We start from the raw sequence: 56121 nt of genomic DNA, 5'->3' as shown, positions 1-56121 counted from the left end.
GCCCTGGTCTGGGCCGACGACCTGCTCCACGAGTCCATCGACGACCTCCCCACAAGGAGCGAGGCCCATCGGGTGTGGCGCGACATGCGCACCGAGGTGATGGTCGGTCAGTACCTCGACCTGCGTTCCCAAGCGCGCGCGGAACGTTCGGTGGGCGTCGCCCTGCGGACCGACCGACTCAAGACCGCCTCCTACACCGTCGAGCGTCCCCTGCACCTGGGCGCCGTCATGGCGGGAGCCCCGTCCACGACCAGGTCGGCGCTGCGCGACTACGGCGCCGACGTGGGCGTGGCCTTCCAACTCCGCGACGACCTCATGGACATCTACGGTGATCCGTCCCGAACCGGGAAGGCGCCGGGGGAGGACCTCGAACAGGGCACGAACACCATGCTCCTCGCGACCGGCGTCGACCTGGCGCGGGAACACGGCGACAGTGCCGCCCTGGAGCTGCTGGAACGCGTCGGCGCCGGCCCGGTGGACACGGTAGAGGTCGCACACGTCCTCGACCGTCTGGGCGCACGCGACCTGGTACGACGACGCTGCCGTGCCCTGGCCGACCGGGGCGTGGGCCACATCGCCCACCTCGACCTCGACCCGGCCGTGCGCGAAGGCCTGACCGGCTTCGCCGACACCGCGGCGCGTACTTGAGCCCGAACCCGAACACGCTCATAGGTGGAACCCGTGAACCCTGACGCGACTCCGACCCGGCCTTCGGGCCCTGCGCGAACCGGCCGCGCCCCCGTGGTCGTCGTGGGCGCCGGCCTGTCCGGCCTTTCATGCGCCCTGCACCTGCTGGGCGCCGGTCGCGACGTGGTGATCGTCGAACGTGAGGAGTACCCGGGCGGACGCGCGGGCCGCCTCGACATGGACGGCTTCCGGGTGGACACCGGACCCACCGTCCTGACCATGCCCGAACTCCTCGACGAGGCCTTCGCCGCGGTCGGGGAGGGCCTGCGCGACCGTCTCGACCTCATGCCGCTGGCACCCGCCTACCGGGCGAACTTCGCCGACGGCACCACCATCGACGTGCACACCGACCGCCGTCGCATGACCACCGAGGTGGCCCGGGTCGCCGGAACCCGCGAAGCCGTGGGCTACCTGCGCCTGCGCGAGTGGCTCACCCGCCTCTACGAGGTGGAGATGCGCTCGTTCATCGACGCCGACTTCGATTCGCCCCTGGACCTGCTCGGCCCCGACCTGGTCCGGCTGGCCGCCCTGGGCGGTTTCGGCCGTCTGGCGCCCGCGGTCGGCAGGCACATCAAGGACGAGCGCCTGCGCCGCGTCTTCTCGTTCCAGTCCCTCTACGCGGGGGTGGCACCCGAACGCGCCCTGGCCGCCTACGCCGTCATCGCCTACATGGACACCATCGCGGGCGTCCACTTCCCGCGAGGTGGGATGCGTGCGATCGGTGAGGCCATGGCGGGGGCGGCGGCCAAGGCCGGGGCGCGTCTGCGCTACGGGGAGTCCGTGACACGCCTGGAACGATCGAGGGATCGGGTCACCGCGGTGGTGACCGACCAGGGCGAACGCGTGGCCTGCGACCAGGTCGTGCTGACCGTGGACCTGCCCACCGCCCACCGTCTCCTGGGACGCCGGCCCCAACGCCTGGTCCCGCACCGCTTCTCGCCCTCGGCGGTCGTGCTCCATCTGGGCACCGACCGCACGTGGGAGCACCTGTCCCACCACACCATCTCGTTCGGCCACCAGTGGGAACGCACCTTCACCGAGATCATCGACCGAGGCCGCACGATGAGCGATCCCTCGCTGCTGGTCACCCAACCCACGCTCACCGACCCCTCCCTGGCCCCGGACGGCCACCACCTGCTCTACGTCCTGGCGCCCGCACCCAACCTCGACGCGGGCGACATCGATTGGGACCGGGAGGGTCCGCGTTACCGGGACGAACTCATCGGAACCCTCGAAGAACGCGGGCTGACCGGTCTCGACGCCTCGATCCGAGCCGAGCGGATGGTCACCCCCGCCGACTGGGCCCGCCAGGGCATGGCTCGCGGCACCCCGTTCTCCCTGGCGCACACCTTCGCCCAGACCGGCCCGTTCCGGCCCCGCAACGTCCTGGCCGGCACCACCAACGCCGTCCTCGCCGGTTGCGGCACCACCCCGGGCGTGGGGCTGCCCACGGTGCTGATCTCGGGAAAACTGGCGGCCGCGCGAGTGCTGGCCGCGTCGACACGACGGGGGCGACGATGAACAGGGCCATCGCCGAACTGAACGCGGCCGGGATCACCTCGCGACGTCTGCGCGACGGCTACCTGCGCTGCCGCGACCTGCACGCCCACCATGGCCGCACCTACTACACGGCCACCCGGGTGCTGCCACCCGAACGCCGCCCCGGCATCCACGCGCTCTACGGGTTCGCCCGCTGGGTGGACGACATCGTCGACGAACCCGAGCCCGGGACCACCGTCGAGGACCGACGTTCACGTCTGGACCGCGTCGACGCCGACCTGGCCCTGGGCCTGGCGGGATCCGAACCGGACGAACCGGTGCTGCGCGCCCTGGCGCACACCGTGGACCGCTACGAACTGCCCGCCGAGCACTTCACCGCCTTCATGTCCTCCATGCGCATGGACCTGGAGACGACCGAATACCGCGACCTCGACCACCTGCGCGAGTACATGTACGGCTCGGCCGCGGTGATCGGACTCCAGGTCCTGCCGGTGCTGGGCACGGTCACGCCCCGGAGCGAGGCCGCACCGCACGCCGCCGCCCTGGGCGAGGCCTTCCAACTCACCAACTTCCTGCGTGACGTGGCCGAGGACCTCGGGCGCGGACGGGTGTACCTGCCCACCGACGTCCTCGCCGCGCACCGGGTCGATCGCGCCCTTCTCGAGCACTGCGCCCGGGCGCGAACCCCGGACCCGCGGGTGTGCCGGGCCATCGCCGAACTGGTGGAGGTCAACCAGGACCTCTATCGCCTGGCCGAACCCGGGGTGGCGATGCTCGAACCCGTCGCCCGTCCGTGTGTCGCCACCGCCTTCCGGCTCTATCGCGCCATCCTGGACGAGATCGGTGCGGCGGACTTCGACGTGTGGAGTGTCCGCCACCGGGTGTCCGACACGCGCAAGATGGCGTCGGCCCTGCCCGCCCTGGCCCGCTCACTGTGGGCGAGGGCCGTCCCCTGAGGAGATCGCAGATGACGCTGCCCGACCCCGAACCTCGGCGGATCCCACTGCGCCGTATGCCCAAGGGCACCTGGTCCCGTCAGGAACCGACCTGGCGGGAGGCGTCCCCGGGGGTGATCGGGTCCGCGCTCAAACGCGCCCTGGCCCGCCCGTCCGGCAACTGGTACGTACTGGCCGCCTCCGAGGAGGTGCGCCGTGACCGCCCCTTCGGTCGGATGGTGGCCGGCACCGAACTGGTGGCCTGGCGTACCGCGGACGGGTCCGTGCACGCCGGTCCGGGAGCCTGCCCGCACCTGGGCGCGCCCCTGTGCCGGGGCGCGGTGGACCGGGGGCGTCTGGTGTGCCGCTGGCATGGCCTGTCCCTGGGCTCCGAGGGCTTCCCCGGCTGGAGCCCCCACCCCGCCCACGACGACGGAGTGCTGGTGTGGGTACGACTGGACCAGGTGGGCGGTGAGGAACCGCTGAAGGCACCCGTGGTGCCCGAACGTCCCGATCCCGCTCGCGGCATCGCCGCGGTGGAGAGCATGGCGGGCCGGTGCGAACCCGAGGACGTGGTCGCCAACCGGCTCGACCCCTGGCACGGCTCCTGGTTCCACCCCTACTCCTTCGTGGGGTTGCGGGTCACCGAGACATCGAGCGGTCCCGACCCCGACCCCGACCGGATGGTGGTGGACGTGGGCTTCAAGGTGGCCGGTCGGTGGGGTGTGCCCGTGCGCGCGGAGTTCGTCTGCCCGGAACCGCGCACGGTGGTCATGCGCATCATCGAGGGCGAGGGGGAGGGCAGTGTGGTGGAGACCCACGCCACGCCGCTGGGCGTGGACGAACGAGGGGTACCGCGCACCGCCGTCATCGAGGCGACGGTCGCGTCCTCCGACCGCACCGGATTCGCGTTCGCGCGCAGGCTCGCCGGTGCGGTCCGGCCGGTGATGCGCATGGCCGCCCGCCGCCTGTGGCGCGACGACCTCGCCTACGCCGAACGCCGCTACCTGCTGCGCGCCTCCGGGCGGTGGCCCGGCTGACGTAGGGACCGGGCCAGGGCACGCAGCGGCGCGAACCGGCCCCGCCGGGGCACACTCCACACGGTGTGTCCCCGCAGCCCCCACCGGGCGAGCAAGGCGTTGGCGGCCAGTACGCCACTGGTGGCCGCGCGTTCCATCAACGCCACCGGAAGATCCACCCGTACGTGGTCCCCGGCCACCACCAGCCACGGATCGGGGGTGGTCACCGCGCAGCGTTGGCCGTGGCCGCCCGGTGGGAAGAGGGGACAATCCTGACGCAGTTCGTGTCGGGCGTCCACCACCCCCGCCTCGCGAAGCTCGGGATAGACCGCCAGGGCCTGTTTCCACAGCGACACCCGCTCGGCCGTCGGATCACATCCCTGCGGCAGCGCGTAGGCGTGCAGTTCCACGACCGAACCACCGGTGCGCCGTGCCCACTCGGCCGCCTGGTCCTCGTAGCGCTCCAACACGCTGACGTTGTCCAGGGTGGGGTGACCGGCGGTGCCCAGGAACGCCTGTCGATGCGCGCGCACCGGCCGGTCCAACCAGTAGCGGGAGACCAGGAACGGCGGTGCCGAGGGCAGCGCCGCCACTCGCCTGCGCCAGCTCCCGTCGCCGAGCTCCGGTGATCGGGCCACCACCTCGCGCAGGCCGCCCGGGTCGGTGGCCAGCACCACCCCGTCGAAGCGCTCGCTCCGCCCACCGGCCTGGTCGGTCCAGGTCACCGTGGCCCCGGCCGGGGCCACGGGGGCGACCCCCTCCACCCGAGCCCCGTAGCGGAAGACCACCCCGTCCGCGCACAGACGTTCGGCGAGAGGGTTCCACAACGCCTGCGGGAAGGGGGCGCGCGGCACGTCGAACACCAGCCCCTCGGAGGAACCGAGGAAGTAGATGTGGAACATCACCGCCATCTCCGCCGCCGACAGGTGTTCGGGCGGGGCGAAGAAGCTGCGGCTGAAGACCTCGAAGGCCAGGTGGCGGGCGGTACGGGGGAAGCGGGTCACCTCCAACAGGTCACGGGCGCTCAAGTGGTCCAGGCGTTCGTACACACCCGGTACGTCCACGTCCAGTAGTTGCAGGGCGGCGGGCACGTTCACCCCGGCCAACTCCCGGACCGGGAAGCTGCGGCTGGTCGCGGCCAGCACGGCCGCGTTCCAGGGCGGTGTGCTCGGAAGCCCGGAGAAACGGTCGGCCGCACCCGAGGCGTGCACCAACGGGTAGTCCGTCAACGGCACCAGGGCGGAGAGTTCGGGGTCGCCGTGACGTAGCAGTGCGCGCAGGTTGTAGTACTGCCGGAAGAAGGCGTGGAAGCCGCGGCTCATCGTCGCCGTGGAGCCGTCGGCCAGGGTGGTGTCCCAGCCGCGAAGCCGCCCGCCCAGACTTTCCTCGCGTTCGAGGACCGTCACCTCGATCCCGCGTTCGACCAGGGCACGGGCGGTGGCGAGTCCGGCGATGCCACCGCCCACCACCGCCACACGGGGAGTGTGCTCCGGGCGTGGACCCACGGGTTCGGGCGCCGGGAGCGCCTCGGCCGCGGAGTCGTGGACGTCGCCGCTCACCAGACGCCTCCCGGGCGGGAACCGACGAAGGTGTGCGTGATCCCGTATTGCCATCCCGGCAACGGCGCACTGGCCACCGACTCCAGTCCGGTGGCCCGCATGCGCGCGAGCAACTCCCGCCTGCCGTCGAACTCCAGCACACTGCGCCACAGGTAACGGAACAGGTCGGACCGCCCGGCCAGCGCCCTACCGGAGGGGATGATGATCCCCCAGCACACCGCCGTCCACACCGCCCGCGCGGACGGTGAATCGGCCACCGAGTACTCGTGCAGGGCCAACCGCCCTCCCGGGCGCAGTACCTGGAAGACCGACCGGAGGAGCGTCTCGGGGTCGGGCACGTTTCTGATCAGGTAGGCGCCGAACACCGCGTCCGCCGGCCCGCCCACCCACTCGTGCACCCGGGCGGGGGACAGTTCCTCGGCCCGGGCCCGGTGGAAGACGACGTCGCCGTCCCAGGTCTTGGCCCGTGCGGCGTCGAGCATGCCCTGGGAGGCGTCCACCCCCACGATCCGGGCCTTGGGCGCGGCGTCGAGCAACGCCGCCGTGGAGGCGCCGGTTCCGCAGCCCAGATCCAGCAGACGCATTCCCTCGCCCTGGTCCGGTAGCCGCAGCCGCCGCACCGACGCGCGCAGATCCCGGTGGTAACCCGGGTTGGCGCCGACCAGCCGGTCATAGGCGCCCGCCGCGTGATCGAACTCGTCGGTGACCGCTCCGGTCTTCATCCGGCCCGTCGTGGTGGTCATGGTGCTCCCACGTGTGATCGTCGATGTTCTCGCGTTCTCCCGAGGGCCCCGGCAAGCTGGGACCATGACCGACTACGACGTGGTGATCATCGGCGGGGGAGCCGCGGGGCTCACCCTCTCCCACCGCATGGGCATGGTCAACGAACGACGCGGGCGCCCCCTGCGCACGGCTCTGCTGGAGCCTCCCGTGGGAGAGCACACACCGCCCCCGCGCACCTGGTGCTTCTGGGAACCGGCCGGAGGGCCTTGGGACGACCTGTTGACGGCGCGGTGGCGCGACCTGACCGTGGTGGGGGCCGGTGGTACCGAGTACCGTTCCCCGGCCGATCCCTACGTGTACAAGATGCTGCGCTCGGCCGACATGGCGGCCCACGTCCGTGACCACGCCGACGAGCACCTCCGGACGCGGGCGCTGTACGTGACGGGGCTGGTCGACGGGCCCGAGCACGCCACGGTCCACGCCACCGAACCCGACGGCACCGAGGTGGCCCTGACGGCCCGTTGGGTCTTCGACTCCCGTCCCCCGGCCCTGCCCCCGGGTGGACGCACCACCCTGCTCCAGCACTTTCGGGGCTGGTTCGTGCACCTGCCACGCGAGAGCCTCGATCCGGGGTCGGCCATCCTCATGGACCTGCGCCCGGAGCAACCCCGTACCGGCGTCGCCTTCGGTTACGTGTTGCCGCTGTCCTCGCGCGAGGCGCTGGTGGAGTACACCGAGTTCGGCCGCACCGCCCTGACCACAGCGGAGTACGAGAGGGCCCTCACCGACTACTGCGCCCGGGCAGGACTGGGGGAGTTCGAGGTCACCGCCACGGAACAGGGTGTCATCCCGATGACCGACGCCCCCTTCCCGACCCGGACCGGACGGCGTCTGTTCCGCATCGGCACCGCGGGTGGCGCGACCCGTCCCTCCACCGGCTACACGTTCAGCGGAGTGGCCCGACAGACCGCGGCGGTGGCCCGGGCCCTGGCCGCCGACCGGACGCCGGTGCCCCCGGTCCCGCATCGTTCCCGCCACCTGACCATGGACGCCATCATGCTCGCGGCGTTGGACGGCGGACGGGTGGCGGGCGCCGACTTCTTCGAGCGCCTCTTCGCCGGCAACCGACTCGGCGACGTGCTGGCCTTCCTGGACGGAGCCTCCCGCCTGCCGACGGAGCTCCGTATGGGGCTGACCACCCCGGTGGCGGCCATGTCCCGGACCACCCTCGACCACCTGTGGCACACCCTGCGCACTCGTGTCGGCGGGGCCGGGTGGGTCACCGGAGGGGCCAACGGGTGATCGCGCCGCTGTGACCTGCGATTACTCGTGAGGGGCGAGTGTGCTTCCGTCCGGTTGGGAGGGATGCGTTCGGGGAATCCTGGGGTCACGCGACGGCGGAAACGGGACGGACCACCCGGGCCTTCCGGGGTCGTACCTCCCGAGTCCGGGGCCGGCCCGCTCCGGCCGAATCGAAAGGGGCGGCGACATGCGACTGCACACCGAACGACGGGCGGATCGGCGGCTCGATCTCGTCTACCGGATCGGTGCCGGGCTCACCGGTCTGGTCCTGATCGGGTTCGGTATCGCGGGGCTGATGATCAGACTTCCGCTGTTCGATACCCAGGGCGAGGTGATCGCCGGACTGTCCACCAACGGGGCGCTGAGCTTCATCTCGATCGCCATCGGCTCGTTGCTGGTGGGCGCGATGGTGTTGGGCGGAACCTTCGCCTCCACCGTGTGCGTCGTGGTCGGTGTCGCGTTCGTCGCGAGCGGCCTCGTCAACCTCTTCCTGATGAGCACCGACTTCAACATCCTGGCCTTCTCGATGCCCAACGTCATCTTCAGCTTCGTGGTGGGTCTGCTGGTGATGACCTTCGGCATGTACGGCCGGTTCAGTGGCGGCCTGGACGAGGACAACCCCTTCCATCGGCATCGGGAGGCCCGTCACGGGGACCGGGAGGCCCGGCGTCGGGACCGGGAGACACACGACCAGAGACGGGTGCCGGCTCCGCGAGCCGAGGACGAGGGCGCGTCGGCCCGAGATGAGGACGGTGCGCCGCGTGCCAGGGAGGGCGACGACCTCGTTTACCGGGCCGGACACGAGGCCGGACGCCAGGGCGGGCCCGACGGCGCGAGCGCGCTGAAGTCACCCGGTCGCCACCGCCGTAGCCGGCCCGACGAATGAGCACCGTGGTCGAGAGGCGGCGTCTGGCACTGGTCACCGGCGCCAGCGGGTACATCGGTGGCCGACTGGTCCCCGAACTGCTGGAGGCCGGATACCGGGTGCGCTGCCTGGCTCGAAGCCCGGAGAAACTCCGTGACCACCCCTGGCGGGAACGGGTCGAGGTGGCGCGCGGCGACGTGGTCTCGGGGGAGGGGCTCGACGAGGCCCTGAACGGAGTCGACGTCGCCTACTACCTGGTGCACTCCATGGGCAAGGGAGGCGACTTCGAGAGCGTCGACGCGCAGGGGGCCCGCGTCTTCGCCCGTGCGGCGGGAGAGGCGGGTGTCGGCCGGGTGGTCTACCTGGGCGGACTCGCCCCACGAGGACAGGAGTTGTCCGCGCACATGGCCTCGCGCAAGGAGGTCGCCGACCTCCTTCGGGCCGGGCCGGTGCCCACCGTGGTGTTGCGCGCCGCGGTGATCCTCGGTTCGGGGTCGGCCTCCTTCGAGATGCTGCGGCACCTCACCGAGCGGTTGCCTGTCATGACCACGCCTCGGTGGGTGCGCAGCCGGGTGCAGCCGATCGCCGTCCGCGACGTGCTGCGACTGTTGGTTCTGGCCGACACGCTGCCGGCCGGCACCGATCGGGCCTTCGACATCGGTGGACCCGAGGTGCTCGACTACGTGGAGATGATCGAGCGTTTCGCCGCCGAGGCGGGTCTGGCCCGTCGGCTGATCCTTCCGGTGCCGGTCCTGTCGCCCGGGCTTTCGAGTCTGTGGGTGGGTCTGGTCACGCCGGTTCCACCCGCTGTGGCGCGTCCCCTGGTGGAGTCGCTACGCCATGACGCGGTGGTCGAACGGGACGAACTGTCCGACCTGGTGGACGACCACGAACGGATCGGGTTCGATCGGGCGGTGGCGTTGGCCTTGCGCAGGATCGACGAGGACAGGGTGGACACCCGCTGGTCGTCGGCGGCCTGGCCCAGCGCCCCCTCGGACCCGCTGCCCACCGATCCCGACTGGTCCGGGGGCAGCCTGTACATCGATCGCCGAGCCCGGGTCGTGGACGCTTCGGCCCAGGACGTGTGGCGGGTGATCGAGGGGATCGGTGGGGACCGGGGTTGGTACTCGTGGCCGTTCGCCTGGGCGGCCCGAGGATGGATCGACCTGGCCGTGGGAGGGGTGGGGCCGCGTCGCGGTCGCCGGGATCCTCGACGTCTGCGGGTGGGGGACTCACTGGACTTCTGGCGCGTGGAGGAGATCGTCCCCGGCGCGTTGCTGCGGTTGCGTGCGGAGATGCGGTTGCCCGGTCCGGCCTGGTTGGAACTGGGTGTGGCCCGGGTGCGGGGGAGAACGGTGTATCACCAACGGGCCGTCTTCCATCCCCGTGGGCTGACGGGACACCTGTACTGGCGGGCGGTGCAGCCTTTCCACGGGGTGGTGTTCGGATCGATGGCCGCCAACATCGCGGCCCGGGCCGAACACGACTCCGCGAAGTAGGCGAGGAGCCCACGGTGAAGAGCATTGGTCAGGGTGCGGTAGCGTAATGCCAGAATTTGCTAGTAATCCAAGAAGCTCTGTTTTCTAGTCAAGCTTCTCGATCGTGGAAGGACATCCGACCGTGAGTACACGACCGGAACAGTCGCCTCGGCGGTCACGTCGGTGGGTGGGGGCGGCCCTTCTGGTCGCCCTGGTGTGGATTCTCGGAGCGGGTCCGCTCGGAGCCTTCCTCGGCAAACTCGGCGAGGTCCAGACCAACGACCCCGCCGCCTTCCTTCCGGCCGGTGCCGAATCCACCGAGGCCGACCGGCTCGCCGAGGACTTCGACCGCTCCGAGACCGTCCCGGCCATCGTCGTCATCTCCGGTGATGACGACCTCGACGACGCCGAACTCGCCGACGCCACGGCCCTGGCCGAACGGATCGGTGAGGAGCCCTGGGTCTCCGGCGAGGTCATCGGACCCGTCCCCGGCACGGAGGACGCCTCCGTCGCCCAACTCGTCGTCCTCGTCGACAACACCTACGACACCCGCGACACGGTGGACGAGCTGCGCGCGCTGATCGCCGACGAGCCCGTCGACGGACTCACCGTCCAGGTCACCGGGCCGGCCGGATACGCCGCCGACCTCGTCGCGGCCTTCGGCGGTATCGACTCCACCCTGCTGCTGGTCGCGGTCGCCGCCGTATTGGTCATCCTCATCGCGGTCTACCGCTCACCGCTGTTGCCGATCCTGGTCATCGTCGCCTCCCTGCTCGCCCTCGGACTGTCCGGCGCGCTGGTCTACCTGGCCGCCGACATCGGACTGGTCACCCTCAACGGCCAGAGCCAGGGCATCCTGTTCATCCTGGTGGTGGGCGCCTGTACCGACTACGCGCTGTTGCTCGTGGCCCGCTACCGGGAGGAGCTCGCCACCACCGATCGGGTTCCCACGGCCGTGCTCGCCGCCATCCGCGGCGTCACCGGCCCCGTCCTGGCCTCCGGTGGCACCGTCATCCTCGGCCTGCTCTGCCTGCTGGCCGCCGACCTCAACTCCACCAGCAGTCTCGGACCCGTCGTCGCCATCGGCATCGTCGCCGCGATGCTCTCCGCGATGACCTTCCTGCCCGCCGCCCTGGCACTGTGCGGACGCGCCGCCTTCTGGCCCACCGCCCCGCACCGGGTGAACCAGGAGGGGCAGAGCATCGACCGGGTCCTGGAACAGCACCCGTTCTGGGGACGGCTCGCCCGAGGCGTGGCGGGACGCCCGCGTACCTTCTGGCTCGCGACCACCGGCCTGCTGCTCGCCGCCGCGGTGTTCGCGCCCCAGTTCACCGCCGAGGGGACCGGCCAGGCCGACGTGTTCCGCACCGAGGTCGAGGCGGTCGAAGGGCAGCACGCCCTCGACCGCGGCTTCGGCCCCGACTTCAGCGCCGCGCCCACCACGGTGATCGCCGACGCCGATCACCTGGAGGAGGTCGTGGCCGCCGCCGAGGACACCCCGGGTGTGGAAAGCGCCACGGCGGTGACCGAACCGGGTCCGCCCGGGGTGGACGCCCCCGTCCTGGTGGAGAACGGGCGGGTGCTGATCGAGGTCGAACTGGCGGTGGCCTCCGAGACCACCGCCGCCCTCGACGAGGTCGGGGAGCTGCGGGAGAACGTGCGCGAGGTAGCGGGCGCCGAGGCCGTGGTCGGCGGGGTGGACGCCACCGCCCTCGACACCCGCGAGACCGCCCAGCGCGACTTCGTGGTCGTGGTCCCCTTGGTGTTGGTCGTGGTGTTCCTGGTACTGATCCCGCTGCTGCGCTCCCTGGTGGCGCCGCTGCTGCTGATGGCGGTCAACGTGCTCTCGTTCGCCACCGCGCTCGGTGTGGGCACCCTGGTGTTCGACCACGTCCTGAAGCTGCCCGGGGCCGACCCTGTGGTGCCGCTGTTCGCGTTCGTGTTCTTGGTCGCGCTCGGTATCGACTACAGCATCTTCCTGATGTCGCGGGCCCGGGAGGAGACGCTCCGCCACGGACACCGGGAGGGCGTCCTGCGGGCCCTCACCGTCACCGGCGGGGTGATCACCTCCGCCGGCGTGGTGCTGGCGGCGACCTTCGCGGCGCTCGCGGTCATCCCGTTGCTGTTCCTGTTGCAGCTGGCGTTCCTGGTCGCCTTCGGCGTGCTGGTCGACGCCCTGCTCGTGCGCTCCGTGCTCATCCCGGCGCTCTCCCTGGACGTGGGACCGCGCCTGTGGTGGCCCGGCCGCGCCGGACGCGGACCCGCCACCGAGGACGCCGAGTCCGGCGAGAACGTCGGTTAGAGGGGGTCACCCGCCAGTTCTCGGTAGGCGTGGGCGAGTCTGCCCAGCAGCCGAGGGCGGGGCAGGTGCACACCGTCCAACGCCGCCACGGGACGCACCCCCGTGGTGGCGTTGGTGATGAACGCCCCCGCCACCCGAGTGGCCGCGACCGCCGCCAGTGGTCGGGTGGAGACCGGGATGCCCAGGGTCTGGGCGGCCCGACTCACCAACTCCATGGTCACCCCGGGCAGACAGGGGGCCTGTGGCCACACCAACCCGGACCCGTCCAGGAACCCGATGTTCCAGGTCGGCCCCTCCGAGATCCGACCGTCGATCCCGACGAAGAGCGCGTCGTCGAACCCGTCCACCTGCGCGGCGCGACGCTGCCGGATCGACCCGAACAGCGAGGTGCTCTTCACCGTCGGGCTGTCCCGGGAGAAGGACCGGATGCCCAGGCGCACCGGTTCGGGTTCGGAGGTCGGCGCGGGCCGGGTGGTGACGAGGACCTGGGGCAGTGAACGATCCGCCGGCCGGGCCAGGTCCAGGGCCGGATCGAACACGGTGACCCGCACGATCGAGGGAGAGGGGCGGGCACGCGCCGCGCGCCGGGCGAGCTCGCGCACGCGCGCGATGTCGAGGTCGGTACCGAAGAGGGTCTCGCAGTCGCGGCTCAACCGTTCGGCGTGCAGCCGCAGACCGCGTACGCGCAGATCCGTGACCAGCATGGTCGTGAAGTGTCCGTAACCCTGGAGGGCCAGACCGGAGAGTTCCCCCGTGCTGACGGGACGTCCGTTCAGTTCCATCACGCGGCCCATTCTGACACTTCGGAACCCGCTGGGAGGGGAGTCGGCCGGCTCAGTCCCGGGCGGCCCGTTCCATCTCGGTGAAGGCCGTGGTCAGCTGTTCCTCCGAGGTGGCCAGGTACTCCGACAGTTCCTCGGCGGCGGCCTCCGTGTCCCCGGCCGTCAACGCCAGGTGGATCCTCCGGTTCCAGGGCAGGTAGGGGTCGTGGAACTCACGGGGCGCGGCCATCACGTGGAAGACCAGCCGCGTCTCGGCCAGGACCTGGCGCATGAACTCGTCGACCCGGGCGCTCTGGGCCAGTGCCCCCAGCGCCTCGTGGAAGTGCATGTTGGCGCTGCCCATACGCCACCAGTCGGACTCGGCGCGTGCCTGCTCGCCCGCTTCGACGGCCGCGCCGACCGACCTGATCAGGGGTTCCGGTGCGTGCGCGGCCCCGCGCACGGCGGGCAGTTCCAGGGCACGACGGGCGTTGAACAGGTCCCGCACGTCCTCGCCGGTGGGGTGGGCCACGAACACGCCCCGATGCATGCGGTGCACCAGCAGACGCTCCCGGCTCAGCAATCGGAACGCCTCGCGCAACGTGTTCCGGGAGACCTGGTACTTGCGACTGAGCTTCTCCTCGGACAGGCGTACGCCGGGTGCCAGCTCACCGTCGATGACGAAGGCGCGGAGCATGTCGGCGACGCGTTCGGCCTGGCTGGTGGCGCGCACCATCGCGGGTGTGGGCAGCCGGTCGATGTGGTCGTCGGTCGCCGTCACAGGTTGCCCCCCGCTGTTCGTCCACGCCCGGTGGGGCGCGGTGGTGCCACCAATGTTACGTAGCGGAGTCGAGGAGTTTTTACCGGAGCGCCCCTTATCAGCGGGTCGACGATTGCAGTATTGTTCAACAATCCAACGATGAGGTTGGCCACATCCCAGCTCCTTCAGCCACACTCGGAGAGTCACCCATGAGCGACCAGCCCTCGACGCCACCACCCGTTCCGGTGCGTCCCCGCTTCGGTCGCGTGGCGCTGAGCAGCAGCCTGCTCGGTGCCATGTTCCTGATGGCCACCAGCGCCATCGGCCCCGGCTTCATCACCCAGACGACCACCTTCACCGCGCAGCTCGGCGCCGCCTTCGCCTTCGCGATCCTGATTTCGATCCTCGTGGACATCGCCGTCCAGCTGAACGTCTGGCGGGTCATCGGCGTCTCGAACATGCGGGCACAGGACCTGGCCAACAAGGTCCTGCCGGGCGCCGGTTACCTGCTCGCCGTCCTCATCGTCTTCGGCGGTCTGGTCTTCAACGTCGGGAACATCGCCGGCACCGGGCTCGGCCTCGACGCCATGATCGGACTCGACCCCCGCATCGGCGCGGTCGTCTCCGCCGCCATCGGTGTCGTCATCCTGGCCAGCAACAAGCTCGGTCTGGCCCTGGACCGCGTCCTGGTGGTCCTCGGTGTGCTGATGATCGGCCTCACCCTGTACGTGGCCCTCATCTCCGGCCCGCCGGTCGGCGAGGCCCTGCGCCAGTCCGTCATGCCCGAGGCCGCCAGCGGCGACCTCTTCCTCGCCACCATCACCATCATCGGCGGCACCGTCGGCGGCTACATCACCTACGCGGGCGCGCACCGCCTCATCGAGCGGGGCAAGGGCGGCCGGGAGAACATCGCCGCCATCACCCAGACCTCCGTCACCGGCATCATCGTCACCGGAATCATGCGCGTCGTCCTGTTCCTCGCGATCCTGGGCGTCGTCGCCGGCGGGGCCGACATCATGCAGGCCGCCAACCCCTCTGCGGAGGCCTTCTACCAGGCGGCCGGCGAAGTGGGCATGCGCCTGTTCGGCATGATCATGTGGGCGGCCGCGGTCAGCTCCGTCATCGGTGCCTCCTACACCTCCATCTCCTTCGTCACGACGTTCTCGCCGTGGCTGGAGCGTCACAAGGGCAAGCTGGTCACCGCCTTCATCGGTGTCTCGCTGGTGATCTTCCTGGTCTCCGGCCAGGCCCCGAACACGCTGCTGGTCCTCGCCGGCGCCCTCAACGGCGTCATCCTGCCGGTCGGCCTCGGCCTGCTGCTGTGGGTGGCCTGGCGCCGCTCGGCGACCCTGCTCGACGGCTACCGCTACCCGCGTTGGCTGCTGATCGTCGGCGTGCTCGCCTGGGCCCTCACCGTCTACATGGCGGTGAACTCCCTGGGCGGCATCGCCGCGCTCTGGCAGTAGGACCACCCCGAACCGAGCAACAGGAACCGAAGGAGTACCGCTTTGCGCATCGACCTCAACTCCGACCTCGGCGAGAGCTTCGGTCGCTGGGAACTCGGTGACGACAAGACCCTGCTGTCCATCGTCACCAGCGCCAACGTGGCCTGTGGTTTCCACGCCGGCGACCCCTCCACCCTGCGCCGCACCACCGCCGAGGCGGCGGCCCGCGGAGTGGCCATCGGCGGCCACGTCGCCTACCGCGACCTCGCCGGATTCGGCCGCCGCTTCATGGAGGTTCCACCCGCCGAACTCACCGACGAGGTGCTCTACCAGCTCGGCGCCCTGTCGGTCTTCGCCCGCCTGGGCGGGCAGAGCCTGCGGTACGTCAAGCCGCACGGTGCCCTGTACAACGCGATCGTCCACCACGAGGAACAGGCCGCCGCCGTCGTCGAGGCCGTCCACGCCTTCGACCCCGAGCTGCCGGTGCTGGGCCTGCCCGGCTCCCGCTTCCTGGAGAAGGCGGAGAAGGCGGGCCTGCCCACCTACCGGGAGGCCTTCGCCGACCGCGCCTACACCCCCGAGGGCACCCTCGTCTCGCGCCGCGAGGCCGGTTCCGTGCTGCACGACCCCGACGCCATCGCCGCTCGCTGCCTGCGCATGGCCCGAGGAGAACCCATCACCGCCATCGACGGCACCGAGATCCTGGTCGAGGCCGACTCCCTGTGCGTGCACGGCGACAGCCCCGGCGCCGTGGACATCGCCCGAGCCGTCGCCGAACGACTGCGCGCGGAGGGGATCACCGTGGCCCCCTTCACCGCCGCCTGACCCGAACCACCACTTTGGAGCAGTCCTTGCGCGTCCTGAACTGCGCGGACACCGGGGTCCTGGTCGAGGTCGCCGACCTCGCCCAGGTCATCGCCCTGGGCGCCGCCCTGGAGTCGGCCCCGCTACCGGGCGTCACCGACGTCGTCCCCGCCGCACGCACGGTCCTGCTGCGGTTGTCGCCCGGCACCGATCCCGGCAGGGTCGCCGCCGCCGTCACCGAGATCCCCCTGGCCGTGGACATCGGCCGGGGGACGGGGGAGACCGTCACCATCCCGGTGCACTACGACGGGGAGGACCTCGACGACATCGCCGAACTCATCGGGTTGAGCCCGCGCGAGGTCGTGCGCGCGCACACCGCGGCCACCTGGACCGTCGCCTTCTGCGGGTTCGCACCCGGATTCGGCTACATGGTCGGCGACGACCCGCGATTCCGGGTGCCTCGGCGCGGCGAGGCGCGCACGCGGGTGCCCAAGGGATCGGTGGCGCTGGCCGGGGAGTTCACCGGCCTGTACCCGCGTAGCTCCCCCGGCGGCTGGCAGCTCCTGGGCCACACCGACGCCGTCACCTGGGACCTGGAGCGCGACCCGCCGGGGCTGCTGCGCCCGGGAGTGCGCGTGCGCTTCGAGGAGGCCGCGTGAGCTCCCTGGAGATCCTGGCCACCGGGCCCATGAGCACCGTGCAGGACACCGGGCGCTTCGGCCACGCCGCCCTCGGGGTGGGCCGCTCGGGCGCCGCCGACGCGTGTTCCCACGCCCTGGCCAACCGCATCCTCGCGAACCCGCCGGAGGCCGCCACCCTGGAGGTCACCCTCGGTGGGCTGCGGGTGCGCGCCCGCGGCCCGGTCACCGTCGCGGTGACCGGTGCCGCGACCCCGGTGCGGGTCGACGCCCGGGGCGCCGCCGTCAACGAGGTCCTACACCTGCCCGACGGGGCCGAACTCTCCCTCGGCGTCCCCGCCCGTGGCCTGCGTTCCTACCTGGCCGTGCGCGGGGGCATCGACGTGACGCCCGTGCTGGGTTCGCGCAGCACCGACGTGCTCGCCGGCCTCGGCCCGGCCCTGCCCGAGCCGGGCGACCTGTTGCCCGTCGGACCGGCTCCCCTGGCCCGGCCGCTCTTGGACCACGTGCCCACCGCCCCGGTCGGCGCCGACGAGGTGCGTCTGCGGGTGCGACTCGGCCCGCGCGAGGACTGGTTCACCGAACGGGCCCACCGGACGTTGTTCGACGACCTCTTCGAGGTGACCTCACGCAGTGACCGGGTAGGCGCTCGCCTGGCGGGTCCGACCTTGGAACGCTCCCGCGAGGGCGAGCTGCCCAGTGAGGGCATGGTGCCCGGCTCCCTGCAAGTGCCGACCCAGGGAGAACCCGTCCTGTTTCTGGCCGATCACCCCGTCACCGGCGGCTACCCGGTCATCGCGGTGGTGTGCGCGGCGGACCTGCCCGTCGCCGCCCAGGCCCGACCCGGTACCCGCATCCGCTTCGTCCAATGGAGGTAGAACCCATGAGCCCCGAGACCGCCTCCCCGGCGGACCTGTCGCCCGCCCGGGCCCGGGAGCTGTTCCGCACCGGGACACGTGTGCCCACCTCCGGCTACAGCCACGGCTACGCCCAGGCCAACCTGCTGTGCCTGCCGCGTGACCTGGCCTTCGACTTCCTGCTGTTCGCCCAGCGCAACCCCAAGTCCTGTCCGGTCCTGGACGTCACCGAACCCGGCGACGTGTCCGCCTCGGTGTTCGACGGCGACCTGCGCACCGACCTGCCCGCCTACCGCGTGTACCGCGACGGGAAGTACGTCGAGGAACGCGCCGAGGTCACCGACCTGTGGCGCGAGGACCTGGTGTCCTTCCTCATCGGGTGCAGCTTCACGTTCGAGACCCCGCTGCTGGAGGCCGGTGTACCGGTCCGGCACATCGAGGCGGGCACCAACGTCGCCATGTACGAGACCGACCGGCCGTGCCGCCCCGCCGGCCGGTTCTCCGGACCGCTCGTGGTCTCCATGCGCCCGATCCCCGCCCACCAGGTCGCCGACGCGGTGCGGATCACCTCCCGCTACCCGGCCGTGCACGGCGCCCCCGTGCACGTGGGCGACCCGTCGGCCCTGGGCATCGCGGACCTGTCCAGGCCGGACTACGGCGACCCGGTGGAGGTCCGCGAGGGCGAGATCCCCGTCTTCTGGGCCTGTGGGGTCACCCCGCAGGCCGCGGTGATGGCCTCGGCCCCGGAGTTCGCCATCGGCCACGCCCCGGGCCACATGGCCATCACCGACGTCCGCGACTCCACCTACCAGGTCCCCTGACCGATCGGTGACCTCAGGGGCACACGAAGTTGTCGTTGAGCCAGGCCGGCAGCAGGATCAACAGCACGAGTATCACGACGTTGGCGAGTCGGTCGGGCACTGTGCCTCCTTATGGGCCGGGGCCGACAAGGGACCGTTCTACCGGTCCCCGTCCGGCCCCGGAGGGCTTTGGCCGGCACCGGCCAACCGGGTGAATCCACCACGGTGACGGCCTTGGCCTGGCACAATGCCCGCCCCTTCCAGGCTCGCTCGGCTCAGCGTTCCTCGCCGGTGGGGGAGTCCGGGAACGACTCCCCGGACCGGTCACGCCCACCGAACAGTCGCGATCCACGCCCACGCGTCCCACCGGCGCCGCTCGCGTAGAAGGTCTTCGCCGCCCTGCGCGCGTCGTCGTCCTCCGCCTGCCGCGCCATCGCCTCCATCGCCCGCGCCTGGCCGGCCATCTCCTTGCCGATTCCTCCGGGTCCGGCGAACGGCTGCGCCATCCGCGCCCGCCGGATCCGCGCACCGCTCTCCCGGAGGTACCGGGCGGCCTCTTCCCGCGAGCCCCGGCGCATGGCCTCCGAAGCGCGACGCTTGGCCGACCGCGCCTCCTGGAACAGCTCCTCGGCGCGCACCCGTTCGTCCGCCTCGCGTCGGTCCACCCGCCAAGCGGTCCGCACCCGCACCTCCAAGGTCTCGGTGTGCGACGCCAAGGTCACCGGATCGACGTGCGTGAGTTCCACCCTCGCCAACACCACGTCCTCACCGGCCCCCCGCTTCTCGGCCTCCGCGAGCACCGCGGTGGACACCCGCAGCAACGATCGGCGGCTCTCCCCGGAGAAGAGGTCGCCCAGCTCCACCATGAGCGTGCCGTCGTCCAACCGGTCCGCGGGGGTCTCACCCACCATCGACACCCGCTCCACGAACTCGCCGCCCCGGACCGTCATCGACGTCGCCTGCGCGGTCTTGGCCAGCAGGTACTCCGTCTCCTGCGCGATGAGCCCGCCGGCCGTGTCGGGGTCCTCCGCGAACAGCGCGCTGCCCGCGCCGCCCTCGGAGATCGCCCCCAGCAACTCCTCGTCGTACCCGAGTCCGTAACCCAGGGTGGTGACGGTGATCCCGTGTAGGTAGGCGTCACGCGCCACCTCCCGCAACAGATCGTGGTCGGTGGTCCCCTGGTTGGCGTGCCCGTCGGAGATCAGCAGCAGGGTGGCGCCCCGGTCCTCGCTCGCCCGTCGCGCCTCCTGGACCCCGCGGAGCAGCCCGCTCGACAGGTCCGTGCCACCGTGTGCCCGCACCTGGGACAGCCGTTGGCGCAGGGAGTCCTTGTCGAGGAGCGGCCCGGCCGGCACCTCCACCTTCACCCGGGTGTTGAAGGACACCAGCCCGAAGCGGTCGGTGGGATCCAACCGGTCCACGAGCCCGTGCAGGGCCTCGACCACCCCCTCGATGCGACGGTCCTTGGTCATCGACCCGCTCCGGTCCACCACCACCTCCAAGGTGGCCGGCGGGCGGGCTCGGCCGGGCGCGCGTTCGGGCGCCTCGACCTCCAAGAGGACGAGCACCGAGTCGGAGGTGTTGAGGGCGACGACGTCGAATTCCGGCCGAGCTGACATCTTCATGGACCGCTCCAGGGTTTTCGGCTGGGAACCAAGCCTAGGGAGACGGGCCGTGCGGCGCGGTGCGCTCCGATGTCCGGAAGCGGCCACGGACGGTCACCACCGGCCCCACGGCCCATCGAGGGCCGCTCAGGTCCGATCCAGCACCGACAGCCGGCCGTCGCGCATCTCCAACACTCGTCCGGCCGCGCCCAGGTATTCGGTGTCGTGCGTGACCAGCAGGGTCGCCACCTCGAACTCTCGGGTCGCCTCCGCCACCAGGTCGATGATGGCCGCACCCCGCTCGTGGTCCAGTGCCGCCGTGGGCTCGTCCACCAACAGCGCGCTCGGCCGTCCCGACAACGCCCGGGCGATGTTCACCCGCTGACGCTCACCACCGGACAGCTGGTGCGGCCGGCGCCGCTCCTTACCGGCCAGACCCACCGCGGCGAGGGTCTCCATCGCCCGAGCCCGCGCGCGGTGCGGTGACCGGGCCCGCATGTGTTCGGTGACCAGCAGCTGCTCCACCACGGTCAGTGACGAGATCAGGTTCGGCTGCTGGAAGACGATGCCGACCCGCTCCAACCGCAGTGCGGTCAGCTCACGGGGGCGTAGCCCCAGCGTCTCCACACCGCCCACGACCACCCGGCCCGAATCCGGGCGGATCAGGGTGGCGGCCACCGCCAACAGGCTCGACTTGCCCGAGCCCGACGGGCCGACCACGGCGGTCAGCTCACCGGGGGCCACGTCGACCGACACCCGGTCCAGGGCGGTCACCACCCCGTCGCCGTCGGGGTAGGTCAGGGTCACATTGTTCAGTTCCAGGCTCATCGGACGCCTCCCAAGGCGGTCAACGGGTCGACGGAGGTGATGCGGCGAACCGCCAAGACCGCGCCGAGCATGCCCAGCACGACCATGGCGATCACCGGCCCGACCGTGGTGGTCACGGTCAGGGAGAACGGCAGCACCGAACCGGCCAGGGCGCCCAGGCCCACGCCCACGGCGCCACCGACGGCGGTGCCCGCGGTCAGCACGATCAACGCCTGGGCCAGGGCGTCGCGCAGCAGGTACCGGGTCGATCCGCCGAGCGCCTTGAGGATCGCGATGTCCCCGCCGCGCTGGATCGTCCACACGGTCAGGAACGCTCCGATCACCATCGCGGAGATCGCGTACAGGAACGCCTGCATGGTGACCAGCGAACTGTTCTCCGAGGAGAACGAGCCGATCGCGCGAAGACTGTCCGACAGGCCGGCGGTGACGGTGCCGGCCTCCGCGTCTGCCTGCTCGACCGCAGCGGCCAGGGACACGTCGGTGGCCACCACGTTGGCCACCGGGGCGTCATCGCCCTCGGCGTGCCGCACCCGCGGGTCGATCTCCCGCCAGGTGTCGATGTCGGTCCACACCGCGGGGGTGTGGCTGTAGGACTCGGTGGGCGCGGTCGCGGTCACCGTCAGCTCGGACCCGCCCACGGTGACGGTGTCGCCCTCGGCGACCCCGAAGTCCTCGGCGACCTCCTCGCTCACCACCAGGCTGCCGGAGCCGGTCAGGCCCTCGGGCGCCAGTCGGCCGTCGGCGGGCACACCGAACAGCGCGGCGGCGGTGCCGTTGCCGTCGTCGAACTCGACCCGGCTCTGGGTGATGCCCAGCGGCTCCGCCCACTCCACCCCCTCGGTGGCGGCCCAGGTGTCGAGCTGGGCCCGGGTGACGGTGCTGTCGGCGTAGGACTCCTCCGGGTCGCCGTCACCGGAGGTGCCGAAGGAGACGTGGGTGGCGGGCAGGTTCTTGATCGCGGAGGTGGACTGGTCGGCCAGCCCGGCGGTCAGCCCCGACAACAGGACGATCAACAGGGTGATCAGCGCGACGACGGAGCCCATCAGCGCGAACCGCCCCTTGGCGAAGCGGATGTCACGAAGGGCGACGAACACGGCGGCCCTCCTTTCCGGGAGATTTCGATGTGCTTCCAGCCTCGTCGCGCGCAAGATCATCGACATCGGATGAAGGGAGCGTCCTCGGGGGCGGTGAGGTGGAGCGAGAACTCCATCGAATGGTTGATGCCGCCGCACAGGCGCACGTCGTACGCTGCGGTGATGCGTTACAGCGGAGGGTGGGCGGCCGAACCGCCCGGGGTGACGACGGTGCTGCGGGCGCTGCGTCTGCTCCTGCACGCCTGCTTCCTGTTCCTGCTGGGGGTGGCCACGTCCCGCTACCTGATCGGTGCGCTCGGGCAGGGCTCCCCGGCCACGGAACCCGCCCATCCGGAGTGGACCCGGTGGGCGGTGGTGTGCGGAGCGGTCCTGCTGGGCGTGGTCTACTGCTCCGGCGCGCTGGTCGCCCGGCACGACGTCCACCGCACCCGATCACTGGCGTGGCTGGCCGCCGTCACCGTGTTGTGGGCCCTCCTGGCCTGGGCCGACCCCGACTTCGTGTGGCTGGCCTTCCCCCTGTACTTCCTGCACCTGAACCTGCTGCGCGGTGCGCACTCGGTGATCGCTGTCGTGGTCATCACCGCGACCGTGGTCCTCGGGCAGGCCCTGCACACCGGCGACCTCACGGCGGGGATGGTGCTGGGACCGGTGCTCGGGGCGGTGTTCGCGGTCGCGATCGCCGTCGGGTACATGGCCCTGCACCGCGAGAGCGAACGGCGCCGGGAACTCATCGAGACACTCACCCGCACCCGCGACGAACTCGCCGAGTCCCAACGGCGTACCGGCGTGTTGGACGAGCGCGAACGCCTGGCCCGGGAGATCCACGACACCCTTGCCCAAGGCCTGTCCAGCATCGTCCTGTTGTTGCGCTCCGCGGAGAACGCCCTGCCCGAGGACCCCGACCTGGCCGCCACCCGTATCGCGGAGGCCAGAGAGAGCGCGTCCACCAACCTCGCCGAGGCGCGCGGGTTCGTGCGCGACCTCGCACCGCCATCCCTCACCGGAGCCGACCTCCCCGAAGCCCTGAGCAGGCTCTGCGCCAAGGTCGCCCGCACCGACGGAATCGACTGCCGGCTGCGTACGGACGGCACCCCCACCGAACTACCCTCGGGCTACGAGGTGGCGTTGCTGCGCGCGGCCCAGGCCAGCCTCGCCAACGTCTCCGCGCACGCCCGCGCCACCACCGCCGTGGTCACCCTCGGCTATCTGGGGGAGGAGGTCACCCTGGACGTGTACGACGACGGGGTGGGTTTCGTACCCGAGGAGGCCCGGACCCGAGCCGACGGCAGCGGATACGGGATCACCGCGCTGCGCGAACGCGTGGCCGCCCTGGGAGGTGGGCTGCACGTGGAGTCCGCGCCCGGCGAGGGCACCGCCATCGCCGTCCGACTACCCCTGACCCGGAAGACGACTTCGTTGGAGGAGGGCCGGTGAGCACCGAGGAGGGCGCGGCGCGCCTGCGCATCCTGCTGGTGGACGACCACCCCGTCGTACGCCACGGACTCAAGGCGATGTTCGCCGAACGCGCGGACATGGACGTGGTCGCCGAAGCCGCCGATGGGAGGGCGGCCCTGGACACCCTCCGATCCGGGACGGGTGTGGACGTCGTGCTGATGGACCTGCGCATGGGGGCCGGGATGGACGGGGTCACCGCCATCCGGGCCATCACGGCCTTGACCGACCCACCGCCCGTGCTGGTGCTGACCACCTACGACACCGACGCGGACATCCTCGCCGCGGTGGAGGCCGGCGCCACCGGTTACATGCTCAAGGACGCTCCGCCGGACCAGCTGTGCGAGGCGGTGCACACCGCCGCGCGCGGACAGACCGCGCTGGCCCCCGACGTCGCCGACCGTCTCATGGACCGGCTGCGTTCGCCGGTACCGACCCTGAGCGGCCGCGAACTGGAGATCCTCGGGTTGTTGGCCATGGGCCTGTCCAACCGGGCGATCTCCAAACGGCTGTTCATCAGCGAGGCGACGGTCAAGACCCACCTGGTGCACGTGTTCGAGAAGTTGGGCGTGGACAACCGGACCGCGGCCATCACCACCGCGCTGCGCAGAGGCCTCATCCGCGTGGACTGAGCCCCTCCTTCGCCTTGGTGGCCTTGTCCGGGCGCAGACCCAGTCGGTTCAGCTCCAGTGCGGCCAATCGGTCCACCGTCGCCGACTCGTCCTCTCGCCAGGCGCGGGCCGGGTCCTCGTGCACCTCCATGAGCCTGGTGGGGGAGACCGTGGACAGCGCGCGCAGCGCCAACAACCGGGTGCGCGCCTCGGCGGACATCGCGCTCATCCGCCTGGTCGCGGTGGCGCGGTGGATCCAGCGGACACGCGCCGGCAACCAGGTCGCCGCCAGCAGGAACAGCGGAATGACCGCGACCAGCATCGGCAGGGTGAACGCCAGCGAGGCCACCGACTCCTGGAAGGAGTCTCCGGCCGCGGTCAGGGACTCGCCGGTCTCGCCGAGGTTGGTGAACGGCGTGGCCAGGGCGTCCCCGGCCAGCGGCACCTGCCCGACGTTCTCGGCGGCGGTGTTCATGTGCTCGGTGAACCCCTGGCCCGTGTCGGCCATCAGTTCGCCGGGTCGGTTCAGCGACAGGATCAGGTCGCGTAGGGACAGCGCTGCGGAGATCCACACGAACACCCAGGTCAATGCGGCCAAGTCGGAGACAAGTTGCACACAGGCGCGGACGGGGGTGTCGGCGTACGGCTTCACGGGGGCTCCCGGGGGGTCAGGGGCGGCTGGTCGTGGCCCACTCTCCCGTTACCCGTTTCGCCCCCACCACACGCGAAACCACGCTGTGGAGTCGGCGCACATCCCCGATATGTCGGGGCCAGCCGCCGTCAGGGGGATTCCCGTCGTGCGCGCGAGGGGAGCAGGAACACGAGGCCGAAAGTGAGCGCCGACGCCACTCCCATGGCGATGACTGCCGTGCCGAACGACCCGGCGATGAACAGCGTGCCGAGCACCGCGACCCCGATGGCGGACCCGAGCCGCTGCACGGCGTTGAGCACCCCCGAAGCCGAACCCACCTCGTGGTCGTCGACGCAGGCCAGGATGAAATCGAACAGCGGAGCGATCATCGCCCCCATGCCGAGTCCGACGATGAGCACGCCGGGCACGAGACGCCAGACGCTGTCCGCCGGTTCCGGAAACAGCGTGAACAGGGTGATGAGGCCGATGCCGGTCACGACCAGGCCGAGGTCGATCAGCAGGCCCGCGAGGATCGGCCCGCACACCGCGGACACACCCATGACCGGCCCGAACATCGCCAGGGCCTTGACCAGTTCCTTCGGCGGGAACATCTCCTTGATCATGCCGAAGCCCTGCGGAAGCATCACGGCCCCGAAGAGGCCCTGCAGGACCCGGCTCGCGATCAACGCCCCCTCCGAGGGCGCCGCCGCGCACAGCAGGGAGGTGAGGACGAACCCGAGCACGCCGACCAAGAACATCCGCTTGCGGCCGAAGACGTCGCCCAACCGGCCCCCGATGATCAGTCCGACGGCCATCGCGAGCGAATAGCCGGCCACGATCGACGTGTCGAGCAGGTCCATCGCCTCGGCACCGAGGATGACGGCGAGGGCGGCCCAACGTTTCTTGTACGGCTCGGTGCGTGCCTGGACCGCGACGGACATCATGTGTCTCCTAGACCAGGTGCAGGGGCTGGTCGTGGTACCCCCGAGGGGCGATGACCTCGTCCAACCAGTCGAAGACGCGGGTGTGGGCCGGTCGCTGCGCGCCGGCCCGGCAGTGGGCACCGGCGCCTTCCTCAGCGGTGAACCGAAGCAGGGTCTTCTCACAGGTCAGGTGCTCATACAGCAGCTCGGGCCGACCCTGGAAGAAATCGTCCTCGGTGCCGGCGCACACCAGGGTGGGGCAGGCGATCCGCTCGGCGACGCCGTCGCGCAGGTGGTAGTCCAGGTAAGCGGCGGCGAACGCGCGCGGCGTGGACGCCCCCAGGACGTACATCCCCTGCTGGACGGCCCAGCGCGCCGTCGGGTCGTCCGCCATGGCGCGCTCGAAGGCGGCGTCCATCTCGGGATCGTCGTCGGCGCGCAGCCGACGTTCGGTTACCGGACCCAACACGTGCGGTTCGTTCCAGACGGCTTCGTACTCGCCGGATCGGTGCCTGCCCGTGTGGGAGTTCAGGGGAGCCAATCGGGAACGGATCCGGTCAGGCCTGAGCGGTGGTCTCCCGGTCGCGGACGCGCACGATCTGGCTGAGCACCGCCAGCACCGGCAGTTCCACCAACGGGCCGACCACCAGGGCCACCGCGATCAACGGGCGGTCGGGGAACGCCGCCACCGCGATCGCCAGGGCCACCGGGGAGTTGCGCGCCACGGTCGTCATGGTGAGCGTGACCTTCTGGTCGGCGGGCAACCGGAGCAGCCGACTCACTCCGACCGCCACCAACGGCATGACCAGGAAGAACGCCGCCAACGGAAGGAGAAGGACCGCAAGGTCGCCCAAGTGCGCCATGACCGTGCGGGCCTGCCCGGCGAACATGGCGAACACCGCCACGTACAGCAGCGGAAGCACCGAGGCCGAGGCCCCCGACACCAGCCTTTCCTCCCGCCATTCGGCACCCCGCCAACGTAGGGCCGACCACCGGGCCACCACCGCCAGCACCAAGGGCACCACCAGAACCAGAAGCACCGCCTCCACCAGTGTGCCGGAGTCGACCATCGCCGCCTCCCCGCCCAACAACAGGATGTAGACGGGCAGCAGCAGCAGTTGGAGCACCAGGTTCACCGGTAGTACGGCGGCCGCGACCCCCATGTGTCCCCGAGCCAGGCCGGTGAACACCAGGTACCAGTCCGTGCACGGGGTGACCAGAAGAAGGAGGAGCCCGATCCGCAGGTCGGGAGAGTCGCCCAACAGGCCTGTCCCGAGAGCCCACGCGAACAGCGGGGTGAACACGAAGTTCAGCACCAGACCGGTGATCACGACCGTGCGCGCGCCGCGAACCTGACGGACCTGGGCGGCGTCCACCTGGACGAACACCGCGACCAACATGAGCATCAGCGCCGGCAGGACGAGGTACCCGGCCACTTCACCGATCGGCCACAACAGACCGACGCCCAGTCCCAGCGCGGCGGCGAGCGCCACGAACACGCTTTGGAACTTCTCTGACGTGGACACGGTCTGGTCGCCTGCGGCTTTCCGAACAGTGGAGCGAGTGGACTGCCCACCCAGGCTAGCCGACCTCCACAGCCGCGCCTCGGTGGATGTCTCGCGTTAGACCCTGGAACCCGGCTGAGCGGATACCCATCGAAGCAGGCGAGCGCTGTTGCTCGGGCACGATGGCTTCCCGCCGTCGCTCGGGCACGGTGGCTTCCCGCCGTTCCGAGGGTGGGGGAGTTTGCCTGGCCTGGGGGTCTCGGGTGTCGGGTCTTGGAGTTGTTGGGCGTTGTTCGGGTGGTTGGTGGGGCGCCTGGGGTCGGGAGCCCTCCGGTTTACGGGCGTCGCTCAGGTGGGTGCTGGGGCGCCTCAGGTTTCTGGCTCTGGGGGTTGTTGGGCGTTGCTCGGGTGGGTTCTCCCTCCTTCCCCGCCGCGTGATTGTTGCCGCCCGCACCGCACGCGTCAAGGCGATGTCGGGTTCTGTAGCGATGGGGCTGGTGGCCTTGACCCGTGCGGCGCGGGCGGCGGTTTGGCGGCTATCGGGGAAGGGGGGAGAGTGGTTGAGGTCCCAACGGCCCCGGGCCCTTCGGGCCCCGGGGGCCCGGTCCGGCCGCAAGCGGCCGGATCCCTTCCCTTTCCCTCTGGTGTCCTCGTGGGCCGCGTCGCCACTACGTGACGGGTCCGGTCACGAAGGGCCCGCTACAGGTAGGGCGGGTGGCGGGGCGCGTCCCCGCGGTAGCCGGCACCGGCGCCCCTTTGGCGATGATCTTGCTCGTAGCGCCATGTTGGGCGCCCAACATGGCGCTACGAGCAAGATCATCATGGTGGAGAGACAACACGGGGTTGGTGGTGCCGGTGGGCCGGTACCTGTGCTGGGGGTGGCACCGGTAGGGCGGGTGGCCGCAGTAGGGGCCGATCTCGCCAGGAGTGCTGCCGACACCCCCAACGGGAGCCACCCCGGCCCCGGGATATGGCTCTGGGCGGGGGGTTCGCGGTGTTTCTGCCCCTGGGCATGCCGATATCCCCACAGGGCACGGGCCCTTGGGGTCTGACACCCAACCGGGGGTGATCACGGGGCGGTGGCATTTCGCCTAGTGGAAACGCATGGTCGTGGAAGCGGGTGGTGGTTAGAGGACAGTGGCTGGGGCTGGCTCCCCCTCACCATCCCCCGGCCCGGCTTCCTTTCCCGCTTCCTGGCGGTTCTGGGCGTGGTGGTGCTCCCAGATCTGCCGATTCACCTTCGCCTGCAACCGGTGCTTGAGCCTGTTATGGGTCGAGCAGAGCACCTGCATGTTGTCGGCGCTGGTGGCCCCGCCGTGGGAGAAAGGGACGATGTGGTCGTACTGCGACCAGCTACGCGGCATGTCGCAGCCCTCGTGCCACTCGCAGTAGGGCTTCTTGAACCCGGCCGCCTGGCGCACCGGATCCGGAGCGCACCGCTGCTTGCGCCCCACATCCAACAAGGTGCGGCCCTGTTCGTCGGTCACGAACCGGCGCAACCAACTGTCGGGGGTCAGGCGGGCCACCATCTGATCGGGCAACACCACACCATCCTCCGTGGTGGCCGGCTCTGCGGTGCCGTCTCCCAGGAAGCGCTTCAGCGGGACGGTGATGTTCAACGTGGCCAACGGTTGGCGGCTCAGGCTGGAGCAACCCCGGTGGCCCAGAGCGGTCTCGAAGATCCGCATCATCGCGTCATAAGTGCGCTGATGCTTCGGCATCGCCGCGTTCTCCGGCCCATACGGCTCGGTGTAAGCCTCCAGGGCGGCCTGGATCAGCTCGTTATCGGCCCCCGGCCCCCACATCCGCAGCAAAAACCCGGACTCGAACGTGGGCGAGAACTGCGCACCCCGGTTCTCGAACGTTTCGTCATAGTCCCGGTCGGCCTTATCCGGGTCCAGGCGGGCGACGAACCATTTCGCCGCGTCCCGCAACTGGCGCACCGAAGCCTGCGGGCATTCCTTCTTATAGGCGATGAGCCCGTATTCCAGCCGGGCCCGAAACCCCTCCGCCGAAGGACGCTGGGCACGGAATTCCTCATCCGCCGTTTCGAGGACCTTCGCCCACTCGGTGGTGGCCTTTTCGGTGGAGGTCGCGATGGCGCAGGCTTCACCCAACGACAGGGCCTCGTTCTGGAAGGCTTCTTCCACCAGGGGCAACTGCTGCTGGTACAACGCCCGAGCGAGGGTGGCAAGGCTCTTGGCCTCGGCCGGAGAGGTCCCCCACTGGTGGGTGATCCACGCCTGGATACTGCGCTGGCCGCCCTCTTCCAACAGGACACCGGTGGCCTCCATACGGGCCAGGGAGGGCAGCATCCCATAGCGGATCCGGTCTGTTTCCTGATTGAGGCGGCCGAACTGGGCGAGCACATCGCCCTCGCACCCGAACGGGATATCCCGGCCGGAGAATTCCACCGCCATCTCCCGCGCACCCGCCATCGCCTTATCGACCGGGGTGTTCCCGGTCGGGCGCGGCGTGTGGGGAGGAAAGCTCATACTCTGATTATATGCGAACACCCCCAAGAATGACAGGCCTACTCACCGGTTTATTAACCGAATTCTGAGGCCGATGTGTCTATCATGGAATGGCTGTTATTGTGGGTTATCCACAACCCCTTTTCCCCTATGGTCGGCACCACCTCTCGCGGAAGTGCCTCCTCACGGTTTTCGGTGGAGGGGCTCTGAAGAGAAACGATCTTGCTCCTAGCGCCATGTTGGGCGCCCAAATGGGCGCTAGGAGCAAGATCATCGCTGAGAAGACCAGAGCCGGCTACCGCGGGGACGCGCCCCGCCCCGTGCCTCACCTGTAGCGGGTACTTCGTGACCGGACCCGTCACGTAGTGGCGACGCGCTCAACGATGCAGCGAGGCGGTGGGGAAGGGATCCGGCCGGCTACGGCCGGAGTGGGCCGAAGGCCCACGGGGCCGTTGGGACCCCAACCACTCTCCCCCCTTCCCCGATAGCCGCCAAACCGCCGCCCGCACCGCACGGGTCAAGGCCACCCACCACAGCGCCACAGCACACGCCATCGCCTTGACGCGTGCGGTGCGGGCGGCAACAATCACGCGGCGGGGAAGGAGGGAGAACCCACCCCCACCCCGCCCAACAGCCCCAGGGTTATCTAGCTCAGGCGCCCCACGCACTGACCTTTCACTTACAACCTCGTCCTGAACTTCTGCTTGCCGCGATCTTCTTTCGCTTTTCTCCCCCCACCTTTACCTCCGCCCCACCAACACACCCCGCACCCGCACAACCCCCACTCCCTCAACCCCCCACTCCCTCACCTCCCACCCGCACCCCCCCCACAGGCCAGGACCATCGCCCACTCCCTACGCTCAGCCGGTGACCTCTCCTCGCCCGATCGCCGCCTGCCTGCGCGCTTCCACGTCCGCGACCAACAGGTCCACCATCTCCTCCGTCACACCCATCCCGAACGTGGACAGCGCCACGATCGGCATCGAGTCGGCCATTCGCAACAGCTCCTCCGGAACCGAGTCCAGTTCCTCCATCCCGGCCCGGATCTCGGCCAGCACCGGCCCGCCGATCGCGTTCGCGCGCCAGTCCTCGATCGTGGAACTCCTGGTCAGCGGAGGCACGAAGCGGTCCCCGGAGCTGACGACCTCTCCGCTCAGCCGAATATCCCGGGAGGAGGCCCCCACCGAAACCGTGTAGGTACCGGCCACCAGCGACCACCGGTGGTGTTCGGCATCCCAGGTGGACAGGTCGCGCCCACGGACGGCCAACTCCACCCGTGTGCTCTCCCCGGGCTCCAAGGCCACCTTCGCGAACCCGCGCAGTTCGCGCACCGGCCGGGTCGGATACTCCTGCGTCAACCCCGTGTACAGCTGGACGACCTCCTGTCCGGCCCGCGTGCCACTGTTGGCAACGGTGAGCGCCACCGTCCACGCGTCCGTCCCGTCCTCGGTAACCTCCAAGTCGGAGTAGTCGAACGTGGTGTAGGTGAGCCCGAATCCGAACGGGTACGCCACCGGTCGATCCAGGGTGTCGAAGTGTCGGTACCCCACGAACACCCCCTCGCCATAGCGCACGTGTCCACGCTCGCCGGGGAAGTTCAGGTAGGAGGCGTGATCACTGAGCTTCAGAGGAATGGTCTCGGTGAGCCGCCCGGACGGGGAGACCGCGCCGGTCAGCACGTCCACCGTGGCCGCGCCACCTTCCTGTCCCAGCAGCCATCCCTCCAACACGGCGTCGGCGTCACCCTGCCAGTCGGCCACCGACACCACCCCACCGTTGGACAGCACCACCACGACCCGCTCGCTCACCCGTCGAATCCGGGCCAGCAGTTCGACCTGTTCGGCGGGCAGGTCGATGTCGGTGCGGTCGAAGCCCTCTGATTCCAGAGCCTCCGGCAGCCCGAGGAACAGCACGGTGGTGTCGCACTCCTCCGCCAGCGCCACCGCCTCCTCGGCCAGGTTCGGCGCCGCGGTCCCGTCCAGGGTGAACCCGGGGGCGAACCGCACCGGAAACTCCTCGGCCACCTCATCGAACGCGTCCAGCGCGCCGGTCACCCGGGTCGGCACCATGTGGGAGGAGCCCCCGCCCTGGTAGCGGGGTGTGCGAGCGAACTCGCCCACGACCGCGATCGAACGGCCCGGAACCAGTGGCAGCGCCTCGCCCTCGTTCTTCAACAGCACCAGCGCCTCGGTCGCGGCCTCGCGGGCCAACGCCTGGTGGGCCTCGTGCTCGGGCGAACGCGAGGTGTCGGTGGTCACCCGGTCCTGCACGCGAACCAACCGCTCCACCACGGTGTCCAGCACCGAATCGTCCAGCTCGCCCCGCTTCACCGCGTCGACGATCCGGTCGTCGGTGCCGCTGGGCGGCATCTCCAGGTCCAGTCCGGCGCGCACGGCCTCGACCCGGTCGACCACGGCGCCCCAGTCGGAGACCACCGCTCCCTCGAACCCCCACTCCTCGCGCAGCAACGTGGTGAGCAGCCACGGGTCCTGGCTGGTGTACACCCCGTTGAGCCGGTTGTAGGAGCACATCACCATCGCCGGGTCGGTGGTGCGGATGACCTCCTCGAACGCCGGTAGGTAGATCTCGCGTAGCGTGCGTTCGTCCACGTCGGAGCTGGACCGCATCCGGTCGGTCTCCTGGTTGTTGGCGGCGAAGTGCTTCACGCACGCCCCCACACCCTCGGATTGAACGCCCTCGACCAGCGCGGCGGCGATCCGCGCGGTGACGTGCGGGTCCTCGGACACGTACTCGAAGTTGCGGCCGCACAGCGGGGAACGCTTGATGTTCATGCCCGGGCCCAGCACCACGTCCACGCCCATGGCGCTCGCCTCGGTGCCCAGGGCCGCGCCGACCCGCTGAACCAGGTCGACGTTCCAGGTGGTGCCGAGCCCGACCGCCGGCGGGAAGCAGGTGGCGGGCACACTGCTACCGATGCCGAGGTGATCGCCCTCCTCCAACTGCTGTCGGATGCCGTGCGGGCCGTCGGCCAGGTGCAGACGGCGCAGTACACCCGGGATCGGGGTGCTGTGCCAGACCCCGGACCCGGAGGTGGCGGCGGCCTTCGCGGCCAGGTCGGGTTCGAGGCGGGACATTTCGGTGCTCATGAGGGCCTTTCGTCAGTGGTGGGGGCGGGGGCCGACGCGGGGATTCCCAAGGTGTGCAGGAAGGAGACGATCGCGGCGCGCATGTCGACGGCGCCGGGGTCGAGGAGCCACTGCACTTGGAGTCCGTCCTGGAGGGCGATGAACTGCGTGGCGGCGACCTCGGGGGCGGACTCCGGGCGGCCGTCGAGGAGGGTGGCGAACGCCGACGTGAGGTGTTCGCGCAGTACGCGGTAGCGACCGAAGAAGTAGTCGTGCGCGGGGTGGGCGGGGTCCGTGGCCTCCGCGGACAGGTTGACGAAGAGGGAGACCAGGCCGGGGGATTCGGTGTTGCGTTCGACGAGCTTGACGAGGTTGTCGATGAGTGCGCGGTGGCTCAGGTCCGGGTCCAGGACGAGCGGGGCGTCGATCTCGTCGCGCCTGCTCAAAACGTGTATGAGCAGGGCTTCCTTGTTGGGGAAGTGGTGCAGGACCCCGGCGTGGGAGAGGCCTGAGTGGGCGGCGATGTCGCGGAGGGAGACGGCCCGGTAGCCGGAGCGGGAGAAGAGTTCGGCGGCGGCGTCGATGACGTGCCCACGGGTGCGTTCGCCCTTGGTCGGACGCTGTCGCGGGTGCTCTGTGTCGGTCACGGGGCTCTCCTCGCACACGATCTCGTGGCGGCGGCACAAAACCTACCGCCTGGTCAGATTGTGGCACAAGGCACAGTTGGCGGATTCGTGGTGGGTCCCGCCGGACCCCCCGTGCGCACGCCCCGCACACGGAAAAGGCCCCTCCCGCCGACCTTCGCGTCGGTGGAAAGGGCCCGGTGGGCCGCCGAGACGACCCTCGCGCGGTCAGATGACCGGCTCCTCCTGGCGCAGCAGCTCCAGCGCGGGCGCGTACAGGCGGGCCTTGATGGTGCCCAGGGTGGCGGCGTCCTTGCCGGCCAGGGAGCGGGCCAGCTCGATGGCGGTGGGGCGCACCTCCTCCTCGGCCACGGCTCGGTCCACGATGGCGGCCTTCGCGGCGTCCTCGCCACCGTAACGACGGGCGGTCACCATGGCCTCGTGCGCGGTCTGCGGAGCCAGGCGGGCCTGGATCAGCGCCGACATCGCCGGGGTGAAGGGGATGTTGATGTCGGCCTCGGGCAGGCACCAAAAGCCCCGGTCGGCGCGCATCACGCGCAGGTCGTGTGCCAGGGAGAACATCGCGCCGGCGGCGAAGGTGTGCCCCTGTAGGGCCGCCACGGTGGGCATCGGCAGGGCCAGCAGGCGCCCGAACAGCCGGTGGACGCTCGTGACGTACTCCTTGTAGCGGTCGCCGTTGGCCATGAGCCACTCAAGGTCCAGGCCGTTGGAGTAGAACTTGCCGGTGGCGGTGGTGACCAGGGCGCGCGGGCCCTCGGCCTCCTCGGCCTCGTCCAAGGCGGCGTTGACCGAGGCGAGCCAGTCCGGGTGGAAGCGGTTCTCCCCGTCACCGATATCGAGAACGAAGACCTCGTCGTGGCGTTCGAGCGTGGGCATGGTGCGCTGCCTTCCTTCGTGGGTCGGACGGTCGGTGGTCCAAATGTTACTGGCCGGTAACCACATGGGCCAGCATAGACCAGGAGAAACGACCCCGCGGAAAAACAGGTACCGTCCGTCCGCCGGATGCCCCTATCATCGGCGCCATGTCCAGTGCTTCGTGTGCGGCCGCCTGCGCCGCGGTGACGAGGACGCTCCGCTAGCGGCGGGGCGTTCCTCCACTTCTCCATAGAACGTTCCTCCGCTCTGCCGTCGAACCGGAGCGGCGCTTTCGTGCTGCCCGGAACCTCTTTCGAGCAACGGAGCACTCGGTGTCTTCAGACATCCTTTCCTGCCGGGGCGATTCCTCCCCGGCACGCGCGTGGCTGGTGCTGTGCTGCATGGCCATGCTGCAGTTCTTCATCGCGGTCGACGTGACCGTGGTCAACGTCGCCCTTCCCTCGATCGGCGCGGACTTCGGCGTCGGCGGCCACGCCCTGACCTGGGTCGTCGTCGGGTACACGATCACCGGCGGCGGGCTGCTGATGCTCGGCGGTCGCCTGGGCGACGTACTCGGCAGGCGCCGCGTCCTGGTGCTGGGCACGACCGTCTTCGGCGCGGCCTCCCTGCTGGCCGGACTCGCCCCGTCGTTCGCCGTGCTGGTGATCGCGCGACTGTTGCAGGGCGTGGGCGAAGCGCTCGCGCTGCCGGCGGCGATGTCGGTGATCGTGCTCATGTTCCCCGAGGGGCCGCGCCGATCCCGGGCGCTGAGCGTATGGGCGGCGGTCGCCAGTTGCGGCCTCGTCCTCGGTTTCGTGCTCTCCGGCGTCATCACCGAACTGCTCGGCTGGCGGTGGATCTTCCTGCTGTCCGTCCCGTTCATCCTGGTGGTCCTCGTCGCGGCGATCCTGCTCGTGCCGAGCGAACGCTCCACCGAGTCGACGCCCTTGGACCTGCCGGGTTCGCTGCTGTTGGTCGCGGCCCCGCTGCTGTTCGTCCTCGGCGTCGTCGAGGCGGGGGAGGCCGATGGCGCGCTGCCGTGGCTGCCACCGGTGGCGCTGGCCGGCGCGGTGGTGGCCACGGCCCTGTTCATCAGGGTCGAGCGCCGGTCTCCGAACCCGCTCGTGCCGCTGCGGCTCTTCCGCAACCGACCGCGCGTCCTGGCCAACGCCGCCACCGTCCTGTTGAGCGCGGCCCTGTCCACCTCGTTCCTGCTGTTCACCTTCTACCTACAGAACAGGCTGGGAATCGGCCCGTTCCAGACCGGTCTGCTGATGCTGCCCTTGGCCGCGGCCCTGATCGTGGTCTCGGTGCTGGTCCCTCGGATCCTCGAACGATGGGGCGCCCGGGCCTGTGTCCTGACCGGCATCGGCTTCACCGTGGCGGCGATGGCGTTCATCGCCCTGGCCGCGTCCTTCGGGGCGGGCGGACCGGTGATGATCCCGGCCATGGTGCTGATCGCCGCCGGGATGGGGTTCGGAATCGTCGGCCTTCAGTACGTCGCGGTGACCGGAGTGACCGAATCCGACGTCGGCATCGCCTCCGGTGTCCAACGCGCCGCCGACCAACTGGGGGGTTCCACCGGAATCACGGTCTACGTCGGCATCGGGTTCGCGCCCGCCCTGGGCGGCTTCGATCCGTTCCTGGTCAGTAGCCTCCTGGCCATCGCCGGGCTGGTCGTCGCCGGGCTCGTCGCCTGGCGGATCTCCCTGCCCGCCGAGGCGGATCGGGAACAGACCGTCTGATCCCGAAGGCTGTGCCCGGACGCGATACCGACCGGGCGCAGCCGCTGGATCACCGACCCCGGGTGTCCGCCTTCGCGGCGTCCGCGACGTACTCCTCGAAGCTGCGCGCCGGGCGCCCGAGGGCGCGCTCCACCCCGCCCGTGGTCGCCGTGTTCCGTCCGTCCAGGACCTCCCCGAACAGCGCGGCCAACCCGTGGGCCACCTCCTTGGGGATCCCTTGGGCGGCGGACGCCGCGACGAACTCCTCGACGCTCACCCGCCGGTACTCCACGGGGTGGCCGGCCGCCGCGCCCAGCACCTTGCCCACCTCGGTGAACGTGAGCGCTCGCGGGCCGGTCATCTCGTACACCTCCCCGGCGTGCCCGTCCTCGGTGAGAGTCAGGGCGGCGACCTCGGCCACGTCGTCCAGGTCCACGAACGGCTCCGGAACGTCCGCCACCGGCAGGGCCAGCGTTCCCGACAGGACGGCCGGTACGAAGAAGTGCTCGGAGAAGTTCTGCGCGAAGAAGGAGCAGCGCAGCACGGTCAGTCCGGGAAAGACCGCTCGGACCTGTTCTTCCGCGTGCTGTGCCTCCGGTTCGCCCCGTCCGGACAGCAGCGCCATGCGGCGCACGCCGTGTTCGGTGGCGCGCGTGGCGAACGCGGTCACGGTCTCGGCCGCCCCGGGCAGGGCCAGGTCGGGGTGATAGCAGAGGTAGACGGCGTCCGACCCATCCAGAACGGCGTCCCAGGTGTCGGGGGAGCCCCAGTCGAAGGGCGGCGTACCGCTCTCCTGGTGCCCCGACCGGGAAGCGACCCTGTGGTCGACGCCGCGTTCGGTCAGAAGTCGGGTGACGCGGCGACCGGTCATCCCGGTGCCGCCGGTGACGAGAACCCGCTGCGGGCTGTTGTTCGTATCCATGTCCTCAGTACATCGAAGAAGACCTGGACGGAACATGGTTCATCTGCTGGAATGCATAAGAGAACATCCAGAATCCGATTGATCGGGGAAGGCCCATGGATCCCCTGGGGCACCTGTTCGACAGCCCGCGCGCCCGCTCGGCCTTCACCCTGCGCCTGGTCATGGGCCCACCCTGGTCGATCGACGTTCGGGTGGGGGCCGCCCTGGACCTGGTCGTGGTGACCTCGGGGACCCTGTGGCTGGACACCGGTGACGAACGGGTCGAGGCCGCCCCCGGGGACGTACTCCTGGTCCGAGGCCCCGAACCCTACGTGGCCTCCGACCGCCCCGGTCGGGTTCCGACCATCACCATCGAACCGGGGCAGCGGTGCGTGGCCGACGACGGCACCGAAGTCCACCTGAGTCTGTGTCACGGGGTCGGAACCTGGGGAAACGACCCGGACGGCGAACACGGCGCGATCATCGGTTCCTACGAGGACACCGGGGAGGTCGGTCGCCTGGCCCTGGCCGCGTTGCCCAGGCTGGCGGTGTTGCCCGCCGGTTCGGTCGACCCCATGGTCGTCTCCCTCCTCACCAGGGAGATCACCACCGCTCGGGTGGCCCAGAGCACGCTCAACGACCGTCTCCTCGACTGCTTGCTGGTCATGGCGGTCCGCGCCTGGTTGGAGTCGCATCCGGACGCCGCCCCGAACTGGCTCAGCGGCCGGCGGGACATGGTCGCCGCCCAGGCCCTGGACCTGATGCACGAACAGCCCACCCGCCCGTGGACCCTGGACGTCCTGGCCGGAGAGTGCGCCGTCTCCCGTGCCACCCTGGCGGACCGGTTCTCTCGGGCGGTGGGCGACCCGCCCATGTCCTACCTGCGAACCTGGCGGCTGACCCTGGCCTGCGACCTGTTGGTCTCCGAACCCGACCTCGGACTGGAGGCGCTGGCCGCCCGGGTGGGCTACGGGAGCGGGTTCGCGTTCAGCGCCGCCTTCAAGAGGCAGGTCGGCACGAGCCCGTCCGGGTATCGAAGGTCCAAGACCTCCGGCGTCCGGACGGTCGGAGCCCCGTAGGATGTGGCCCCGCCGCGACCCGCACCGCCCCCACCGGAAGGGAATCCGTTGAGCGACCGCACCCAGGCCTTCACCGGGCTCACCGAGAACTACCGGGCCCACCGGCCGGACTACCCCTCGGAGACGCTGGACGTCCTGCGGGGCCATGTGTTCGACGGTGTCGCCGAGCCCCGGTTGCTGCTCGACGTCGGTTCCGGCACCGGAATCTCCACCCGCGCCCTGCGCGTGCTCTTCGGCGATGGCCCCAGGGTGGTGGGGGTCGAGCCCGGACGCGACATGCGCGCCACCGCCACCGCCGAGGACGGCGGGGTCGAGTACGTGGACGCCCGCGCCGAGGAGATCCCGTTCCCGGGCGGTTCCGCCGCCTTGGTCCTCACCGCCCAGGCCGTGCACTGGTTCGACCGCCCCGCCTTCTTCGCCGAGGCCGTCCGACTCCTGGAACCGGGCGGGACCCTGGCGGTGCTCAGCAACGACCGGGTCCTGGACAGCGCGTTCGCCGACGATCACGAGACCCTGTTGGAGCGGCACAGCCCCGGATACGACCGCCACTACCGTTCCTACGACCTGGTCGGAGAGTTGTCGGCCCCCGAAGGGCTGACCGGAGCCACCGAACACACCTTCGGCTGGACCCGTGAACTCACCCCCGACGGCTACCTCGGCATGGCCATGTCCTCCAGCAGGATGGCGGCCGCGGCCCGGGAGATCGGAGAGGGCCGCCTGCGCACCGAACTGCGCGCCATCGCCGACCACCACTTCCCCGACGGGCGGGTCCTGGTCCCCTACACCGCCAGGTTGGTCCTGGCCCGCCGCGTCCGAGAACACCGGGTCGGGTAGGGGTCGGGAAGGGAGGAACCGTGGAACTCGACACGCTGGGCCACCTGATGGTCGCCACCGCCGTCCTGGTCTGGGGCTACGTCCTCTACCGGCTGGTCCGCCGCCAGGTGAGCCGGGAGAACGATCCCGACGACCCCGGGTTCGGCCCCGGTGGTCCCCTGCGTGATCTATGAGGTTTTGCGTGAATCGTCCCCCTCACTGACGTTGACCAAAGATGCCCCGGGAAAGGCTCCGGGCCAAGGCCCGGGACCTCGGGCCGGGAATCGACGGCGAGGGAACACACCCATGGCGCAGCTGATCGTATTGGGGGTCGCCGACCGCGACACCGCGGAGAAGGCGCTCGACATCGCATCCGACCTGGGCAAACAGGAACTCCTCCGACTGGAGGACGCGGCCTACGCCTACAAGGACGACAAGGGGCGCCCGCGCATCCACCAGACCTTTCACCTGACCGGCTACGGTGCCGCCGGGGGCGCGCTGTGGGGCACCCTCATCGGCATGCTCTTCCTCAATCCGCTCCTGGGCCTGGCCGTGGGGGCCGGCACGGGCGCGATCGCGGGAAAGCTCAGCGACGTGGGCATCGACGACGACATGATCAAGCAGATCGGTTCCGAACTCGAAAAGGACCGCGCCGCGGTGTTCCTGCTCGCCGATGACGCCACCATCGACCGGGTCGTCGACGCGTTCAAGCCTTTGCACCCCACAGTCATCCAGACCAACCTGTCCAAGGACGGTGAACGGGAACTCGTCGAGGCGCTCCGCTCCTGACGGACCTGGATCCCGAGGGCCCCAGAGCCTTCCCCCGCCGCCGACACGGGCCGCCCGTGTCGGCGGCCGTCGGTACGACGAGGAGACAGTGATGATCGGGAACGGACACGAGGGCGCGGCCATCGGAGACGATTTCGCCGACGCCGACCGTGGACTCATCGCCAGACTGGAACCGGGACAGGTCAAGAACGAACAGGGCCGGGTGGTGTGGGACACCGAGGCCTACGCCTTCCTGGACCAGGACCGCCCCGACACCGTCCACCCCGGCCTGTGGCGTCAGTCCCGCCTGTGCGCGAAGCAGGGCTTGTACGAGGTCACCAAGGGGATCTACCAGGTCCGAGGCCTGGACCTGTCCAACATGACGCTGGTCGAGGGCGACCAAGGCGTCCTGGTCATCGACCCCTTGGTCTCCGCCGAGACCGCGAGGGCCGGCCTGGAGCTGTACCGTTCCCAACGCGGTGATCGGCCGGTCAGCGGGGTCCTCTACTCGCACTCCCACGTCGACCACTTCGGTGGGGTCGGTGGTGTCACCGAGGGCAACGTGCCGATCCTCGCCCCGAAGTGGTTCATGGAGAACGCCGCTTCGGAGAACGTCTACACCGGCCCCGCGATGGCCCGCCGCGGGTTGTTCCACACCGGGGCCTACCTGTCGCCGGGGCCCCGAGGTCAGATCGGGATGGGGCTGGGGCAGGCGAGCTCCACCGGCACCATCACCCTCATCGCGCCCAACCGGAACATCACCCGTACCGGCCAGGAGGAGGTCGTCGACGGGGTGCGCATCGTCTTCCAGATGACCCCCGGCACCGAAGCGCCCGCGGAGATGAACTTCTACTTCCCCGAACACCGGGCGTTGTGCATGGCGGAGAACGCCACCCACAACCTGCACAACCTCATCACCCTGCGCGGGGCGCCGGTCCGGGACGCGCGTGCCTGGGCACGGTACCTGGACGAGGCCGTGGAGTTGTTCGCGTACGACTCCGACGTGCTGTTCGCCTCCCACCACTGGCCCACCTGGGACACCGACCGGATCGTCCGCTTCCTGTGCGAACAACGCGACCTCTACGCCTACCTGCACGACCAGACGATCAGGATGATGAACCTGGGGATGGTGGGTTCGGAGATCGCCGAACGGATCCAGATGCCTCCCGCGTTGGAGCGCGCCTGGCACACCCGCGGTTATTACGGTTCGGTGAGTCACAACGTCAAGGCGATCTATCAGCGATACATGGGCTGGTTCGACGGCAACCCCGCCCACCTGTGGCAACACCCGCCGGAGGAGGCGGCGTGGCGGTACGTGGAGTGCATGGGCGGCATCGACGAAGTGGTCCGCAAAGCCGACGGGTACAAGGCCGAGGGCGATCTCAGGTTCGCCGCCACCCTGCTCGACCACGCGGTGTTCTCCGATCCCGAGCACGAGGGAGCGCGCGCCGCGCTGGTGGAGGTCTACGAACGGCTGGGGTTCGGTTCGGAGAACGGCACCTGGCGAAACTTCTACCTCCAAGGCGCGGCCGAACTGCGAAACGGCAAGCCGGAGACCGCGATGGAGACCGGTACGGGGGTGACCTCGGCGCTGTCGCTGGAGCAGCTCTTCACCTCTGTGGGGATCCGGGTCAACGGTCCCAAGGCGTGGGAGGAGTGCTTCGTCATCGACTGGGTGTTCACCGACCTGAACACCACCCACCGGACCACCCTCTCCAACGGGGCGTTCACCACCAGGGAGAAGCCGCGTCGGGGGGAAGCGGACCTGACCGTCACCCTGAACAAGTTCCGGCTATTGCGGCTGCTCGCGGGCAAGGGCACGGAGGGCATGTCGTTCGAGGGCGACGAGACGCTGGTGGACAGGTTGCTGGGTCTGTTGGAGCTCCCGGATCCGGTCTTCGCCATCGTCACGCCCTGACCGTCACGCCCCGAGCCGGCCGGAGACCCGGCGCATGGACACCGTGACCAGCCCCTCCTCTGTCCCGCGGGCTCAGGCGAGGGGCTTCTTGAAGCCCACGTGCGACGCCTCGTATCCCAGGCGCTCGTAGAAACGGAGGGCGTCCACACGGGTGGCGTCGGAGGTCAGTTGGAGCAGTACGCAGCCGAGCTCCCTCGCTCGGCCTTCGGCCCACTCCAGCAGCTCGGTGCCGAGCCCGCCGCCGCGTTCGTCGGCGTGCACCCGTACCCCCTCCACCTGCGCGCGGGTGGCCGCCGTCCTGGACAGCCCTGGGAGAACGGTCAACTGGAGGGTGCCCACCACTCGCCCGTCCCGTCGGGCCACCGCCAGGTACTGGTGGGGGTCGGAGTCGATCACCTCGAAGGCCTTCAGGTAGGGGGTGAGGTCGTCGGGGGTCTCTCGGGACGCGCCGAGGGGGTCGTCGGTGAGCATGGCCACGATCGCCGGGATGTCCTCGGCACGCGCGCGTTCGATGGTCGGCATGGGGATCAAGATACGCGGCGACGGTGACACCCGGTGTCAATTACCGTTGACCCATGGAGAGCACCGAACGACTGGAAGAGATCGCCAGGTCCCTGCGGGGCGAGAGCACCCTGGAGTCGCTGGAATCACTCGTGGAGTTGCGCTCGGAGTCCGAACGCGTCGAGGCGGTCCTGGTGCGCCGCGCCCGTAACCAGGGGCTCACCTGGGCCCGGATCGCCGAGGCGCTCGGGGTGTCCAAACAGGCCATCCACAAGAAGTACGGCGGGCGTGGCCTGCTGGGATCGCAGAAGTAGCCCGAAGGGACCGCTCGGCGCACCCCACGCGCGCACGAGATCGACACAGGGTGGGACGCGCTCAGCACCGACCGTGTTCGAACCACCTAGGGTCTGAGTGAACAGTCCAGGTCTCGACGTTCGGAACGAAAACAAACAGGGGGAGAAGCATGCCCGTTTCCAAGGAAGTCCACCTCGTCGCCCGACCCGATGGGGAGCCGAAGCCGGAGGACTTCGCAGTGGTCGAGACCACCGTCGAAGCGCCGGGCCCCGGCCAGATCCAGGTCCGCAACGACTGGATCTCCGTCGACCCCTACATGCGGGGCCGCATGAACGACACCAAATCCTACGTGGCGCCGTTCCGGCTCGGCGAGGTCATGGACGGCGGTGCGGTCGGTACCGTCGTGGCCTCCGAGAGCCCCGACGTGCCCGTCGGCGCGAGTGTCCTGCACTTCCAGGGCTGGCGCCAGTACGCGCTGATGGACGCCGCCCGCGCCAAGGTGGTCGACACCGAGGCCGCGCCCGCCCAGGCCTACCTGAGCGCGCTCGGCATGGTCGGCCTCACCGCCTACGCGGGCCTGACCGCCATCGCCGAACTCAAGGAGGGCGACGTCGTGTTCGTCTCCGGTGCGGCGGGCGCGGTGGGCAGCCTCGCCGGGCAGATGGCCAAGCGACTGGGCGCGTCCAAGGTCATCGGCTCCGCCGGCGGTCCCGAGAAGAAGCGCCGCCTGCTGGAGGAGTTCGGCTTCGACGCCGCCATCGACTACCGCGAGGGCGACCTGGAGGGGCAACTCGCCGAGGCCGCGCCGGACGGCATCGACGTCTACTTCGACAACGTCGGCGGCGACCACCTGCGTGCGGCCATCCAGGGGATGCGCGTCCACGGACGCGCCGCCCTGTGCGGGGCCATCTCGGTCTACAACGACACCGAACCGGCCCCCGGTCCGGACAACCTCGGCCTACTCGTCGGTAAGCGGGTCAAGCTCCAGGGTTTCCTGGTCGGTGACCACGGTGATCTGGCCCCCGAGTACTACGAGCGCGCGGCCGGATGGCTGGCGGAAGGCAAGCTGCACAGCAAGGTGACGGTGGTCGACGGGATCGACAACGCGGTCGACGCGTTCCTCGGCATGATGCGCGGCGCCAACACCGGCAAGATGCTGGTGCGTCTGCCCGCCTGACCCCGCTTTCGCCTCCTGACCGGGAGCCGCCGGCCGGGGGTGGCCGGCGGCTCAGGAGTGCCTGAAATCACCGTGGAGACCGTTTCCCGTCGATGGTTCATCCGATCATCGAGAAAGCCCATCACAGGGCCGATTCCGGTATCGACCGATCAGAGTCGAAAATAAACCTCTTTGGGGCTCGATGACCGTTTCCGGTCGGGATCATCGACCCCCGTACCAGGGAGAACATGCCCACCAATGGGCACTTCGGCGGGGGTATGAATCCGCTGGACGCCACTGCCGGGCGACACCTTTTCGGGGGCTCGCCCTCTGAAGTGGCCAGGCGCCCGGCAGAGGCGTACAGTCCTCTCTTGGTGCGCCGGGAAATCAGGTCGGCGAACACCTCAGCTCTCTACGCGAAATCAGATCCATGACCGTTGTCCCCCGTCGCGCCGCGCGCGTCTATCGCTCCGAGAACGCCGAGCGTTCCGTGCACGCCTGGTGTCACAAGGCCCTGAGCCGGTGGCCCGACCTCGGGCCCCTCCCACCCGTGGAGACCGGCCTGGGGCCCACACAGGCCTTTCGTGCCCTGGGCGGGTCCGGAACCCCGGTCCTGGTCCTGTCGGGCACCAACTTCAACGCCGCCACCACGGTCCCCGCCGCCCGCGCGCTCGCCGCGGACCGGCCGGTACTGCTGGTCGACCCTCCGGGACAGCCGGGCTTGAGCTGCAACAAGCGCAACGCCGGTTCCCGGACGGAGGCCTACGGTGAGTGGCTCGACGAACTCCTACCGCAGATCACCGACCGCCCGGTCATCCTCCTGGGACACTCCCGGGGCGCCGCGATCGCGCTGTCCTCGACCCCGAGCCCGCTGGTCGCCGGACTGATGCTGCTCAACCCCGCCGGGTTGACGGCCGCCGGGGTCAGCTCGGAGTCGATGCGCGTCACCCTGCCGTGGATGATCCACCCCAACGAGCAGAACAGCACCCGACTGATCGAGTTCCTCAGCGGTCCGTCCACGGACACCGATTGCGCCGAGTACCGTTCCGAGGCCGAGTGGCTGACGCTGGTGGCCCGCCACTGCCGCACCAACTCCACACCGACTCCTCTGTACGGGGAGTTCTTCAGGGCCTGGGCCGGAACCCCGGTCACCGTGGCCACCGGGTCGCACGACCCGTTCTTCTCACCCGCGCGACTGCACGGACCGGCCCGCCGCTTCCTGCACACCCAGGTGCGCACCATCGAGGGCGCCGGGCACCTGTCCCTCTACGAGCAGCCAGAGAAGGTCGCCGAACTCCTCCGCGAGTTCGACGCCTGAGAACCGACCGCCGAGCCGCGCGTCCGGCTTCCACCGGACGCGCCGGGAGTACCGCCGCGGGGGCTCATCCGTGCGCCAGCGCCGATCGTAGGTCGGACACCGTCGTGAATCGGTGCCCCCGCAGCCCCAGGTCCCGCGCGGCCGCCACGTTGGTGGCGTTGTCGTCCACGAACAGGACGCCCTCGGCGGGGGACCCCAACCGTTCCAGACACCACTCGAAGGCCGCGGTCTCGGGCTTGGCGTGCCCGATCCGGCAGGACAACCCCAGCACAGGGAACAGGTCGAGCACTTCGGGGAAGCGTTCCTCGAACCGTTTCGCGAGGTCTTCGGGGATGTTCGACAGCAACCCGACGGCTCTGCCCGACGCGGCCAGCCCCTGCACCACCTCGACGGACTCGTCGTTGATCCGTGACCAGCTGTCCAGGTCCAGGGTGATCAGGTGCTCCACCTGTTCGGGGGTGAAGGGAGCGCCCAGACGCTCACCGACCGTCTTCCAGTACGTGGGACCATCGAGGTCGCCCCGGTCATAGGGTTGCCGCCGCGCCCAGTAGGCCTCCCAGAAGGAGTCGTGGTCGTGGCCGGAGAACTCCACCATTTGTTCGCGGACCTTCACCGACTGGTCCATGGCGACCACACCGAACATGTCGAACAGCACGGCGTTCACGGGCTTCCCCCAGGATTCGAGATCGAGTACAAAGGATCTCCCTACCCGCGCCCCACCCCCGCCAACCCGGGTGTGGGGCGTCTTCGTGTGGTCAGGACCGTACTCCCAGGACGGGCAGCAGGACCTCGTCGACGATCCGTTCCTCGTAGCCCTTCGGTGGGAGCTCGCCGGGGTGGTCCACGGCGTACTTCAACATCAGGGACTCGCCGATGTCGGCGGTGAGGTCGTTGACCCTGGCCGGGTCGATGTGCCCGAGGGCGGCGTAGTGCTCCATCACGCGCCGGGTGAAGCGTTCGCCCTGAGGGTCGTACACCTCCGTCCACATCCGCCGGTGGAGTTCGGGACGCACCATGGCCTCGGAGTTCACCGCCAGCATCGCGGGTCCCAGGATCCGATCGCCCATGAGTTCGCGCATGAGTCCGATCGCCGCGACCAGGTCTTCTCGTAGGCCGCCGGCGTCGGCCGTGGGGTTCTCACGCGGGTAGCGCTCCCGGAGGGCCTCGATGAGTATGTCCTCCGGCGAGGTCCAGCGCCGGTAGAGCGAGGTCTTGGCGGTCTCCGCGCGACGGGCGATCCCCTCCATGGTGAGGCCGGGCAGACCGGTCTCGGCGACTTCGAGGAGTACGGCCTGGTGGATGGCGTCGAGGAGTTCCCGACCGCGCCGGCGCGTGGTCTTGGCGGCCGGCCGCTTGTGGTCATTCATGTACGTCCGTTCATAAGAAACGATCGCGTATCGTGTGATCACATAAGATACGCCATCGTAGCCTAGTGAGGCGCCGAGGAACGGAGTCACCCATGAACGGCACGCCATCACCACCTGGGACGACGGGTACCCCACCGGCCCGACGCTCCCTCGCTCCCGACCTCGCCCGCGGCTTCATGCTGCTGGTCATCGCCACCGTGCACGCCCACATGTTCCGCCAGATCGCCGGTACGGGCGAGGGCCTCGACCTGGTCGGAACCCTGGACACCACGGTCACCGCATTCATGACCCTGTTCGCCGAGTCTCGCGGCTACCCGATGTTCGCCGCTCTGTTCGGCTACGGGCTCGCCCAGATCTACCTGCGCCGAACCGCCGAGGGCCGCCCCTGGCCGTGGGTGCGTTCCCTCGTGCGCCGACGTGGCCGCTGGATGGTCGTCATCGGCTTCCTGCACACCCTGCTCCTCTTCTACGGGGACATCATCGCGGTCTACGGGCTCATCGCCCTCCTACTGGCGGGGGTGCTGCACCGTACCGACCGGCGTCTGCTCGCCACCGGTCTGGCCTGGGCGTCCGTGGGAACGCTGGTGTACGCGGTGTTCGAGGCCGGCCTCTCCGCGAGCGACGCCCAACAGCAGGCCATGGAGGTCACCCCGCTGACGGACCTGATCATGCGGCTCGCCATCTGGCCGGTGATGACCGTGCTCATGCTCGGCATCTCGGTCCTGCCCTTCACCGTCGGGGTCTGGGCGGCACGTCGACGTCTCATGGAGGAACCCGAACGACACCTGCGGTTCCTGCGTCGGGTCGCCCTGGTGGGCATCGTCGCCGCCGTGATCGGCGCCCTGCCCCAGATGTTCGTCATGGTGCGGGTCTGGCAGCCCGACCCGGTCCTGTCGATCGCCGTCAAGTGGCTGCACGTGGTGTCCGGATACGCCGGTGGATTCGGGTACGCCGCGCTCATCGCGGTGCTCGCCGTCGCCATCGGGGACCGCCGCGGGCCCCTCGTACGGGCGCTCGCCGCCACCGGGCAGCGGTCGATGACCTGCTATCTGCTCCAGTCCGTGGCCTGGGTCGCGCTCCTCATGCCGTACACGCTGAACATCGGCGCGGGACTCGACGACGCCCAGGCGGTGCTGCTCGGCGCGGCGGTCTGGGCGGTCACCGTGGTGATCGCGGCCATCATGGACCGGTTCGGTGTGCGCGGCCCCGCGGAGACCTTCCTGCGCCGGATGACCTATGGACCCGGTGGGAAGGCCGAACCGATCCCCTCAGAGGGTCGGGATCCGGTGCCACGGGGCTGAATCGGAACCCGGGTGGGTCGTCCGTGGACGACCCACCCACATGTCGTCAGGCGGGGGAGTGCTCGTTCCACACCATGGTGACCATCCCGCTGATGGTGTCGTAACCGGCGCGTTCGAAGGCACGGGCCATCGGTACGTTGCCCAGGTCCGTGGCGGCCCGAACGTGGTCCACGCCCGTCTCCCGCAGCACGCGACCGCCCTCGGCGAGCAGGTCGTCGATGTACCCGTTGCCACGGTGCTCGGGAAGCACGGCGATGTAGGCGATGATCGGATGGTAGGCGTTGCGGGCCGGGATGACGAACCCGACCGGTTCGCCGTCGGGCAGCGCCGCCACCCGCCACCACGAACGAGGCGTGGTGTAGGCGGCGAACTCGTCGGCGAAGTTGGCCTCGGCGACCTCGCGCGCGGACTTCTCCCGCAGGTCGGCCTGGTCGTGGCGGTCCAAGGTGCCGTCCAGGGCCCGGACCATGAGGTCCAGGATCTCCGTGGTGTCGGTGATCTCGCGGAACCGGAGCCGGTCGCCGACCACGGGTTCGCGGGAACCTTCCCGCCACTCGAAGCGCAGCCGCTCGGTGAGCGGCCGACCCCCGGTCTTCTCCAAGGCGGCCATCAGGTCCTCGACCATGGGCCGCTGTTCGGGGTCCTCACGCCAGTCGGCCGGAAGGAAACGCAGGTACTCGGGCCAGATCGTGCCCTCACCGAGGACGGTGGCGGCCGCGGTGCGCACCAGGTGCTCGGCCACGGCGACCCGATCCACGTCGGGGGCGTCCACGACGTCGAACACGTCCATCAGGAGGGGGTGGTCGTCCTGGTCACGACACCACCAGGACAGGCGGCCGATGAGACGGTCGCCGTGGGTGGCCACCCACATCCACCGCGGGCGGCGACGGCCCTGGGCCATGTCGACCGGGAACTCGTCGTTGAGGGCGTAGGGGAACCGGTTGAAGAGGTCGAGCTCCTCGGGACCGGTGATGGTGCGGATGGTCAGGTCGTTCGGAAGAACGGTCAAGGCTTCACCTTCGTGTGGTGCGCCCGCCGTCACCCTGGTCAGCGTCGGAAGCCGACCTCGGAAGCGGACGCGGTGATCATGCGGAACATCGGGAACGCCTCCCTTCACGTCGTGGGCTCGCACCGTCGTTCGGTGCGGAAAATCAGTTATAGCGCACGCTTTTCCCGCTGGGCAAGGGCTTTTTCGGCGTCGCTTCGTCGGCCCCACCGGGTGATCACCAGGGTGAGCACCCCGGCGAGAAGGCCCCAGAACGCCGAACCCACACCGAACAGGGTGAACCCCGACGCCGTCGCCAGGAAGGTCACGACCGCGGCCTCGCGCGCTTCCGTGTCGGCCGTCGCCGAAGCCAGCGAACCACCGATGGTGCCCAGCAGCCCCAGCCCCGCGATGGCCAGGATCAGTGAGGAGGGCAGCGTGGCCAACAGGGACGCCACGGTCGCGCCGAACACCCCGACACCCAGGTAGAACACCCCGGCCCACACCCCGGCGAGGAAGCGGCGGTCCCGGTCGGGGTGGGCCTGCGGGCCGGTACAGATCGCCGCGGTGATCGCCGCCAGGTTCATGCCGTAACAGCCGAACGGGGCCAGGACCAGGTTGGTCGCCCCGGTCCACGCGATCACCGGCGAGATCGGCACCTGATAGCCGTCGCCGCGCAACACCGCCACCCCGGGCAGGTTCTGCGACGCCATCGTGACCACGAACAGGGGCAGGCCGACGCTCACCAACACCTGCCAGGAGAACTCCGGTGCCACGAAGACCGGGGTGGCCAGGGCGAGGTCCACCGAACCCAGGTGCAACGAACCCTCGAAGGCGGCGGCCAGGCCACCGGCGAGCAGCGACAGCAGCACCGCGTACCGGGGCAGCCACCTCCGGCACACCAGGTAGGTGGCGAACATCGCGAACACCACCGCGAAGTCGCCCTCCATACTGCTGAACAGGCCGATCCCGAACTGTAGGAGCACGCCGGCCAACAACCCGGCGGCCAGAGGGACGGGGATCCTGTCCATGACCCGCTCGAACCAGCCGGTCACCCCGCTCAGGGTGATGAGCGCGGCGGAGAACAGGAAGGCGCCCACCGCCTGGGCCATGGTCACCCCGTCCAGACCGACCGCCAACAACGCGGCACCCGGGGTCGACCAGGCGGTCACCACCGGGGCCCGGTACCGAAGGGACAGGCCCACGCAGGTCACGGCCATGCCCACACCCAACGCCAGCATCCAGGACGCGGTCTCTCCGGGGGAGGCACCCGCGGCCTCGGCGGCGGTGAACACGATCGCGGCGGAGCTGGTCACCCCGACCAGGACGGCGATGAGTCCGGCGGCCACGGCGGACGGGGCGAAGGCGTACCGGACACGACGGGCGAACTTCCTCATGGAGGTCCATCCTGTCGTCCGAACATCGGTGAGGGCGCGGCGCCCCCACCGAATGCCCGTTGGCCACGATGGCCGGTACCGCGGGTGGGGAACCTCAGCCCTTGGCGACCACGTGCTGGACGACCTCGAAGCCCCAGATCTCGCTGTTGGTCGCGGCCGGGCCACCGTGCCCGCCGTGCGCGTGCCCGTCCTTGTCGGCGTCCGCGGCGGCCTTGGCGTGGCCCTTCTTGAAGTCCTGGCCGTTCACCCAGTTCTGGAAGTCCTCCTCCGACCGCCAACGGGTGTAGACGAGGTACTTGTCGGTGCCCTCGACCGGGCGCAGGAGCTGGAACTCCTCGAAGCCCTCTTGACCCTCCACCAGGCCCGCGCGTTTGGCGAAGCGCCCCTCCAGGGTGGCCCCCTCGCCCTCGGGGACGGTCAGGACGTTGAACTTGACGACACTGGTCACGCTTACTCCTCGGTTCGGTTCGACAACCGCTGAGGCCAACCTAAGGGGTGCCTTTCGAGCGCGGGGCCGGGGAACGGTCTCGCGCGCCCCGGCCCCGGATCGCTCGTGCGCGTGGGGGTATTCGTCGTCTCACCGATTGGCGTTCTCGTGGTCGCCGGCCGCATGTTCGCCCTGTTCCACGTCCGATTATGCTCCGCCCTGCTTTCAGGACGCTTATGACCGGGGGCGTGGACTCAGCGCAGACCGTGCTTGCGGGCCACGATCCGCAGCATCACCGAACTCGGCAGCAGCCTTCGCAGCGCGAACACCAGGGGCGCGTTGCTGCCCACCGCGTACAGCGGCCGGGGCGAACGAGCCTCGATCGCCCGGACCACGGTCGCGGCCACCTTCTCCGCCGAGATGCCCTTGGCCTCGTTGGCGTTGAGCGTGTTCACCATGGTGCGGTACTCGTCCTCGAACGAGGAACCCTCGGACACGTACTGTGTGCGGCGTTCGCTGATCCCGGTGCTGATCGAACCCGGCTCCACGGTGGTCACCCCCACCCCGAACGGGGACACCTCGCGCCGCGTGGCGTCCGAGAACCCCTTGATGGCCGCCTTCGTCGCCACGTACGAGGATCGGAACGCCAACGGGAAACTCGCCAGCATCGACCCGACCATCACCACGCGCCCGTACCCGCGTGCGCGCATCCCCGGCAGCAGTAGCTGGGTGAGGTGGACCGCCCCGAACACGTTGAGCCGGAATACCCGCTCCACCGCGTCCATCGGGAGCTCCTCGATGGGCCCGTTCTGGCTCTCCCCGGCATTGTTGACCAGGACGTCCACGTCACCGGCGGCCTCCGCGCACGCCGCCACGGACGCGTAGTCGGTCAGGTCCAGGGCCAGGTATTCGACCCCGGCGATCGGCGTGGTGACCTTCTCCGGTGCACGGCTGGTACCGAATACGCGGTAGCCGCGCTCGACCAGGGCGGCGGCCACGGCCGCGCCGATCCCGGAGGACGCCCCGGTGACCAGTGCTGTTCGGCGGGTGGCGGGGGAGATGGGGGAGGACATGGTGGGCCCTTCGGGTCGAGGCGGGGTGAGACCTACTCCACGGTAGCCATCTTCGGGGCGAGCGGGGCACACGGCGGGCGCCCGCACACCCCGTGGGATGTGCGGGCGCCCGGACCCGGGAAGGCGTCCATCCCTCCTATTCGACCGGCGGGTGGGCGTTGGCGAGCAGCTCCTGGAACTGTGCGGAGAACCAGTGGCCCGAGACCGGAGCGTCCGGCAGGGCACCGCTCATGTTGTTGCCGTTGCGCGGGTTGCCCTCGTAGGTCGGGTCGCACATCCGGTCGAAGCCCTTGCCCTCGTCGTTCGGGATCTCCTCGCTGGAGCCGTCGGACTCGCCCGGAGGCTTCATCCACACGTAGGCGTGGATGCCCGGCTCGGGGGCGGCGGTGGGTCGCTCACCCAGACCCGCACCGGACTGGTTGCACCAGTTACCGGACTGGATGCGCTGGTCGTAGCGGCCGCCGTCGACGTAGGCGTCGACGTCGGTCTGCGGGCCCGGACCGGTGGGACGGTCGGGGCCGCCCCAGCCGTTGCGGGAGGTGTCGATCAGCATGCCGATCTCGGAGTCGAACCCGATGGAGGCGAGCTCGTCGCGCAGGGCCTGGGAGAACGAGAGCTCGTCGGTGTAGTTGTTCCAGTCCACCCACTGCGACTCGCGCACGCTCGTGCCGTTGACCTGGTCGGTGATGGCGAAGTTGTCCTCCTCCAGAGCCGAGTAATTGGCGGTGTTGGCGATGAAGCCGTGCACGTCGTCGGGGGAGGCCCCGTTGGCGTTGGCCGCCTCGTAGAACAGTTGGGCCGAGGCTCTGAAGTTGTCCTCCCAACCGATCCAGCCGTGGTGGCCGGCGTCCACGTAGTTGTAGACGTTCTCGATGGCGCCCAACCGTCCGAGGGCGTAGCCGACCCCGTTGACGTAGTTGCCGTTCGCGAGCATCTCGTCGCACTCGGGGGTGGCGGTCTCCCGCGGGGAGATGTTGGTGACCAGGTTGGGCAGTGAGTCGATCTCGATGGTGGTGACCACGCGCAGCGAGGTGTCCTCGTAGTCGGCGAGGATCTCCGCGATCGGGTCGATGTACTCGGACTCGTAACGGTCGATCTCGTCCGGGCCCAGCTCGCCGTTGGAGGCGAGCGCGGCACAGTCGCGGCCGGGCAGGTTGTAGACGACCAGCTGGAAGACCAGGGGTTCCCCGGCGGCCTGTTCCACCGCCTCGTCCAGGTGGTCGCGCAGTCCCATGTCGCCGGTGGTGGGGCTGTCGTTGCCCTCGATGGCTCCGATGCGGTCCATCCACACACCGGTGGGCTGGTCGGCGATGGCCTCGCCACCGGGTTCGGCCGCGGCGTTGGCCGACCAGATCGGGTTCACGTAGACGTCGGCGCCGACGTAGGGGTTCTCGACGCGTTCGGCGGCGGCGAGTGCGTGGGATCCGGAAAGCACGAGGCCGAATCCGGCGGCCACGGCCAGTCCACCACGGACCCATCGGGTCCTTTTCACGGCACGGTTTTCTGTCATCTCGATTTCTTCCTCAAGAGTGAGCGGGGGGTGAATCCACCCGATGCGAACGAAGCGTCGAGGGGACGAGGCTTCGTTCACGGCCGGCGCCGGAGAGTTCCGGGTTCTCTGACGTTGACCTGGGTGGATGTGGAAGGGGAAGGGGGGATGGGCTGACTGGGAGTGCTGGGAGCGCTCCCAGCCAGGGGATCGAAATTTCCTTGCAGTGCTGCTTTGTAAGGTGGGCGAACGGGTTTTCACGCTGTTCTCGGGGGCGGTGTCGAACCCGATCGCTTTCCAGAACCGTAGTCATTCAATGGTGATATGTAAATACCATATGAAGCAGATATTTCTGGTACTCGATACCTGTTTGTGTAATCGCAGGTGAGTGGTTGATTTATGACCGTTCAGTAATAACCGGGAGTCGCCGGATGGCCACGCGGTGCTTCCGAGCGGTGCGCCGGCGGCGCAGGCCACATGTCGACGAACGGGGGTTCAGCGTCGACGCTCGCAGCTCTCCAGCACCAGGGACAGCCCCGCGCCCAACAGCCAGAGGTCCTTGGACAGGCCCAGGCCCTCATCGGTCGGGGCCAGGCTGCGGGGTTTGTGCATGCCGGGCGTGCGCAGGTACAGGCCGAGCAGGCCCGCGGCGAACGCGCTCAGCCCGGCCCCGGCCAGCTTGTTGGGGACGAGGGGGAGGAGGAGGGCGGTGCCCAGGGCTATCTCCCCGGCCGACAGCGCCCGGGTGAAACTGACCGGGTCGACCTTGTCGAGGAAGGGGTAGGTGCCGACCGCCATGCCGTGCACCCCCATCGCGGTGTCCTCGTCGGCCCCGCGCTTGCTCAGTCCGGAGTTGAGGATGGAGGCACCCGTGGCGAGGCGCAGGACCATCTGGTGCGGGCTGACGGGCGACTTCATGGGAGCTCCCTGACTTTTCGACGATCGGTGATGACCGAGGGTAGTCGGAATGCTACGCGGATCGTCGCCCGGAAGTCGCCCCCGCGCGCCGAGTATCGGCAGGACGGGCGAGGGCGGGGGCGTCAGTTCTCGTCGGTGATGTGGCCGCGGATCCCGTCGGCGGCGGCGCCCATTGGGTCCTCGGCGATCCCGCCCAATGTCTCGGCCTGCTCCTGGAAGCCCTGGGCGGTCTCGGTGACCTCTCCCAGGGCGCCCTCTTGGGCCTCCTGGGCCACGGTGTCCAGGCCGCTGTCCTGGGCGAACTCGCCGACGGCGCCATCGCCCAGGCCCTCGACCGCGGCCCCGGCCTCGTCTGCGGCGCCACTGGCCCCGTCGATCAGATCGCCGGCGGTGTCACCGAACAACCCCTTGAACCACTCGAACACGTCGGAGAGCATTGTCCTCGTTCCATCCCTGGGGGCACGCCCCTGTCCTGGTGCCGTCAACGGCAAGTCTGCTCACCCGGGGTAAGTAGACGGTAAGGGGCGGCGGGGGTCGTGGGGTCGAATGGTGCCCCAGGGCGTCACGGGGCGCGCGAACCTCCGGACCCCCGCCACTCGGGCGGATCCGTTCTCCCCGGACCCGTCGGTGGGGGAGGCGTCGTAGGGGGCGAGCGCTTCGATCCGGTGAACACGGTGCGTATCCGAAACCGGGTGATCCAACGCCGCCCCGATCGCGAGGATTCAGGGGCGGACACCCTCTTCGGGCAGGTCAGGGCATGTGCGCTTGGTCACTGGGTCTGGACTTCTCGGGTTAACCTTTATTTAATACTTAAAAGGTAGGAAAACCACCTGAACTCGTACGTACACGTCACACTCGAAGGACTCCCATGCGTCGCGCCGTATTCGCCGTCCCCGCCGCCCTGGCCCTGCTCGCGGTGAGTGCCTGTGGTGCCCCCTCCGAGAACAACACGGAGGCCGCCGAGGGTGAGGAAACCCTCACCGTGGGGGCCACCGCCGTCCCCGCCGGCGACATCCTCCGGTTCGTCGAGTCAGAACTCGCCGCCGAAGCGGGTCTCGCCCTGGAGATCCACGAGTACTCCGACTACATCGCGCCCAACGCCGCGCTCGCGGAGGGCCAACTCGACGTCAACCTCTACCAGCACGAGCCGTTCCTGCTGGAGTACAACGAGGGCAACGACACCGACCTCGTCGCGGTCGAGCAGATCTACCTGCCGCCGCTGGGCCTGTACTCCAAGTCCGTGGACGACATCGCCGACCTGGCCGAGGGTTCCCAGGTCGCGCTGCCCAACGACCCCAGCAACGAGTTCCGGGCGCTCCTGCTGTTGGAGGAGAGCGGGCTCATCACTCTGGCCGAGGGCATCGACGAGGCCGCCTTCAGTCTCTCCGACATCGAGGAGAACCCGCGCGACCTTGACTTCCGTGAGGTGGAGGCCGCCCAGCTGCCCCGTTCGCTGGACGACGTCGACGCCGCGATCGTCAACAACAACTACGCGCAGGAAGCCGGGCTGGACTTCGAGAACGACTCGATCCTGCTGGAGGAGTTCGAGGGCAACCCGTACGTGAACATCCTCGCCTCCCGCACCGACAACACCGACGATCCCCGGATCGAGGTGCTGGTCGACCTGCTGACCTCCCCGGAGACGGTGCGCTTCATCGAGGAGACCTACGAGGGCAGCGTCATCCCGGCCACCGCCGGCTGACCCCCCGAACGGCGTCACGACGTCCCGGACCCGCACGGGCCCGGGACGTCGTCATTCGTCGCCCGAAATCAGTGCTCGCGGCCGTCCTCGCCGAGCAGGTCGTTCATGTGCGCGATCTCCTCCTCCTGGGCGTCGATGATCTCCTGGGCCAACTCCCGGGCCTGGGGATCCACACCCTCGTCGAGCTCGGTTCGGGCCATCGAGACGGCGCCCTCGTGGTGCAGGACCATGAAGTCCAGGAACAAGGCGTCGAATTCGTCTCCCTCGGCGGACTCCAACTCGGCCATCTGTTCCTCGGAGAGCATTCCGTCCATCTCGGCGTGGTCCATGTCGTGATCGACCTCGGCGCCCCAGCCGTCCAGGAGCGTCTCCATCTGTTCGATCTCCGGCCCCTGGGCGGCCCGGATCTGTTCGGCCAGGGGCCGGACCTCGTCACCGGCTCGGGTGTCGGCGAGGTCGGACATCTCCACGGCCTGCTCGTGGTGCGGGATCATCATCTGTGCGAAGTGCACGTCCGCGTCGGTGTGTTCGGTGACCTGCCCCTGGCTCTCCGGGGTGTCGGTCTCCGTCTCGGCTTCGCCGCAGGAGGTGGCGAACAGGACGGTGGCCAAGGCCACGGCCAGGGCACGGTGGTTCAGGGCACGCTTGTCGAAGGTCATCGGTTCCTCGTCTTCCGGGTTCAGCTGGTACACGCATGGCGAGCGGACGGGCCGACGGAGTCGGCGTCCGCGGGCATCTAGACGCGCAGAACCTGTAAGCGAACCGGAGAGGGATCGTCCGGAGCCGGTGGGAAGAGCGGGGACGGCCGACGCGTCGGCCCCGTGGACGGGATCGGTTCATCCGGCCAA

At 69.9% G+C, this 56121-nt stretch carries 53 protein-coding genes and 1 pseudogene (2 of these 54 cut by a window edge); 26 read left to right on the top strand and 28 right to left on the bottom strand.

The annotated features are described in order from the left end of the window. From ACWGKS_RS19185 to ACWGKS_RS19170, 4 genes are all read left to right on the top strand, one after another. Nucleotides 1-648, top strand: the 3' portion of a protein-coding gene (locus ACWGKS_RS19185; protein WP_358510280.1) for a polyprenyl synthetase family protein. 414 nt of this gene lie to the left of the window's left edge; only the last 648 of its 1062 coding nucleotides appear in the window; its start codon lies off the left edge, out of view; its stop codon occupies nt 646-648. Between the two features lie 93 nt (nt 649-741). Continuing rightward, nucleotides 742-2208, top strand: a complete 1467-nt coding sequence (gene crtI / locus ACWGKS_RS19180) for a phytoene desaturase family protein (RefSeq protein ID WP_358510283.1) — start codon at nt 742-744, stop codon at nt 2206-2208. Beyond that, nucleotides 2205-3143 carry a phytoene/squalene synthase family protein gene (locus tag ACWGKS_RS19175; protein WP_358510193.1) on the top strand — a complete coding sequence of 313 codons (939 nt, stop codon included), beginning with the start codon at nt 2205-2207 and terminating at the stop codon, nt 3141-3143. The genes crtI and ACWGKS_RS19175 overlap by 4 nt, the downstream gene beginning before the upstream one ends. Nucleotides 3144-3154: 11 nt before the next feature. Then, entirely contained in the window at nt 3155-4162 is a 1008-nt protein-coding gene (locus ACWGKS_RS19170; protein WP_358510196.1) for a DUF5914 domain-containing protein, read from the top strand. Here the strand turns inward: ACWGKS_RS19170 and ACWGKS_RS19165 are convergent. Next, nucleotides 4126-5700: an FAD-dependent oxidoreductase gene (locus ACWGKS_RS19165; protein ID WP_452523397.1), complete on the bottom strand. Its 1575-nt coding sequence runs from the start codon at nt 5698-5700 to the stop codon at nt 4126-4128. The genes ACWGKS_RS19170 and ACWGKS_RS19165 overlap by 37 nt on opposite strands. Further along, nucleotides 5697-6443, bottom strand: coding sequence for a class I SAM-dependent methyltransferase (locus tag ACWGKS_RS19160; protein ID WP_358510199.1), 747 nt, complete (start codon nt 6441-6443; stop codon nt 5697-5699). Before ACWGKS_RS19160 ends, ACWGKS_RS19165 begins: the two co-directional genes overlap by 4 nt. Nucleotides 6444-6507: 64 nt before the next feature. On the opposite strand from ACWGKS_RS19160, the gene ACWGKS_RS19155 reads away from it, so the two are divergent. From ACWGKS_RS19155 to ACWGKS_RS19140, 4 genes are all read left to right on the top strand, one after another. Continuing rightward, the gene (locus ACWGKS_RS19155) at nt 6508-7725 is read left to right on the top strand and encodes a lycopene cyclase family protein (protein ID WP_358510202.1); all 1218 of its coding nucleotides are present in this window, start codon (nt 6508-6510) and stop codon (nt 7723-7725) included. 187 nt (nt 7726-7912) lie between these two features. Continuing rightward, nucleotides 7913-8611 carry a DUF4383 domain-containing protein gene (locus ACWGKS_RS19150; RefSeq protein ID WP_358510205.1) on the top strand — a complete coding sequence of 233 codons (699 nt, stop codon included), beginning with the start codon at nt 7913-7915 and terminating at the stop codon, nt 8609-8611. A gap of 5 nt (nt 8612-8616) precedes the next feature. Beyond that, nucleotides 8617-10089 (top strand): SDR family oxidoreductase, encoded by a 1473-nt coding sequence (locus tag ACWGKS_RS19145; protein ID WP_452455325.1) that lies wholly within the window; start codon nt 8617-8619, stop codon nt 10087-10089. 121 nt (nt 10090-10210) lie between these two features. Beyond that, on the top strand, nt 10211-12370 hold the full coding sequence (locus ACWGKS_RS19140) for an MMPL family transporter (RefSeq protein ID WP_452523394.1): 2160 nt from the start codon (nt 10211-10213) through the stop codon (nt 12368-12370). On the opposite strand, the gene ACWGKS_RS19135 is transcribed toward ACWGKS_RS19140, so the two are convergent. Further along, nucleotides 12367-13152 (bottom strand): aminotransferase class IV, encoded by a 786-nt coding sequence (locus ACWGKS_RS19135; RefSeq protein ID WP_452523442.1) that lies wholly within the window; start codon nt 13150-13152, stop codon nt 12367-12369. The genes ACWGKS_RS19140 and ACWGKS_RS19135 overlap by 4 nt on opposite strands. Nucleotides 13153-13204: 52 nt before the next feature. Further along, entirely contained in the window at nt 13205-13912 is a 708-nt protein-coding gene (locus tag ACWGKS_RS19130) for a GntR family transcriptional regulator (protein WP_358510214.1), read from the bottom strand. A 188-nt stretch (nt 13913-14100) separates the two neighbouring features. On the opposite strand from ACWGKS_RS19130, the gene ACWGKS_RS19125 reads away from it, so the two are divergent. The 5 genes from ACWGKS_RS19125 to ACWGKS_RS19105 are packed head-to-tail and all read left to right on the top strand — an operon-like array spanning nt 14101 to nt 18456. Further along, nucleotides 14101-15357 (top strand): NRAMP family divalent metal transporter, encoded by a 1257-nt coding sequence (locus tag ACWGKS_RS19125; protein WP_358510217.1) that lies wholly within the window; start codon nt 14101-14103, stop codon nt 15355-15357. A 42-nt stretch (nt 15358-15399) separates the two neighbouring features. After that, on the top strand, nt 15400-16161 hold the full coding sequence (locus ACWGKS_RS19120; protein ID WP_358510220.1) for a LamB/YcsF family protein: 762 nt from the start codon (nt 15400-15402) through the stop codon (nt 16159-16161). 26 nt (nt 16162-16187) lie between these two features. Then, nucleotides 16188-16799, top strand: a complete 612-nt coding sequence (locus tag ACWGKS_RS19115; protein ID WP_358510223.1) for a 5-oxoprolinase subunit B family protein — start codon at nt 16188-16190, stop codon at nt 16797-16799. Next, entirely contained in the window at nt 16796-17656 is an 861-nt protein-coding gene (locus tag ACWGKS_RS19110) for a 5-oxoprolinase subunit C family protein (RefSeq protein WP_452523391.1), read from the top strand. The genes ACWGKS_RS19115 and ACWGKS_RS19110 overlap by 4 nt, the downstream gene beginning before the upstream one ends. A gap of 5 nt (nt 17657-17661) precedes the next feature. Beyond that, nucleotides 17662-18456, top strand: a complete 795-nt coding sequence (locus ACWGKS_RS19105) for a putative hydro-lyase (RefSeq protein WP_358510229.1) — start codon at nt 17662-17664, stop codon at nt 18454-18456. A gap of 254 nt (nt 18457-18710) precedes the next feature. On the opposite strand, the gene ACWGKS_RS19100 is transcribed toward ACWGKS_RS19105, so the two are convergent. Genes ACWGKS_RS19100 through ACWGKS_RS19090 form a run of 3 tightly spaced genes read right to left on the bottom strand, consistent with a single transcriptional unit; the run spans nt 18711 to nt 21961 of the window. Further along, a complete protein-coding gene (locus tag ACWGKS_RS19100) occupies nt 18711-20147 on the bottom strand; it encodes a vWA domain-containing protein (RefSeq protein ID WP_452523389.1) in 1437 nt (478 codons plus the stop codon). A gap of 39 nt (nt 20148-20186) precedes the next feature. Beyond that, complete coding sequence (locus ACWGKS_RS19095; protein WP_358510234.1) at nt 20187-20867, bottom strand: ABC transporter ATP-binding protein; 681 nt, start codon at nt 20865-20867, stop codon at nt 20187-20189. Then, nucleotides 20864-21961: an ABC transporter permease gene (locus tag ACWGKS_RS19090; protein ID WP_452523388.1), complete on the bottom strand. Its 1098-nt coding sequence runs from the start codon at nt 21959-21961 to the stop codon at nt 20864-20866. The genes ACWGKS_RS19095 and ACWGKS_RS19090 overlap by 4 nt, the downstream gene beginning before the upstream one ends. Before the next feature lie 162 nt (nt 21962-22123). On the opposite strand from ACWGKS_RS19090, the gene ACWGKS_RS19085 reads away from it, so the two are divergent. Continuing rightward, nucleotides 22124-23395: a sensor histidine kinase gene (locus tag ACWGKS_RS19085; RefSeq protein WP_358510240.1), complete on the top strand. Its 1272-nt coding sequence runs from the start codon at nt 22124-22126 to the stop codon at nt 23393-23395. Further along, nucleotides 23392-24045 carry a response regulator transcription factor gene (locus tag ACWGKS_RS19080; RefSeq protein WP_358510243.1) on the top strand — a complete coding sequence of 218 codons (654 nt, stop codon included), beginning with the start codon at nt 23392-23394 and terminating at the stop codon, nt 24043-24045. The genes ACWGKS_RS19085 and ACWGKS_RS19080 overlap by 4 nt, the downstream gene beginning before the upstream one ends. Here the strand turns inward: ACWGKS_RS19080 and ACWGKS_RS19075 are convergent. The 8 genes from ACWGKS_RS19075 to ACWGKS_RS19040 form a co-directional block, all read right to left on the bottom strand. After that, complete coding sequence (locus ACWGKS_RS19075) at nt 24029-24676, bottom strand: hypothetical protein (RefSeq protein WP_358510246.1); 648 nt, start codon at nt 24674-24676, stop codon at nt 24029-24031. The genes ACWGKS_RS19080 and ACWGKS_RS19075 overlap by 17 nt on opposite strands. A gap of 128 nt (nt 24677-24804) precedes the next feature. Next, nucleotides 24805-25599, bottom strand: a complete 795-nt coding sequence (locus ACWGKS_RS19070) for an MFS transporter (RefSeq protein ID WP_358510247.1) — start codon at nt 25597-25599, stop codon at nt 24805-24807. Nucleotides 25600-25606: 7 nt separating this feature from the next. Next, nucleotides 25607-26119: a hypothetical protein gene (locus tag ACWGKS_RS19065; protein WP_452523385.1), complete on the bottom strand. Its 513-nt coding sequence runs from the start codon at nt 26117-26119 to the stop codon at nt 25607-25609. Nucleotides 26120-26135: 16 nt separating this feature from the next. Further along, complete coding sequence (locus ACWGKS_RS19060) at nt 26136-27104, bottom strand: arsenic resistance protein (RefSeq protein ID WP_358510253.1); 969 nt, start codon at nt 27102-27104, stop codon at nt 26136-26138. Between the two features lie 1106 nt (nt 27105-28210). Next, a complete protein-coding gene (locus ACWGKS_RS19055; RefSeq protein WP_452523383.1) occupies nt 28211-29578 on the bottom strand; it encodes a DUF222 domain-containing protein in 1368 nt (455 codons plus the stop codon). An 839-nt stretch (nt 29579-30417) separates the two neighbouring features. Next, complete coding sequence (locus ACWGKS_RS19050; RefSeq protein ID WP_452523381.1) at nt 30418-32664, bottom strand: glycoside hydrolase family 3 C-terminal domain-containing protein; 2247 nt, start codon at nt 32662-32664, stop codon at nt 30418-30420. Then, nucleotides 32661-33290 carry a TetR/AcrR family transcriptional regulator gene (locus ACWGKS_RS19045; RefSeq protein ID WP_358516225.1) on the bottom strand — a complete coding sequence of 210 codons (630 nt, stop codon included), beginning with the start codon at nt 33288-33290 and terminating at the stop codon, nt 32661-32663. Before ACWGKS_RS19045 ends, ACWGKS_RS19050 begins: the two co-directional genes overlap by 4 nt. Before the next feature lie 204 nt (nt 33291-33494). After that, nucleotides 33495-34163 (bottom strand): enoyl-CoA hydratase-related protein, encoded by a 669-nt coding sequence (locus tag ACWGKS_RS19040; RefSeq protein WP_358516222.1) that lies wholly within the window; start codon nt 34161-34163, stop codon nt 33495-33497. A gap of 311 nt (nt 34164-34474) precedes the next feature. Between ACWGKS_RS19040 and ACWGKS_RS19035 the strand changes: the two genes are divergently transcribed. Beyond that, a complete protein-coding gene (locus ACWGKS_RS19035; protein ID WP_452523379.1) occupies nt 34475-35887 on the top strand; it encodes an MFS transporter in 1413 nt (470 codons plus the stop codon). 49 nt (nt 35888-35936) lie between these two features. Here ACWGKS_RS19035 and ACWGKS_RS19030 read toward each other — a convergent pair whose 3' ends face one another. Further along, a complete protein-coding gene (locus ACWGKS_RS19030; RefSeq protein WP_452523377.1) occupies nt 35937-36788 on the bottom strand; it encodes an NAD-dependent epimerase/dehydratase family protein in 852 nt (283 codons plus the stop codon). Nucleotides 36789-36883: 95 nt separating this feature from the next. On the opposite strand from ACWGKS_RS19030, the gene ACWGKS_RS19025 reads away from it, so the two are divergent. The 5 genes from ACWGKS_RS19025 to ACWGKS_RS19005 all read left to right on the top strand — a co-directional run bounded on the left by ACWGKS_RS19025 (nt 36884) and on the right by ACWGKS_RS19005 (nt 41345). After that, entirely contained in the window at nt 36884-37846 is a 963-nt protein-coding gene (locus ACWGKS_RS19025) for an AraC family transcriptional regulator (protein ID WP_452455340.1), read from the top strand. 48 nt (nt 37847-37894) lie between these two features. Continuing rightward, a complete protein-coding gene (locus ACWGKS_RS19020; RefSeq protein WP_452523375.1) occupies nt 37895-38680 on the top strand; it encodes a class I SAM-dependent methyltransferase in 786 nt (261 codons plus the stop codon). 20 nt (nt 38681-38700) lie between these two features. Continuing rightward, nucleotides 38701-38853: a hypothetical protein gene (locus ACWGKS_RS19015; RefSeq protein ID WP_452523373.1), complete on the top strand. Its 153-nt coding sequence runs from the start codon at nt 38701-38703 to the stop codon at nt 38851-38853. A 112-nt stretch (nt 38854-38965) separates the two neighbouring features. After that, entirely contained in the window at nt 38966-39448 is a 483-nt protein-coding gene (locus tag ACWGKS_RS19010; RefSeq protein ID WP_358508430.1) for a DUF1269 domain-containing protein, read from the top strand. Between the two features lie 91 nt (nt 39449-39539). Continuing rightward, on the top strand, nt 39540-41345 hold the full coding sequence (locus ACWGKS_RS19005; RefSeq protein WP_452523371.1) for an alkyl/aryl-sulfatase: 1806 nt from the start codon (nt 39540-39542) through the stop codon (nt 41343-41345). A 72-nt stretch (nt 41346-41417) separates the two neighbouring features. Here ACWGKS_RS19005 and ACWGKS_RS19000 read toward each other — a convergent pair whose 3' ends face one another. Further along, nucleotides 41418-41867 carry a GNAT family N-acetyltransferase gene (locus ACWGKS_RS19000; protein ID WP_358508426.1) on the bottom strand — a complete coding sequence of 150 codons (450 nt, stop codon included), beginning with the start codon at nt 41865-41867 and terminating at the stop codon, nt 41418-41420. 53 nt (nt 41868-41920) lie between these two features. Here ACWGKS_RS19000 and ACWGKS_RS18995 point away from each other — a divergent pair, with 53 nt between their 5' ends. From ACWGKS_RS18995 to ACWGKS_RS18985, 3 genes are all read left to right on the top strand, one after another. Further along, a complete protein-coding gene (locus ACWGKS_RS18995; RefSeq protein ID WP_358508424.1) occupies nt 41921-42160 on the top strand; it encodes a helix-turn-helix domain-containing protein in 240 nt (79 codons plus the stop codon). Nucleotides 42161-42309: 149 nt separating this feature from the next. Then, nucleotides 42310-43317 carry an NADP-dependent oxidoreductase gene (locus tag ACWGKS_RS18990; protein ID WP_358508422.1) on the top strand — a complete coding sequence of 336 codons (1008 nt, stop codon included), beginning with the start codon at nt 42310-42312 and terminating at the stop codon, nt 43315-43317. 409 nt (nt 43318-43726) lie between these two features. After that, complete coding sequence (locus ACWGKS_RS18985) at nt 43727-44614, top strand: alpha/beta fold hydrolase (protein ID WP_358508376.1); 888 nt, start codon at nt 43727-43729, stop codon at nt 44612-44614. Nucleotides 44615-44678: 64 nt separating this feature from the next. Here the strand turns inward: ACWGKS_RS18985 and ACWGKS_RS18980 are convergent, their stop codons facing one another. Both ACWGKS_RS18980 and ACWGKS_RS18975 read right to left on the bottom strand, forming a co-directional pair. After that, nucleotides 44679-45278 carry an HAD family hydrolase gene (locus ACWGKS_RS18980; RefSeq protein WP_358508374.1) on the bottom strand — a complete coding sequence of 200 codons (600 nt, stop codon included), beginning with the start codon at nt 45276-45278 and terminating at the stop codon, nt 44679-44681. 91 nt (nt 45279-45369) lie between these two features. After that, nucleotides 45370-45981, bottom strand: coding sequence for a TetR/AcrR family transcriptional regulator (locus ACWGKS_RS18975; protein WP_358508372.1), 612 nt, complete (start codon nt 45979-45981; stop codon nt 45370-45372). Between the two features lie 92 nt (nt 45982-46073). Between ACWGKS_RS18975 and ACWGKS_RS18970 the strand changes: the two genes are divergently transcribed. Next, nucleotides 46074-47282, top strand: a complete 1209-nt coding sequence (locus ACWGKS_RS18970) for a DUF418 domain-containing protein (RefSeq protein WP_358508370.1) — start codon at nt 46074-46076, stop codon at nt 47280-47282. 46 nt (nt 47283-47328) lie between these two features. Here the strand turns inward: ACWGKS_RS18970 and ACWGKS_RS18965 are convergent, their stop codons facing one another. From ACWGKS_RS18965 to ACWGKS_RS18935, 7 genes and pseudogenes are all read right to left on the bottom strand, one after another. After that, the gene (locus ACWGKS_RS18965) at nt 47329-48291 is read right to left on the bottom strand and encodes a GNAT family N-acetyltransferase (RefSeq protein ID WP_358508368.1); all 963 of its coding nucleotides are present in this window, start codon (nt 48289-48291) and stop codon (nt 47329-47331) included. Nucleotides 48292-48437: 146 nt separating this feature from the next. After that, nucleotides 48438-49664 (bottom strand): benzoate/H(+) symporter BenE family transporter, encoded by a 1227-nt coding sequence (locus tag ACWGKS_RS18960; RefSeq protein ID WP_358508366.1) that lies wholly within the window; start codon nt 49662-49664, stop codon nt 48438-48440. Nucleotides 49665-49758: 94 nt separating this feature from the next. Continuing rightward, complete coding sequence (locus ACWGKS_RS18955) at nt 49759-50112, bottom strand: antibiotic biosynthesis monooxygenase family protein (RefSeq protein ID WP_358508364.1); 354 nt, start codon at nt 50110-50112, stop codon at nt 49759-49761. Between the two features lie 233 nt (nt 50113-50345). Next, complete coding sequence (locus tag ACWGKS_RS18950; protein ID WP_358508362.1) at nt 50346-51164, bottom strand: SDR family oxidoreductase; 819 nt, start codon at nt 51162-51164, stop codon at nt 50346-50348. Nucleotides 51165-51300: 136 nt separating this feature from the next. Then, nucleotides 51301-52566, bottom strand: a pseudogene (locus tag ACWGKS_RS18945) (glycoside hydrolase family 6 protein); the annotation flags it as partial. Between the two features lie 582 nt (nt 52567-53148). Further along, nucleotides 53149-53571, bottom strand: coding sequence for a hypothetical protein (locus ACWGKS_RS18940; protein ID WP_358508360.1), 423 nt, complete (start codon nt 53569-53571; stop codon nt 53149-53151). Between the two features lie 122 nt (nt 53572-53693). Continuing rightward, entirely contained in the window at nt 53694-54008 is a 315-nt protein-coding gene (locus tag ACWGKS_RS18935; protein ID WP_358508359.1) for a hypothetical protein, read from the bottom strand. A gap of 431 nt (nt 54009-54439) precedes the next feature. On the opposite strand from ACWGKS_RS18935, the gene ACWGKS_RS18930 reads away from it, so the two are divergent. Next, nucleotides 54440-55273, top strand: a complete 834-nt coding sequence (locus ACWGKS_RS18930; RefSeq protein ID WP_358508357.1) for a MetQ/NlpA family ABC transporter substrate-binding protein — start codon at nt 54440-54442, stop codon at nt 55271-55273. 68 nt (nt 55274-55341) lie between these two features. Here ACWGKS_RS18930 and ACWGKS_RS18925 read toward each other — a convergent pair whose 3' ends face one another. Together ACWGKS_RS18925 and ACWGKS_RS18920 are read right to left on the bottom strand one after the other, a co-directional pair. After that, nucleotides 55342-55932: a DUF305 domain-containing protein gene (locus ACWGKS_RS18925; protein ID WP_358508355.1), complete on the bottom strand. Its 591-nt coding sequence runs from the start codon at nt 55930-55932 to the stop codon at nt 55342-55344. Between the two features lie 77 nt (nt 55933-56009). Continuing rightward, nucleotides 56010-56121 carry the end of a hypothetical protein gene (locus ACWGKS_RS18920; RefSeq protein WP_358508353.1) on the bottom strand. It continues 281 nt past the right edge of the window, so 112 of the gene's 393 nt are visible here — the last part of the coding sequence; its start codon lies beyond the right edge, outside the window; the stop codon is at nt 56010-56012.

The organism is Nocardiopsis sp. NPDC055879 (assembly GCF_053615935.1).
Note: the sequence above shows the minus strand (reverse complement) of the source record. Positions and strands in the feature narration are given on the sequence as shown.

Excerpts from the sequence above, each read along its gene's own strand:
- ACWGKS_RS19175 (WP_358510193.1), top strand. The coding sequence starts at position 2,205 with ATGAACAGGGCCATCGCCGAACTGAACGCGGCCGGGATCACCTCGCGA.
- ACWGKS_RS19170 (WP_358510196.1), top strand. The coding sequence starts at position 3,155 with ATGACGCTGCCCGACCCCGAACCTCGGCGGATCCCACTGCGCCGTATG.
- ACWGKS_RS19160 (WP_358510199.1), bottom strand. The coding sequence starts at position 6,443 with ATGACCACCACGACGGGCCGGATGAAGACCGGAGCGGTCACCGACGAG.
- ACWGKS_RS19155 (WP_358510202.1), top strand. The coding sequence starts at position 6,508 with ATGACCGACTACGACGTGGTGATCATCGGCGGGGGAGCCGCGGGGCTC.
- ACWGKS_RS19150 (WP_358510205.1), top strand. The coding sequence starts at position 7,913 with ATGCGACTGCACACCGAACGACGGGCGGATCGGCGGCTCGATCTCGTC.
- ACWGKS_RS19135 (WP_452523442.1), bottom strand. The coding sequence starts at position 13,152 with ATGGAACTGAACGGACGTCCCGTCAGCACGGGGGAACTCTCCGGTCTG.
- ACWGKS_RS19125 (WP_358510217.1), top strand. The coding sequence starts at position 14,101 with ATGAGCGACCAGCCCTCGACGCCACCACCCGTTCCGGTGCGTCCCCGC.
- ACWGKS_RS19105 (WP_358510229.1), top strand. The coding sequence starts at position 17,662 with ATGAGCCCCGAGACCGCCTCCCCGGCGGACCTGTCGCCCGCCCGGGCC.
- ACWGKS_RS19095 (WP_358510234.1), bottom strand. The coding sequence starts at position 20,867 with ATGAGCCTGGAACTGAACAATGTGACCCTGACCTACCCCGACGGCGAC.
- ACWGKS_RS19085 (WP_358510240.1), top strand. The coding sequence starts at position 22,124 with ATGCGTTACAGCGGAGGGTGGGCGGCCGAACCGCCCGGGGTGACGACG.
- ACWGKS_RS19070 (WP_358510247.1), bottom strand. The coding sequence starts at position 25,599 with ATGATGTCCGTCGCGGTCCAGGCACGCACCGAGCCGTACAAGAAACGT.
- ACWGKS_RS19055 (WP_452523383.1), bottom strand. The coding sequence starts at position 29,578 with ATGAGCTTTCCTCCCCACACGCCGCGCCCGACCGGGAACACCCCGGTC.
- ACWGKS_RS19050 (WP_452523381.1), bottom strand. The coding sequence starts at position 32,664 with ATGAGCACCGAAATGTCCCGCCTCGAACCCGACCTGGCCGCGAAGGCC.
- ACWGKS_RS19040 (WP_358516222.1), bottom strand. The coding sequence starts at position 34,163 with ATGCCCACGCTCGAACGCCACGACGAGGTCTTCGTTCTCGATATCGGT.
- ACWGKS_RS19030 (WP_452523377.1), bottom strand. The coding sequence starts at position 36,788 with ATGGATACGAACAACAGCCCGCAGCGGGTTCTCGTCACCGGCGGCACC.
- ACWGKS_RS19025 (WP_452455340.1), top strand. The coding sequence starts at position 36,884 with ATGGATCCCCTGGGGCACCTGTTCGACAGCCCGCGCGCCCGCTCGGCC.
- ACWGKS_RS19010 (WP_358508430.1), top strand. The coding sequence starts at position 38,966 with ATGGCGCAGCTGATCGTATTGGGGGTCGCCGACCGCGACACCGCGGAG.
- ACWGKS_RS19005 (WP_452523371.1), top strand. The coding sequence starts at position 39,540 with ATGATCGGGAACGGACACGAGGGCGCGGCCATCGGAGACGATTTCGCC.
- ACWGKS_RS19000 (WP_358508426.1), bottom strand. The coding sequence starts at position 41,867 with ATGCCGACCATCGAACGCGCGCGTGCCGAGGACATCCCGGCGATCGTG.
- ACWGKS_RS18995 (WP_358508424.1), top strand. The coding sequence starts at position 41,921 with ATGGAGAGCACCGAACGACTGGAAGAGATCGCCAGGTCCCTGCGGGGC.
- ACWGKS_RS18990 (WP_358508422.1), top strand. The coding sequence starts at position 42,310 with ATGCCCGTTTCCAAGGAAGTCCACCTCGTCGCCCGACCCGATGGGGAG.
- ACWGKS_RS18985 (WP_358508376.1), top strand. The coding sequence starts at position 43,727 with ATGACCGTTGTCCCCCGTCGCGCCGCGCGCGTCTATCGCTCCGAGAAC.
- ACWGKS_RS18975 (WP_358508372.1), bottom strand. The coding sequence starts at position 45,981 with ATGAATGACCACAAGCGGCCGGCCGCCAAGACCACGCGCCGGCGCGGT.
- ACWGKS_RS18970 (WP_358508370.1), top strand. The coding sequence starts at position 46,074 with ATGAACGGCACGCCATCACCACCTGGGACGACGGGTACCCCACCGGCC.
- ACWGKS_RS18960 (WP_358508366.1), bottom strand. The coding sequence starts at position 49,664 with ATGAGGAAGTTCGCCCGTCGTGTCCGGTACGCCTTCGCCCCGTCCGCC.
- ACWGKS_RS18950 (WP_358508362.1), bottom strand. The coding sequence starts at position 51,164 with ATGTCCTCCCCCATCTCCCCCGCCACCCGCCGAACAGCACTGGTCACC.
- ACWGKS_RS18940 (WP_358508360.1), bottom strand. The coding sequence starts at position 53,571 with ATGAAGTCGCCCGTCAGCCCGCACCAGATGGTCCTGCGCCTCGCCACG.
- ACWGKS_RS18935 (WP_358508359.1), bottom strand. The coding sequence starts at position 54,008 with ATGCTCTCCGACGTGTTCGAGTGGTTCAAGGGGTTGTTCGGTGACACC.
- ACWGKS_RS18930 (WP_358508357.1), top strand. The coding sequence starts at position 54,440 with ATGCGTCGCGCCGTATTCGCCGTCCCCGCCGCCCTGGCCCTGCTCGCG.
- ACWGKS_RS18925 (WP_358508355.1), bottom strand. The coding sequence starts at position 55,932 with ATGACCTTCGACAAGCGTGCCCTGAACCACCGTGCCCTGGCCGTGGCC.